51 protein-coding genes and 1 other RNA gene (2 of these 52 cut by a window edge) are annotated in these 57,671 nt (G+C 52.5%); 42 read left to right on the top strand and 10 right to left on the bottom strand.

Annotated elements, in window-relative coordinates:
- From V3O24_RS09955 to V3O24_RS09850, 22 genes are all read left to right on the top strand, one after another.
- Positions 1 to 1,224: the 3' end of a hypothetical protein gene (locus tag V3O24_RS09955; protein WP_331307128.1), read on the top strand. 2,064 nt of this gene lie to the left of the window's left edge; 1,224 of the gene's 3,288 nt are visible here — the last part of the coding sequence; its start codon lies off the left edge, out of view; the stop codon is at positions 1,222 to 1,224.
- A 234-nt stretch (positions 1,225 to 1,458) separates the two neighbouring features.
- The gene (locus V3O24_RS09950) at positions 1,459 to 2,511 is read left to right on the top strand and encodes a hypothetical protein (RefSeq protein WP_331307127.1); all 1,053 of its coding nucleotides are present in this window, start codon (positions 1,459 to 1,461) and stop codon (positions 2,509 to 2,511) included.
- 181 nt (positions 2,512 to 2,692) lie between these two features.
- On the top strand, positions 2,693 to 3,016 hold the full coding sequence (locus tag V3O24_RS09945) for a RebB family R body protein (RefSeq protein WP_104423238.1): 324 nt from the start codon (positions 2,693 to 2,695) through the stop codon (positions 3,014 to 3,016).
- 130 nt (positions 3,017 to 3,146) lie between these two features.
- Positions 3,147 to 3,473: a RebB family R body protein gene (locus V3O24_RS09940; protein ID WP_331307126.1), complete on the top strand. Its 327-nt coding sequence runs from the start codon at positions 3,147 to 3,149 to the stop codon at positions 3,471 to 3,473.
- Positions 3,474 to 3,609: 136 nt separating this feature from the next.
- Positions 3,610 to 3,933 (top strand): RebB family R body protein, encoded by a 324-nt coding sequence (locus V3O24_RS09935; protein ID WP_104423236.1) that lies wholly within the window; start codon positions 3,610 to 3,612, stop codon positions 3,931 to 3,933.
- Between the two features lie 267 nt (positions 3,934 to 4,200).
- Entirely contained in the window at positions 4,201 to 4,488 is a 288-nt protein-coding gene (locus V3O24_RS09930; protein ID WP_104423235.1) for a RebB family R body protein, read from the top strand.
- Positions 4,489 to 4,532: 44 nt separating this feature from the next.
- Positions 4,533 to 4,766 (top strand): RebB family R body protein, encoded by a 234-nt coding sequence (locus V3O24_RS09925; RefSeq protein WP_104423234.1) that lies wholly within the window; start codon positions 4,533 to 4,535, stop codon positions 4,764 to 4,766.
- Positions 4,767 to 4,864: 98 nt separating this feature from the next.
- Positions 4,865 to 5,188 (top strand): RebB family R body protein, encoded by a 324-nt coding sequence (locus V3O24_RS09920; RefSeq protein ID WP_104423233.1) that lies wholly within the window; start codon positions 4,865 to 4,867, stop codon positions 5,186 to 5,188.
- A gap of 50 nt (positions 5,189 to 5,238) precedes the next feature.
- A complete protein-coding gene (locus tag V3O24_RS09915) occupies positions 5,239 to 5,484 on the top strand; it encodes a RebB family R body protein (RefSeq protein ID WP_104423232.1) in 246 nt (81 codons plus the stop codon).
- A gap of 30 nt (positions 5,485 to 5,514) precedes the next feature.
- Positions 5,515 to 5,994 (top strand): hypothetical protein, encoded by a 480-nt coding sequence (locus V3O24_RS09910; RefSeq protein ID WP_331307125.1) that lies wholly within the window; start codon positions 5,515 to 5,517, stop codon positions 5,992 to 5,994.
- 52 nt (positions 5,995 to 6,046) lie between these two features.
- Entirely contained in the window at positions 6,047 to 6,334 is a 288-nt protein-coding gene (locus V3O24_RS09905; protein WP_104423230.1) for a hypothetical protein, read from the top strand.
- 149 nt (positions 6,335 to 6,483) lie between these two features.
- On the top strand, positions 6,484 to 6,996 hold the full coding sequence (locus V3O24_RS09900) for a hypothetical protein (RefSeq protein WP_104423229.1): 513 nt from the start codon (positions 6,484 to 6,486) through the stop codon (positions 6,994 to 6,996).
- 37 nt (positions 6,997 to 7,033) lie between these two features.
- Positions 7,034 to 9,331 carry a hypothetical protein gene (locus V3O24_RS09895; protein WP_104423228.1) on the top strand — a complete coding sequence of 766 codons (2,298 nt, stop codon included), beginning with the start codon at positions 7,034 to 7,036 and terminating at the stop codon, positions 9,329 to 9,331.
- 400 nt (positions 9,332 to 9,731) lie between these two features.
- Positions 9,732 to 10,055, top strand: coding sequence for a RebB family R body protein (locus V3O24_RS09890; RefSeq protein ID WP_104423227.1), 324 nt, complete (start codon positions 9,732 to 9,734; stop codon positions 10,053 to 10,055).
- A 126-nt stretch (positions 10,056 to 10,181) separates the two neighbouring features.
- Positions 10,182 to 10,505, top strand: coding sequence for a RebB family R body protein (locus V3O24_RS09885; RefSeq protein WP_104423226.1), 324 nt, complete (start codon positions 10,182 to 10,184; stop codon positions 10,503 to 10,505).
- A gap of 72 nt (positions 10,506 to 10,577) precedes the next feature.
- Entirely contained in the window at positions 10,578 to 10,871 is a 294-nt protein-coding gene (locus V3O24_RS09880; RefSeq protein WP_104423225.1) for a RebB family R body protein, read from the top strand.
- A 44-nt stretch (positions 10,872 to 10,915) separates the two neighbouring features.
- Positions 10,916 to 11,233 (top strand): RebB family R body protein, encoded by a 318-nt coding sequence (locus tag V3O24_RS09875; RefSeq protein WP_104423224.1) that lies wholly within the window; start codon positions 10,916 to 10,918, stop codon positions 11,231 to 11,233.
- Positions 11,234 to 11,248: 15 nt separating this feature from the next.
- The gene (locus V3O24_RS09870) at positions 11,249 to 11,491 is read left to right on the top strand and encodes a RebB family R body protein (protein ID WP_331307124.1); all 243 of its coding nucleotides are present in this window, start codon (positions 11,249 to 11,251) and stop codon (positions 11,489 to 11,491) included.
- 95 nt (positions 11,492 to 11,586) lie between these two features.
- On the top strand, positions 11,587 to 11,910 hold the full coding sequence (locus V3O24_RS09865) for a RebB family R body protein (protein ID WP_104423222.1): 324 nt from the start codon (positions 11,587 to 11,589) through the stop codon (positions 11,908 to 11,910).
- 50 nt (positions 11,911 to 11,960) lie between these two features.
- Entirely contained in the window at positions 11,961 to 12,215 is a 255-nt protein-coding gene (locus V3O24_RS09860) for a RebB family R body protein (protein WP_104423221.1), read from the top strand.
- A gap of 31 nt (positions 12,216 to 12,246) precedes the next feature.
- The gene (locus V3O24_RS09855; RefSeq protein WP_331307123.1) at positions 12,247 to 12,720 is read left to right on the top strand and encodes a hypothetical protein; all 474 of its coding nucleotides are present in this window, start codon (positions 12,247 to 12,249) and stop codon (positions 12,718 to 12,720) included.
- 258 nt (positions 12,721 to 12,978) lie between these two features.
- Positions 12,979 to 13,566, top strand: a complete 588-nt coding sequence (locus V3O24_RS09850; protein WP_331307122.1) for a hypothetical protein — start codon at positions 12,979 to 12,981, stop codon at positions 13,564 to 13,566.
- A gap of 333 nt (positions 13,567 to 13,899) precedes the next feature.
- On the opposite strand, the gene V3O24_RS09845 is transcribed toward V3O24_RS09850, so the two are convergent.
- The gene (locus V3O24_RS09845; protein WP_331307121.1) at positions 13,900 to 14,793 is read right to left on the bottom strand and encodes an RNA polymerase sigma factor; all 894 of its coding nucleotides are present in this window, start codon (positions 14,791 to 14,793) and stop codon (positions 13,900 to 13,902) included.
- Between the two features lie 807 nt (positions 14,794 to 15,600).
- Positions 15,601 to 17,925 (bottom strand): TonB-dependent receptor, encoded by a 2,325-nt coding sequence (locus V3O24_RS09840; protein ID WP_331307120.1) that lies wholly within the window; start codon positions 17,923 to 17,925, stop codon positions 15,601 to 15,603.
- Positions 17,926 to 18,143: 218 nt separating this feature from the next.
- Between V3O24_RS09840 and V3O24_RS09835 the strand changes: the two genes are divergently transcribed.
- Entirely contained in the window at positions 18,144 to 19,094 is a 951-nt protein-coding gene (locus V3O24_RS09835; protein ID WP_331307119.1) for a ZIP family metal transporter, read from the top strand.
- A 311-nt stretch (positions 19,095 to 19,405) separates the two neighbouring features.
- On the top strand, positions 19,406 to 20,110 hold the full coding sequence (locus tag V3O24_RS09830; protein WP_331307118.1) for a TMEM165/GDT1 family protein: 705 nt from the start codon (positions 19,406 to 19,408) through the stop codon (positions 20,108 to 20,110).
- 129 nt (positions 20,111 to 20,239) lie between these two features.
- Here the strand turns inward: V3O24_RS09830 and leuB are convergent, their stop codons facing one another.
- The gene (gene leuB, locus V3O24_RS09825; RefSeq protein ID WP_104423214.1) at positions 20,240 to 21,349 is read right to left on the bottom strand and encodes a 3-isopropylmalate dehydrogenase; all 1,110 of its coding nucleotides are present in this window, start codon (positions 21,347 to 21,349) and stop codon (positions 20,240 to 20,242) included.
- A gap of 333 nt (positions 21,350 to 21,682) precedes the next feature.
- Here leuB and V3O24_RS09820 point away from each other — a divergent pair, with 333 nt between their 5' ends.
- From V3O24_RS09820 to V3O24_RS09795, 6 genes are all read left to right on the top strand, one after another.
- The gene (locus tag V3O24_RS09820; RefSeq protein WP_104423213.1) at positions 21,683 to 22,285 is read left to right on the top strand and encodes a response regulator; all 603 of its coding nucleotides are present in this window, start codon (positions 21,683 to 21,685) and stop codon (positions 22,283 to 22,285) included.
- Positions 22,282 to 26,616, top strand: coding sequence for an EAL domain-containing protein (locus V3O24_RS09815; RefSeq protein ID WP_219820799.1), 4,335 nt, complete (start codon positions 22,282 to 22,284; stop codon positions 26,614 to 26,616). The genes V3O24_RS09820 and V3O24_RS09815 overlap by 4 nt, the downstream gene beginning before the upstream one ends.
- Positions 26,613 to 28,730 (top strand): ATP-binding protein, encoded by a 2,118-nt coding sequence (locus V3O24_RS09810; RefSeq protein WP_331307117.1) that lies wholly within the window; start codon positions 26,613 to 26,615, stop codon positions 28,728 to 28,730. The genes V3O24_RS09815 and V3O24_RS09810 overlap by 4 nt, the downstream gene beginning before the upstream one ends.
- Positions 28,723 to 29,655, top strand: coding sequence for a sensor domain-containing diguanylate cyclase (locus tag V3O24_RS09805; RefSeq protein WP_331307116.1), 933 nt, complete (start codon positions 28,723 to 28,725; stop codon positions 29,653 to 29,655). The genes V3O24_RS09810 and V3O24_RS09805 overlap by 8 nt, the downstream gene beginning before the upstream one ends.
- A gap of 59 nt (positions 29,656 to 29,714) precedes the next feature.
- On the top strand, positions 29,715 to 32,084 hold the full coding sequence (locus V3O24_RS09800) for a methyl-accepting chemotaxis protein (protein WP_331307115.1): 2,370 nt from the start codon (positions 29,715 to 29,717) through the stop codon (positions 32,082 to 32,084).
- Between the two features lie 313 nt (positions 32,085 to 32,397).
- Complete coding sequence (locus V3O24_RS09795) at positions 32,398 to 32,760, top strand: hypothetical protein (protein ID WP_331307114.1); 363 nt, start codon at positions 32,398 to 32,400, stop codon at positions 32,758 to 32,760.
- Positions 32,761 to 32,822: 62 nt separating this feature from the next.
- On the opposite strand, the gene V3O24_RS09790 is transcribed toward V3O24_RS09795, so the two are convergent.
- The 7 genes from V3O24_RS09790 to V3O24_RS09760 form a co-directional block, all read right to left on the bottom strand.
- Positions 32,823 to 35,921 carry an efflux RND transporter permease subunit gene (locus V3O24_RS09790; protein ID WP_331307113.1) on the bottom strand — a complete coding sequence of 1,033 codons (3,099 nt, stop codon included), beginning with the start codon at positions 35,919 to 35,921 and terminating at the stop codon, positions 32,823 to 32,825.
- A 172-nt stretch (positions 35,922 to 36,093) separates the two neighbouring features.
- The gene (locus V3O24_RS09785; RefSeq protein ID WP_331307112.1) at positions 36,094 to 38,208 is read right to left on the bottom strand and encodes a hypothetical protein; all 2,115 of its coding nucleotides are present in this window, start codon (positions 38,206 to 38,208) and stop codon (positions 36,094 to 36,096) included.
- Between the two features lie 323 nt (positions 38,209 to 38,531).
- A complete protein-coding gene (locus V3O24_RS09780; protein ID WP_331307111.1) occupies positions 38,532 to 38,786 on the bottom strand; it encodes a DUF2442 domain-containing protein in 255 nt (84 codons plus the stop codon).
- A gap of 53 nt (positions 38,787 to 38,839) precedes the next feature.
- Positions 38,840 to 39,058 carry a DUF4160 domain-containing protein gene (locus tag V3O24_RS09775; RefSeq protein WP_331307110.1) on the bottom strand — a complete coding sequence of 73 codons (219 nt, stop codon included), beginning with the start codon at positions 39,056 to 39,058 and terminating at the stop codon, positions 38,840 to 38,842.
- A gap of 58 nt (positions 39,059 to 39,116) precedes the next feature.
- Positions 39,117 to 39,422, bottom strand: coding sequence for a type II toxin-antitoxin system MqsA family antitoxin (locus V3O24_RS09770; RefSeq protein ID WP_331307109.1), 306 nt, complete (start codon positions 39,420 to 39,422; stop codon positions 39,117 to 39,119).
- A 36-nt stretch (positions 39,423 to 39,458) separates the two neighbouring features.
- The gene (locus V3O24_RS09765) at positions 39,459 to 39,866 is read right to left on the bottom strand and encodes a hypothetical protein (protein WP_331307108.1); all 408 of its coding nucleotides are present in this window, start codon (positions 39,864 to 39,866) and stop codon (positions 39,459 to 39,461) included.
- Between the two features lie 140 nt (positions 39,867 to 40,006).
- Positions 40,007 to 41,479 carry a RimK family protein gene (locus V3O24_RS09760; RefSeq protein ID WP_331307107.1) on the bottom strand — a complete coding sequence of 491 codons (1,473 nt, stop codon included), beginning with the start codon at positions 41,477 to 41,479 and terminating at the stop codon, positions 40,007 to 40,009.
- A 142-nt stretch (positions 41,480 to 41,621) separates the two neighbouring features.
- Between V3O24_RS09760 and V3O24_RS09755 the strand changes: the two genes are divergently transcribed.
- From V3O24_RS09755 to V3O24_RS09700, 12 genes are all read left to right on the top strand, one after another.
- Positions 41,622 to 42,719 (top strand): DUF2817 domain-containing protein, encoded by a 1,098-nt coding sequence (locus tag V3O24_RS09755; RefSeq protein ID WP_331307106.1) that lies wholly within the window; start codon positions 41,622 to 41,624, stop codon positions 42,717 to 42,719.
- Entirely contained in the window at positions 42,716 to 43,816 is a 1,101-nt protein-coding gene (locus V3O24_RS09750) for a GNAT family N-acetyltransferase/peptidase C39 family protein (protein WP_104423201.1), read from the top strand. Before V3O24_RS09755 ends, V3O24_RS09750 begins: the two co-directional genes overlap by 4 nt.
- A gap of 350 nt (positions 43,817 to 44,166) precedes the next feature.
- Positions 44,167 to 44,263: signal recognition particle sRNA small type (gene ffs, locus V3O24_RS09745), an RNA gene on the top strand.
- A gap of 36 nt (positions 44,264 to 44,299) precedes the next feature.
- A complete protein-coding gene (dnaX, locus tag V3O24_RS09740) occupies positions 44,300 to 45,922 on the top strand; it encodes a DNA polymerase III subunit gamma/tau (protein WP_331307105.1) in 1,623 nt (540 codons plus the stop codon).
- 34 nt (positions 45,923 to 45,956) lie between these two features.
- Positions 45,957 to 46,280: a YbaB/EbfC family nucleoid-associated protein gene (locus V3O24_RS09735; RefSeq protein ID WP_104423199.1), complete on the top strand. Its 324-nt coding sequence runs from the start codon at positions 45,957 to 45,959 to the stop codon at positions 46,278 to 46,280.
- 1 nt (position 46,281) lies between these two features.
- Entirely contained in the window at positions 46,282 to 46,878 is a 597-nt protein-coding gene (gene recR, locus V3O24_RS09730) for a recombination mediator RecR (protein WP_331307104.1), read from the top strand.
- 715 nt (positions 46,879 to 47,593) lie between these two features.
- Positions 47,594 to 48,136: a winged helix-turn-helix domain-containing protein gene (locus V3O24_RS09725; protein ID WP_331307103.1), complete on the top strand. Its 543-nt coding sequence runs from the start codon at positions 47,594 to 47,596 to the stop codon at positions 48,134 to 48,136.
- Positions 48,137 to 48,346: 210 nt separating this feature from the next.
- Positions 48,347 to 49,684, top strand: coding sequence for a thaumatin family protein (locus V3O24_RS09720; RefSeq protein WP_331307102.1), 1,338 nt, complete (start codon positions 48,347 to 48,349; stop codon positions 49,682 to 49,684).
- 430 nt (positions 49,685 to 50,114) lie between these two features.
- Positions 50,115 to 50,651 carry a hypothetical protein gene (locus tag V3O24_RS09715; RefSeq protein ID WP_104423195.1) on the top strand — a complete coding sequence of 179 codons (537 nt, stop codon included), beginning with the start codon at positions 50,115 to 50,117 and terminating at the stop codon, positions 50,649 to 50,651.
- Positions 50,644 to 51,798, top strand: a complete 1,155-nt coding sequence (locus V3O24_RS09710; RefSeq protein WP_104423194.1) for a Hint domain-containing protein — start codon at positions 50,644 to 50,646, stop codon at positions 51,796 to 51,798. Before V3O24_RS09715 ends, V3O24_RS09710 begins: the two co-directional genes overlap by 8 nt.
- Before the next feature lie 72 nt (positions 51,799 to 51,870).
- Positions 51,871 to 54,627: a hypothetical protein gene (locus tag V3O24_RS09705; RefSeq protein ID WP_331307101.1), complete on the top strand. Its 2,757-nt coding sequence runs from the start codon at positions 51,871 to 51,873 to the stop codon at positions 54,625 to 54,627.
- Positions 54,628 to 54,629: 2 nt separating this feature from the next.
- Positions 54,630 to 57,671, top strand: partial view of a hypothetical protein gene (locus tag V3O24_RS09700; protein ID WP_146083322.1) — the 5' portion only. 972 nt of this gene lie beyond the right edge of the window; only the first 3,042 of its 4,014 coding nucleotides appear in the window; it begins with the start codon at positions 54,630 to 54,632; its stop codon lies off the right edge, out of view.

Here is a 57,671-nt window from a genome sequence, read left to right as displayed (position 1 = left end):
ACTGTGCAGGAATACCCGCAACCGGTCTTATATCAGCCGCCCCAAACCTATACCCGGAATACGCCTATCGGCATAGCCGCAAAAATCAACGTCACCCGGCGGCCGAAGATCGATGCGGACAATACGCCGATCCGGGCCAGCGCTTATTTTCGCCGGTCCGGCGGCCGGGCAAGCCGGCTCGGCTGGCGGCAAGAGGTGAACATTCCGGCTGTCGGCAGCGCTACAGTCATTTTCCCGGACACCAACAGCGCCAATTTGCCCGATGTCATTTTGCACGAAGACCCGCTGTTGATTTTTTGGGAACTCAATACCGGCGGTCAAAACTGGACATTGTTCGACGTGACCGAACACGGCATTTATGTGACGCTGGAAGATCCGATAACGACAGCGCAGAACGCGCTTAACGATCCCGATGCCGCCAAAACGGCTTATACGCTATGGACGGTGCTCGATATTTCCTGTGCCGCCGGTAAAGAAACGGCCGATGCTGTCGGAGCGGCGTTCGGGATTTACTCGGCCTTTCATCCCGAAAACCCCAACATCAAGCTCAAACGCAAGCACGACGGCGTCCTGCTCGCATATTGGCATCCGCGCCTGGGCGCGGCGCAGCATTTGACCGTTACCGCTGTCGGCGCCGTAGCCCCGCAGCTGCTTATCGCCGACGGCGGCGGTTCCAGCCTGTCCTTTGCACAGATGCTGATGTCGATGTTCGGCATCCACGGTATTGACGGAGCGGGGCTGATCCAAGTTAAACCCAATCCCGGCTTATCGGCGGAAGCGGTTCGGTTCCTGATGCGCAACTGGACGTTCAACGCACCGCCCTACGCGAACGGCACAGCCTATACCCATTTTATGAATAACGACGGCAAGGCGGGAGGAAGCGGCGGTTCCAATGCAGGTTGGGCGACCTGGTCCCCCGGAGCCGGACAGAACAGCCCAACGCCGCCGCCCGCGTTCCAGAATCATTTCCTTGTCCGGCTGCAACAGATTGGAATCGACATATTTTTCGATCCATCCTACGGCTCGGCGCCGTTTGCCAATTGGCTGTCCTGGGTTAGCGAGTCGATAACCGGATTGGAACGGCCCAGCATACTCAAGCCGACCGGACAGTGGTACCGCTTTCTCGAAACTTCCGCCCCTGTAAAACTGCCTAACGCCGGGTTCGTCAAGCAAAACCCGTATCAGCTCCCGGTCATCTTCGCAGAGCGGGCCGCCGGCGCTTAGAGACATGGAACTCGGCAATTGCTCCTGCATTGCGCTACCTCCTGCATAACCCACAGGGATGTGGGGAATGCAGATATTGCAGGAGCAAATATCTGTCCATGCAGTCGGCGGATGGCGCGGATCGGACGGTTTTAACGGATTTTTAAACAGTTTGTTTTGGGCTTTTTAATCCGCGTCATCCGAGTTCCATTAACCTGAACTGATCGGCACAACTTTAAATATCGTAAAAATCCCATGCTGAACGGAAAAGCCGCCATCTCTGACTTAGTGGACCTGGAAATCACCGGACTGTTGCGCCTGGTCGGCGGCGCTTCGGGCGTAGCGCTTTACATGGCGAGGACCGCCGCAGGCATATCGAAAATCAGCATAGCCAACGACATGCCTTACGAAACGACGCTGATGCCTATTCCGAACCTGGAAATAGGCGGTGTAATCCTGGATGCCTCTTCCAGTTCCCGGCCGACGATCATCGTGCCGCAATGGCTGCCCTCGGTGCCGGACTGGGCCTTGGCGAACGCCGCTGACGGCGGAACCGCCGGAGCGATACTGGCTTTCGGCGGGGCCGTCAACGCCCTGTTGGTCGGCGGCGCCAAAGAAGGCACGCTGGATATTCCGAACATCCTGGACCAAGCGGATTACAGTCATCCGCGTTTTGTACGCGGCGCGGCTCCGGCTTCCGCGATGAAAGCCTGCACGACCGCCGTTGCGGACGGCGAGACGCTGATGCTGTTCCCGCCGGCAACCGGCAACCGACCGGCTAAAGGCGTCAAGCTGGTTCCTGCCGTTTCGGGCGCAGTGTTTCAGTATGCGCCGGGCGATACCACGTTGTGGGCTGTGTATCAGGAAGGCGGCAGGCAGGCGGCAATATTGTCCTCGCATGGCGTGGCGCTCGGCTCGGTCAAGCTGGTCTCGTTCGACGAATCGCTGGAATCGGTCGGTTATATCGTGCCTATCGTAGACGAGCCGATCGTTGCGGAGTTCGATGTGGATGTCCGGGACGGCGTTTATTTTCTTCTGGCGACGACCGATGCCGCACCGCAACTGATGTTGTTCGACGACACCGGCGCAACGGAGAAGCTGGACTGGCCTGTAAACGGTCTCGGCGAAGGATGCCGGATGACCAGCCCCACTGTGCTAGCCATTCCGGCAGCGTCGACCCTCGATAATCAGGCACCAGCTCCCGCGTTTTTGTTCGCGTTTATCGAAATGGCCGATAAAGGCCCGGTGGGTCTGCGTTTGGGCACGATAACGCTTGCCCCGGCAGACGGTCACCCGCCGAAAGGCTGACAGCAAGCCAAAAACAAGGTCCGAAATATTGATATAAAAAAATAAAAAAATCATCCCAATCGATTCACAAATACCGGACAGAATCGTCTATTAATGCAAAGACCAGTGACCTACAAGCTGCCGGTCAATCCCGGTGGCTCGACACCACCTTGTTTCCATCAACTCAATAAGGAACTCGATTATGGCATTCCCTACCGCCGTCAACGATCAGATTACCGATGCCGTGACCCAATCCAACGTCAAGGTGCTGGGCGACGCCCCGGCCATGGCAATGGGAGCGATCTATCAATCCCTGGCACATTCCACCGGAATCTTGTACCAGAACGCTACCAGCGCCCAACAGCAACTGGCTATCTCCGCACAAGCGGCCACCAATCAGGGCGTTATCCAGCTGTACAGCGTTGACACCATGGCTGGAGCGGTCGCCACCAGCAAAGTCAGCCAAAGCGATGTACCTAACAACTTACTGTCCCTGCTGACTGCCCTCAAAGCAGTGCAGAGTTAATGAATTCGGTGATGCCGAAGCAACATGCCGCCGGATTCGGGAATCCGCAGCCGAATATCCGGTGTCCGGTGGTTGATTAACCCCTTGCTGCAAAACCGCAGCTTAGATATTTTATTGGAGGAGATTAACTATGGCATTTCCAACAGCCGTTAATGATCAGATTACCGATGCCGTGACCCAATCCAACGTCAAGGTGCTGGGCGACGCCCCGGCCATGGCGATGGGCGCGATATATCAATCCCTCGCCCACTCTACCGGCATCCTCTATGAGAATGCCACCAGCGCCCAGCAGCAATTGGCAATCTCCGCACAGGCCGCTACCAATCAGGGCGTGATTCAGCTGTACAGCGTCGATACCATGGCCGGCGCGGTTTCCACTGCCAAGGTCGCGCAAAGCGACGTGCCCGACACGATGCTGGCCTTGTTGACCGCCCTTAAGGCGACCAAGGGATACTAGTGCAGGACTGTATATATCGGGCATCCGGCGGATAACGCGCCAAGGCCCGGCAATTGTAATGAATTCTGCTGATCGGGATGTCCCCGGCAGCAAATGACCAATCGATTTTCGACAAACTATACTAAGGAGTATAACTATGGCAATCCCAACAGCCGTCAATGGCCAAATCACCGATGCAGTGACTCAAGCCAACGTAAAAGTATTAGGCGATGCCCCAGCTATGGCAATGGGCGCGATCTACCAATCCCTCGCTCATTCCACCGGCATCTTGTATCAAAACGCCACCAGCGCACAGCAGCAACTGGCTATTTCCGCGCAAGCGGCCACCAATCAGGGCGTGATCCAGCTGTACAGCGTCGATACCATGGCCGGTGCGGTTTCCACTGCCAAGGTAGCCCAAAGCGACGTACCCGATACGATGCTGGCCTTGTTGACCGCGCTCAAGGCGACCCAAAGCTAAGAGTTAAGTACGAAACGCTTGCCTGGGGGTGGGAGACCAGCCCCACATACGCCACCTAAGTCCTTGCCCATGAAAAATCCATGTTCCTGGGCGGCTTGGCTGCCCAGAATGCGCTTGGCTTGGTGCGTTAGGCCGTTGTTGCGTTGTCTCACAGGCCATCGTCTTTCCGGCCTAACGCGCGGCAAAGCCAGACCGGCTTATGTTACAGGATGAGTCAGGCGTCACCCTGTAACAGGGCGATTTTTTAGCTAAGATCAGGAGAAACAAATGTCAGATCCAACATCAAGCGGCGATCCGCCAAGCCAGAGCGACGAAACCGGCGGAAGTTCTTGTTGCAACCCGCAAATCACCGACGGAGTCACCCAAACCTCGGTCAATGTTTTGGGCTTGGGTCCCGCAACGGCCGCGGTCAACGCCTATATAGGCCAGTCCCAGTCGCAGACCATCCTGTTCTCCAACATGGTCAACCAGCAGGCTCAGTATGCGAATATCGCGGCAGCCTCGTTGACCCAGGAGCTGACCCAGTTACTGGCTGCCGGCAGCGGCGGGGAATGAACGGGATGACGCATCCGATGCCAACAACATAGCGAGGAACAGTCATGGCGGATCCGGATCCTCAAGTAAACCCGCAAATTACCGACGCCGTCACCCAAACTAACGTTAAAAACGTTGGTGAATCGCCGTGGGAGGCATTGGGCGTCGCCTATCAAGCCCTGGCGCACTCGACCAGTCTGTCTATGGAAAACGCCATGCAGACTCAAGGCGGGATGCAACAGGTTGGCAACAGCGCCACATCGGTGATTTGCACCATGTTGTTAAAAGTCGGGCCGTAAAAATGATGTCCAGTTATTCACAAAACCGTTCGCGGAACGTCTGTGTAAATTAGACAGCTGATGACGCCACTTTACAGACTTTTATTTGGAGAATTTCTATGGCATTCCCGACCGCCGTAAACGGACAAATCACCGACGCGGTGACGCAAGCCAACATGTCAGTCCTGGGCAATGCGCCGGCCGTAGCCATGGGTTCGCTGTATACGACCATGGCTCACTCGCTGGGCATTCTGTACCAGAACTCTACCCTGGCTCAGCAACATGCGGCGATTTCCAGCCAGGCGGCGACTAACCTGGGAGTGATTCAAATGTACAGCGTCAACACCATGGCCGCGGCGACGGCGTCCTCAAGGCTGGGTAAAAGCGACAACTCCGGTCTGCTGCTGGCGCTGCTGGTAGCATTGGCGGCAAGCAAACGCTGAATACGGGCATTAAGAGCACACGGACAAACTAATTCAAGAGGCATAACATCATGGCAGATAACACACCGGTCAATTCGCAAATCACCGATGCAGTAACACAGACCAACGTCAAAGTGCTGGGCGAGGCGCCGGCTCAGGCCATGGCGGTTCTGTATCAGACCCTTTCTCATTCCGTCAGCCTGTCGATGCAGAATTCGATGCAGGCGCAAGGCGGTCTGCAACAAATCAGCAACGCCATCACCTCGACCGCCTGCAAGCAAATTCTGGAAATTTCATCCGGCGGCATGGGTGGTTAATTTTATTGACAGACGACTACGGAGTTTCCTATGACAACGATCCATGAACCCGACGAGGATACCAATCCCGAAGAGGCTGTAGCATTATTGGATACAGACGATGCTGTTGCGATTTCTATTGAATTGGACACGGCTGAGAAAGTTGTATTTGAAGCCTCGCGGGTCGAGTTGAACGCAAAAACTGTGGAGTTGGGCGCTAACGATGTAGAAATAGAAGCGATCACCTATATGCTGGAAATGGATCAGGATTTGAAGGACGCCGAGCTATCGCCGCCAACGAATGATACCGATAGCTCGAACACAACGGCCGATGACGACGATGCTGACGACGCGCCATCCGCTAATCAAGCCGCAAAGCCGGAGGACACCCCCGATAATGCCCGCACCTGCGGGACCCCGGCCGGAAATTCAAATGACGTCACCGTAACGACGACCAGCATCAAAGAGCTGAATACTGACGACTCGCCCACGCCGCCGCGTCTCAGCAATAAAATATCAAAACCCAAATAACACTGCCGCCGGAAGAATTCACCCTCCTTCCCTTTTGCCGGAGACCACGAACATGCCTAGCGAAACGCCCTCTCAACAAGAACTGCTCGACCGGATCATGTATGGTTCGGCCGGCGTAAAAGCAACCGAGGCCGCCATACAGTCAGCACTTAAAACATTTACCGACGCCACCGCCAACCAAATGTCAATCCTGGTTCAAAACAATACACTGTACCCGGAAATGCGCGAAGAAATGCTGAAGCTTGAAAAACACGTCATGGAAATGACGCTCGAAGCCATCGACGCCATCCAGGGCAGCGTGCCGCAGCCGCCGAAACCTAACTCCAACAACAAACCTTAAAACGAGACAGGATATACATACCGCTTAGCGTTCGTCCCTGTCTCGTTACATCTCAAAAAACAACCCAAGACTGCCCGTCCGCTTTTACTAACATGCCAACAGTGGTCGACCTTGCCCACTTTTATCGCCAATAAGAGAGGTTCACAACAATGCCCAAGAGCGTATTGCTATCCAACGCGATCCAATCGGTGCTGGACAATCTGGATCCCGTCATCGCCAGTCTCCGAAAACGCCCCGACTACGATGAACCACAAATCGCTATAGTCGCAACCCTGACCGATTTTAAACAGTGTTTGCTTAACCTCCAATTATCAAATCCCCTCTCGATCGAATCGCTAAGACAATCACTTGACTTTGCCAACAAAACAGTACTGCCGTTATTTCTAGGGCTCATCACAGCCAATACGGCCTTAATGAAAATGGGGCAACTGAACCTCAAACGAACTATCCCACCAGAAATGGCCAGAACCCAAAATGATCTGGTCGAACGTTTGCAGTCTTCTGTTCAAATATATGTTGCCAGATCGTCGTCCGTCCTCGATTCCAAAGATTCTTCGGAACCGGACGACGCCCAAACCGAGACGCCTTTTGACGCGCCACGCGATGAACGGGAAATGCTTTTCAGTTGCTGGATAGACACTATCAGTAACATCACCGCTTAGCGCCCTTACCGATAAAATTCCATTACGGGAAATAGAGATGGCTGATTTTGATTACGATATTGTTTTTGTAGGACGCGGCTACAGCATAGCCACCTACCTTTACATGGCAGACCTCCAATGGGCGAAAAAAATTTGCATCATCGGCGGGGTCGATGCCTGGCAAAACGTAGTGCGAGGCGATGCGGGCATCGTTAACCACGCCGTGTACATGTACGGGCGCAGCCTTGAAGACCGGCGTTCACAGTCACCAAATCCGACCGAAAGGCAAGTACTAGTCAGTGACAACGAAAAAATAATCGCCGATTGGAAACAGCGTCTTATAAAAGCGGGCAAACAAGTCAATGATATTCCGGCGCTTGTCACCAAAATCGACACGAAAACCATTACCTTGACTGAGCCTTTGGAACGTTGTTCAGCGGACGGGACGGTCGTATTCAAGGAGGATATCGGCGCTTCGATCACCGTCAACGAATTGGAGTATGTTCAATTCAACCGTCCCATTTCGGTCGGTTACCCACCGGAAAAACTTCCCACACCGGTTACTGCGCTGAAGATCGTTTATGGCGGCGGTGCAGGCCCGCACACGGTGCCGGATTTCTTGCAGGAACTGCTTATAAAAGAAGGACTTTATTCAAAAGAGAATAACGACATATGCATAACCGTGCCTTTTTTAGATACATCCCTCGAAAGCGGGATACTCGACCTGGACAGCTTTATGCGCCTGTGCGGAAATCTTGAAAAGAATGGCGACAAAGGCAAAACAGTGGCCTTGATGGGACCCAATGCCGGTATAGACGCGGCCATCGCGGCGTTACAGTACGGATTTACGCTTAATTACTTGCTAAGAACAAACGATAAGCCTTTCTGGTTGGCGACCAAGCATTATGAAATTGATGAGAGTATAAAAGGGGATCAGGCCATCAAGGCGGTTGAAGACTGCATTATAAAGTATAAAAGTTCAGGAAGGGGTGGACTTACAATAGATCAGAATAAAGAAAGCTACACAATCACATACACTGAGCCTAACGGTAGCGGAAAAAATATAAATGTGGATTTTATCGTCTACGCCACCGGACAAGACCCGAAGGCACGGGAAATTCTTCGATATCCTATGGGAAATGAGAAGTTTGGGGAGCGAGTGACCCGCATCGGCGCGGCACGGGTACTGCTGCCAATATTAGACAAAGTGAAGCTTAAAGCGATTAATGACGTCAGCCAGCGTTTCGGTTCCCGCGAAAGCACCGCACTCGGCCTACAACTTGACGGCACAGATAAATACTTGGGATTGGAAGTTATCGGCGCTGCCGCATTCGCGCTTGCCAAGGCCAACGATGGCAATAGGCACTCGCCAACACCACTGTATGTGGAAAAGACCGATCCCCCCATCGATAAGCAGATGCTGAATTTGGTCAAGCAGCTCAACCAGGCCCCGCAGGTGACCGCCGACCAGCTTGGAGTCATCCGTAGCCAGATCGAGGGGATCACCGGCTTTGATATACGGGGAAATGCCGATGACGGGAATGGTCTGTCTCGTGACGCATTGAACTTTCTGCAAGATGCTGTTTTTTTCGAGAATCCTGATAAGGCGCCTTATAGCCCAGGAGCTCTTTTGCCTATTCTTCGGCTTTCTACAATTTTTCTAAAGATAAGCATAAGTGACTTCCAAGGGATTTATCAAAATAAAATAAAAGAGCTCGTAGGCGAAGAGGAAAGCGGGCGATTCGGCCAATGCTGCGATCAAGTTATCGAGAATATGCTGTATATCGAGACAATTACTCATAAAAACAATGAAAGTAATTTTGATATTAAGAGCTTGCGGGCGTTCCTTCCTGCCGCACGGGCCAATGTAACCGATCTGCTCGGTTTCATGGAGATCATCGTCGGTGAGAAAACGGTCGATTTCAATGGCATGGACCAGACCGGCATCGCCGTTTTGCTCGCCGGCCGCTATCCACGCCTCGACCCCGGCAATTGGCCGATGGTTGAAAGCCTGATTATCGGGGGGCGGCGTATTTCCCCCTACGGCTACGATCTCGAACATACACAAGCCCTCCAAAGATGGCTGCAAATTTTTAATGACATGCCTGTGGTCTATTTTTTAAATCAAGCGGAACGTCCATTATGCGAAATATTCGTGGCCGCCAGGTATCCAAAAATTGACCAGTCTCTAATCCTGCCGATTTCGAACAGCATTGTGGGCAATCGGGGCAGCGGCTATGATCCCAAGCAAATAAAACTTATCCAAGCCTGGCTGGGAGAAATCAACTCAATGGTTACCGGGAACGAACCGGATATAAAAGAGCAAACTTCCTTGGCGGAAAGTTTCCCGCAATAATGTAAGCCTTCTCCGATAAAACAGCCGGATTCGCCCACGATGCAGGCTGCATTTTATTGTTCCGTTCATTATCCGCCCCTCAATCTCCAGATTGGGGGTAATCCTGGAAACGCTAACTTTCTAAACTTACAGGGCCTGTTAGACCTGATTCCCCATGTTTCCACCGCCTCATTGGGAATCAAGGCTGCTCACTCCATAGATTACCCTGTCATTTGGATAAGTTATCCTGCCAACATACATATTCCGACCTCGATATTTTATTTTTTACAAAAATTTCTTCCAACGATTCACAAACGCCAAGCCGAATCGTCTATTTAAGCAGAGACGGAAACCTTCCGGTTACGGTCTTCTCCGGTGGCTCACCCCACTTTATTTTCATTACTTAAATAAGGAACTCGATATGGCATTCCCTACCGCCGTCAACGATCAAATAACCGATGCCGTGACCCAAACCAACGTCAAAGTACTGGGCGATGCGCCAGCCATGGCGATGGGCGCGATCTATCAATCCCTCGCTCATTCCACCGGAATCCTGTACCAAAACGCCACCAGCGCCCAGCAGCAGCTGGCTATCTCCGCACAGGCGGCCACCAACCAGGGCGTGATCCAGCTGTACAGCGTCGATACCATGGCCGGCGCGGTGGCTACCAGCAAAGTCAGCCAAAGCGACGTGCCCGACACCATGCTGGCCTTGTTGACCGCCCTTAAAGCGACCAGAAGTTAGCAAAACGCAATACCGGAACGATTAAACGTTTCTGAAAACAGCAACAACGCTTTAACATCGCCTATAGGCGCAGGCCTCGGCGGAAAAATCATCACTTATTCGTAAATCCAGTTAAGGAGTTTTATTATGGCAATCCCAACAGCCGTTAACGGTCAAATCACCGATGCAGTAACCCAAGCCAACGTAAAAGTATTGGGCGACGCCCCAGCCATGGCGATGGGCGCGATCTATCAATCCCTGGCCCATTCCACCGGAATCTTGTATCAAAACGCCACCAGCGCCCAACAGCAGCTGGCTATCTCCGCACAGGCGGCGACCAATCAGGGCGTGATTCAGCTGTACAGCGTCGATACCATGGCCGGCGCGGTAGCTACCAGCAAAGTCAGCCAAAGCGACGTGCCCGATACGATGTTGGCCTTGTTGAGCGCCCTCAAGGCTACCCAAAGCTAAGATTGGGGGTGGTCGCCCAGATCACCCTGTCTTTTCACGGCATATTTTCTCACCTGAAATTAAGAGAAGCTCATGGATAACATCAAAGATACCAATCAAACGGGAGACCCGGATACCCATGATCATGGGAGTAATGGAGACCCCGGTTGCAACGCGCAAATCACTGACGGAGTCACCCAAAGCTCGGTCCATGTTTTGGGGTTGGGGCCGGCAACGGCCGCGGTCAACGCCTACCTCGGCCAGGCCCAGTCGCAGACCATTCTATTCGCCAACATGGTCAACCAGCAGGCGCAATACGCGAATATCGCAGCGACCACGCTGACCCAGGAGCTCACGCAATTATTCGCCGCCGGCGATGAGGAATGAGCATGGCGGCGTATCCAGCATCAACAACATAACGAGGAACGGCCATGCCAAAATTAGTGCATTCTCAGATTACCGACGGCGTCACCCAGACCAGCAGCCATGTGCTGGGACTTGGACCGGCAACGGCGGCGATCAACGCGTATCTAGGGCAAACTCAGGCGCTGACGGTGCTGTTCGCCAACATGGTGAATCAGCAACAGCAACAGGCGACAGTTGGGCTGTCTGTCACGACCCGGAACGTCACCAAGCTTCTCGGTACTAAACCGCCCCAAAAAAGAGCCGTCAACCTGCAAACTTCGTCGTGGCAACAGACAGTAACCGAACATCGTCCTCCCGAGCCGCAAATGCCGGTAGTCACATAAGCGGGGGGTTAGGCTATGGCAAATCCAGATCCTCAGGTAAACCCGCAAATTACCGACGCCGTCACCCAGACCAATGTTAAGGTCGTCGGGGAGTCGCCGTGGGAAGCATTGGGCGTCGCCTACCAAGCGCTGGCGCACTCGACCAGTCTGTCGATGGAAAACGCCATGCAGACTCAGGGCGGGATGCAGCAGGTTGGCAACAGCGCTACATCGGTGATTTGCACCATGTTGTTGAAAGTTGAGCCGAAATCGCCATAAGGCCGACGGAGCGCTCACAAAACCGCCATTGGCACGTCTATATCAACTTAGACAGACCATGACGCACATTACAGATTTTTATTTGGAGAATTTCTATGGCATTCCCGACCGCCGTAAACGGACAAATCACCGATGCGGTGACGCAAGCCAACATTTCAGTCCTGGGCAACGCACCGGCCATCGCTATGGGTTCGCTGTACACGACCATGGCTCACTCGCTGGGCATCCTCTACCAGAACTCTACCATGGCTCAGCAGCATGCGGCGATTTCCAGCCAGGCGGCGACCAATCTGGGTGTGATTCAAATGTACAGTGTCAACACCATGGCTGCGGCGACGGCGGCCTCGAAACTCGGCAAAAGCGACAATTCCGGTGTACTGCTGGCGCTGCTGGTGGCATTGGCCGCAACCAAGCGCTGAACATCCGGGCGCCAAGCGCCCGGCCAAATTAACCCAAGAGGCATAGAACCATGGCAGACAACACACCGGTCAATTCGCAAATCACCGACGCTGTGACACAGACCAACGTCAAGGTGCTGGGCGAAGCACCAGCCCAAGCCATGGCGGTTCTGTATCAGACCCTGGCTCATTCCGTCAGCTTGGCTATGCAGAACTCGATGCAGGCGCAAGGCGGTCTGCAACAGATCAGCAACGCGATCACCTCAACCGCCTGCAAGCAAATTCTGGAAATTTCCTCGGGCGGTATGACCAAATCGGAAAAATAATGACATCGACAAATAAACGAGGACTTCAGCTATGAGTGAAGAAAATATCCAAGACCCTAATGACGAGATGAAAGATCCCGCCGAATCAGGCGCTCCAAAAGATGCCCCTGAAGACGCAAAAAAAGCCGCTGAACCGGAGACCCCAACCGCCGATAGCAATCAGGTACTGGTCAACTCGCAAATCGTCGATGCGGTCAAGCAGACGCGGGACGCCGTCCGCATAGGCAGCAGCGATACCAGTAAAGTGATAGACTCCGGCATCGCTTATCAAAAAGCCAGCCAGGCTGCGGCCTTTGCGGTACAGGATGCAACCGACTACTTGCGTAACATTATGGCTATCTCCTCCACCGCCCAAGGTATGGCGCTAAAGCTGCTTCTGGAGACGAAAGATCCTTCCTACAGCCAGATCCTGACACAAGCCCAGACGGCTGTCACGATGGCCGCAACCAACCTTGAAACAGTCGGCATGAGCGCCATCAGCGTCGCCACGGATTTCCCGCGCTGACACGCTTATCGATACCTCTATGTACAACGCCTTTTCCTCAGCCTTGGCAACCCGGATACGCCGGCGGCGGCAATGTTTCAGGCCGCATAAATCATTGCCGCCGCACCCTTTATAGGCATATAAACGCAGAAATTCGGAAGACGTTCTTTGACCGCACCACCGTCGGAATGCGCCCGGTACTGTATGTACTAAAATTGTTTATCCAATATGCGTGCGCTAAAATCTTTTTTCATAATCAATTGTTAAATCGGCACGGCCATGACTGACATCCCAAATGAGACTGACACGACGAATGAGCCTCCAGCGAAAGCCGCTGAACCGGCCAGCCCCTATCCGACGGTGCAAATTTTACAAGCGGCAATGCAGCATCGGGAATCCATCCGCCGTTCCTTCGAATCCCAGAGAGCCACCCTCGCAGAGGCTATTGCCGCGCAACGGGAGGCGGTAACTCAGGCAGTCGCCAACACCCGGCAAAGTACCGACACCCTGGACACCTTTTTGCAGACAGTGAAAGAGGCGATACCCGTAGCGGTTCCAGAACCCGGGGTCACCACAAAGCCCGCTGACCCCGTAACCCAAGCGGACGCCGCCGTTGTCGCTTCGACCCCGACCGAAAAACTTGTCGCTGCATTGAGTATGCTGACAGCATCAGGCTCTACCGCTGTTAAAACCGCTGCCGCCCAGCATGCCGTAGCAACGCAACAATTCCTTGACGCCATAAAAGACATGATTACCGAAGAAGTTTCGCGACGGCTTGATCAAAAAACCGCGGCTCCAGGTACAGGCGAAATTTCGGATACGGGCAACGCCACCTCTGCAAACGCGGACCCGGCTGAGGGACAATAAACGCTAAGGATATGGTCAGTAATAACTTCCCGATATGGATCGGATGAAACTTTTCCGTTCGCCCTGAGCCCTTCGGCTACGCTCAGGAGAGCCTTGTCGAAGCCTGTCATGAGCTTGTCGAATGAGGTGGGCGGAAAAGTTTCGACCCACCGCGTCAAGCCGATCATGCTTCGACAGGCTCAGCACGAACGGCCTGACGACCGAAAACAGTGATTTTGGGAAGTTATTTGTAACCAGATCCTAACCGGTGGTGCAAGGGACAATTCGTATACGCGGTATTGAACAAATCAACAAACGGCTTAAGTACGCCGTTGGCTAGCCGACCGTGCAAAACTAATAGTTACGGGGAGTGTTTCCTGAGTATTCGGACAAACCGTCACTCAGTTTGCTGGCGCGAAGCCGGTCGCGCGCCTGCTGGAGGCGTTTGCGGACATTGGCTTCGGTTAGATTGAGCCGCGTTGCAATCTCAGGGTAGGAAAGATGTTCTATCGTTCTCAGTAAAAGAGGTTCGCGCAAGGTCTCGGGCAACGCCAAAATCAGCTGGTACAGTTCGTCCAGCGATTCCCGGACTCTGACGATGTCTTCCGGCGATTGCGACGGCGCGCCGTAGTCGGCGGGTATATTCTCAATTTCCGACGTTTCAATGTCGGTAAAGTAATTATTCTTGCGTTTTGATTTGCGGAATCCGTCCATGCATGCATTATGGACAATAGTCGTCAACCAGGCGCGCATATTTCCGACTCCGCAGGATTGGTTGGTAAAGTTCTGGAAAGCCTGCATCATCGCCGCGCTCAAAACGTCCTCGGCCTCCTCCCTGTTGCCGCCTAACAGATAATTGCATTTCCTGCGCAGGTACTCTTCATGCTCCATCCAGCCTTGCCAAAAAGAATCGCCCAGCAATCCCGCACCGCCAAAATTCGTGGGCTGTAGCGATTGAGCGATGACTTCCGCCGGGGTCGGCGTGCGCTTTCTTACCGTAGGCATGGGACTGGACGGCCCTATGGACTGTGCAATTACTTGCGCGGGCGACAGAGCTTTTTTTCGACCGGAATTCTTAGGCTGCAAGCGTTCTTGGCCATCACCGTAAGCATCGCGCCAGGATTCCGATTCCAGATTACCCTCGAACTCAGCGCCACTCCTGAACTGGTGCGAACCATCCGCCGCCGGATTGTCGATTTCAGTTTCTTGGAAATGTTCGCTTCGAAGGGGAAATTTGATTACAACCATGGCCCTCCAACAGCATTAATAAGAAATTAAAAGGTAAAGAATTGACGTTTGAACTTCACACTTGTGAATTTATCCGGTAAAAAATTATTGCTGCCGTTGGCGCGTGGTAATAATTTATGCACGACGATGCAATCGTCCGCGTATTGCCGTTTATACTGGCTATCAACATTCTCGCCAAACACTTAAATTGGGCATGGGCCTGGAAAACTCAGGCTCACGGATACGGCCCATTTGGGACGCTTAACTGCGGTTTTTAGGGTGGATAGCTGCAATCGCAGCTTATTGACTGATGTTGCGCACAGATAGTTTTTGTCCTATTTGTCGCGCTGCATGGATGGAGCGTTCAATTCGCGGCGCAGCGCGTCACAGATGACAGCTTATTTCCAGCGGCTGGAGCCTTGCAGTGTGGCGCGGTTAGTACAAGACAAGCCTTGTACTCCATTTGAACTTTAATTTAAGGGTGGACAGCTGCGATCGCAGCTCATTGACTTGGACCGTTCCCTGAGCCCCAAGAGTAAGGAGTGGTTGCGGCCTCTATCGAAAAGGGCCTTGGCGATATGGAATATTGAAGATAGTTGTGATGAGACGCTACGGAGCGCCTGAAAAAGGCGACGCAATCGGCGGCCCATAAAGCGGTATTCGCCGCCACCGAACGCTTAGCGGTTCAAGGGGATGCGGTGGGCTGAACTTTGCGCCGCTGAAATTTACCGTGTAAACCGGCAGGGACGATATAGCCTCAAAGAACAGGCCGGAGTGGAAGATCGTGCTCGATGAATACAAAACAGACCGCCTCCACTCCGGCAAAGCTTACAGCGTCAAACGCACGCCAATCCAACCCGCTCTCGGCGCGCCGGGCGATACAAAGCGGTTATTGTCAAATTGCGGAAACACCTCATTGACTTGCCCATAAACACCGAAAGAATTGTAGTTCTTGTCGAAGATATTATCGACCTTGCCGAATACCGCAAAATTCTTGGTGACCTTGTATTCCGCCTTGGCGTTAAACAGCCAGTAGCCGGTTAACTGCGGAGTGACGTTAGCCTCGTCTCCCCTGAAATACTTGTCGCCGCTGTAGATGCCGTCAATGCCTAACGACACGCGTTGCCATAAATCGACGCTCAAGGCGGCCTTATAGATATGCTCGGGGATGCCGGGAATCCTATTGCCCTTGGTAACCGCCATCGCCTGGCTAGTATCCATCGGATTCTGAATATCGAAACTATCCAAAAACCGGGCGTTCAAATAAGTATAGTTGGTCGAGAAATGCCAGTCGTCAATACCGCTGAACAACTGCGGATAATTAACCGTAGTTCCCGCTTCTATGCCGTAGCGCCGGGTCTTGCCTACATTACTGAAATAACCTTGGCTGATCAGGCCGCTGGAAGCATCGCGGCGAAAGATAATGTCGTTGTAATTGATGGTATTGAAATAACCCAGGTTCCATTTCAAATTCCCTTCGCCTAACAGTTTATCCAAATCGCCCCTGAAACCGCCTTCCCAGGTATTGGCAACCACTTGCTCCAACGGAGGATCGGCCACAAACGAGTTCGGCAATTTGCACGGAGCCGACGGATCGGCGCAGCTCAATTCCATCGGCGTCGGCGCACGGGCCGATTCGCTGTAGCTGCCGTACACATTCAGGTTATCCCTGATTTGATAGGTCAAGCCTGCCGAAGGATTAAGCCGTTCAAAAGTATGCGATCCGTCCAGGGTTTTTGCAGGATCTTTTATATACTTGTCTTCCATATTGATATGACTGTAGTTGTAACGTCCGGCTACGGTTGCCGTCAGGTCGTCGGTAATGGAAAAACTGTCGGTCAGGAACACGCCGACCGTTGAAGTATTGCTATGCAGGCGCACCCTGGATTCATCGACAAAGATCCCGCTTTGCGTTGTTCCCCGTGTATCGGTCAACGAGCCCAGCTCGGTGTCCGAAGCAAAATGCGTCTCGGCATAATCGTAACTGGTGCCGACCGTCAGGTTGTTTTTATGCTTGAACAAATCCTGGGCGAACGCTGTCTGCAAGGTGCCGCCACGGCTGCGCATCTGGGTCTCGCTGGTGTTGTTGGTTGCGCCTTCGACCGAATCGTCCGCCAACACTTCATTGCCGTTAGTATCTTCAACTTCCTGCTCATCCGCCCCCGGATTTTCGCACAAATTCCCGGCATTGCCAGGGAGCTGACAGGCATCATAATCGCTGTTATCGCCGTTAAAAGTCCTGATCCGGTTCTGCCTGAAGTAGGCATTACCGCTCACTTCTATATCATTAGTCACGTCGTAGCTGCCCGCCAATTCGGAAAAGAACATCCGGGTGACGGTCTGGTCGGGATGGGTGAACACTGCGGCCCGATCTTGTTCCTGCAACTGGACAGGCGCAGCGCCGTTGCCCCGCATATTGTTATCGTTGCCGCCCAAGGTCAGGTCCAGGGAACCTCTATCGCCGCGCCAGCTCAAGGTGCCGAACGCCTGATCGGCCTTGGTCGGTGAATAATTCCGCCAGCCGTCTTCCTCGAAATGGCGCAGGTCTACAAAATAGCCCCAGGTACCGTTATTCCAGCCGCTGCTTAATTCCTCCGAATGCCTGTCCCAAGAACCGCCGTAAACCTCCAACTGATGCTTCGGCGCTGAAAAACCGGTCTTGGTTTTGATCGAGATGGCGCCGCCCAAACTGTTCAAACCGTAAACCGGGTTGGAGCCGGGATATAAGGCCATCGAATCGATCGCTCCCTCGGGAACCAGGTCCCAGTTGACCGTATCGCCGAACGGTTCGTTAAAGCGCACGCCGTTGACATAGGTCGATAAGCCTTGCGGCAATCCGAGCAGCGGCGAAGCGACAAAGCCGCGATAAGAAACGTCCGGCTGCAACGGGTTGTTTTGCGCTTCATTAATATGCACGCTGCCCAGATAGCGGCTGATATAATCCGCCAAGCTGATGCTCTGGGCTTTTTCCAGCTGTTCGGAAGAAACTGTCTGGATATTGGCCGGTATTTTATTGGCGGCGACATTGCTGCCTTCTATGGGCGTAACGCCGACTACGTCTATGACGCTCAAATCCCGCGGTTGATCTTTGGCCGCCACAGCGCCGGCCGCCGTCAGGCTCAGCCCGAGTAGGGTGCAGGTCAATTTTTTCATTCTTCTCTCCAGTCAAAATAATCGGGCCATGATAGCCAAACCGCTACGTCGGGACTAGCCGACAGCGGACAAAAGGAAATATTCCCGCGCCGCTGAAAAGCGAACACATGGGCGCAGGATGCGCGCCAAGGCAATCCGGCACAAACAAACCCAAGCTATACGTATTTGGTTATAATGCCCCACGCACATTCCAAAACGAGCTGATGCAGGTAAACCTTATGACTTTAACAACAAAGACCGTCACCAAAGTGCAACGCTATTTTGAAGACCGGATAGACGCCGTCAAAGCCGGCGAGAACTACCAAAAACTGCTGGCTATGCCGCCGCTAAAGCGCTGGGCGACAGTGGCCGGATTATTCCTGTTATCGCAGCTGGTTGTGTTCGGCGGTTTGTACTTAATTTTCGGCAGGGTTGTTGTTATCGGTTTTTTTGCCAGTATCCTGGCCGGACTGGCTACCGGCGTTGGCGCTTTGCCGGCCCTGTTTTTTAAAGACATTTCCAAAAACCTGTTCAACAGCCTGCTCGGCGCCGCCGCGGGCGTCATGCTGGCCGCCACCGCATTTTCGCTGCTGGTTCCGGGCATGGCTTACGGCAACCAGGTCTGGCCGGGCAAAGGCATTTATGTCGTCTCCATCGGCATGTTGATCGGTGCGCTGTTTCTGCATTACGCCGATCGCCAGCTGCCGCATGTGCATTTTGATTCGATTTCCGATACGCATCTGAGCTCCCTGAAAAAAGTCTGGCTGTTTATCATCGCCATCACCATCCATAACTTTCCTGAAGGCATGTCGGTCGGCGTCAGCTTCGGTTCGGGGGAAATGAAAAACGGCATGGTTCTGGCGATTGCGATAGCCCTGCAAAATATTCCCGAAGGCCTGGCCGTCGCCCTGCCCCTGGTCGGACTAGGCTACAACAAGTGGCGAGCGGTGGGTATCGCCACCCTAACCGGTCTGGTGGAACCGGTCGGCGGCTTGCTCGGCATCACTATGGTCACCCTTTTCGAGCCTATCCTGCCGATAGCCATGGGCTTTGCGGCCGGCGCGATGCTGTTTGTAATCAGCGAAGAAATCATCCCCGAGACCCATTCCGACGGCCGTTCGCGCTATGCCACTTTTGCACTCATGATCGGCTTCATCATTATGATGGCCTTGGACAATATGTTGGGTTAAGGATCGCACACGAAATAACTTGAGCAAGTTTTGTATTTATAAGCTTAATTTTTAAACCATGAAGGACATGAAGGACATGAAGAATTTAAGTCTTCATGGTAATTGCTTAAATTAATTTACGCATGTTCCTAAGACTCTCGTAATTACTCAGCAATTAGAAAAAATAGAACACGGATGACACAGATTTGACCGATAAGCACTGATCAAGGGTGCTTCTTCTTTTTACAAGCGTTTAAATCCGTCTAATCAGCGTCATCCGTGTTCTATCATAGGGTTAGCCGCTACCGGAAAAAGCGTTCTCAGGAAACAAAATGGATCATCTGCAAAGCTATTTACAACACTTTCTAGCATCACTGAGCGCCGCCCCTATTCTCGAAAATCTGCGGAGTTCCTTACAGCACGTTTTATCGTTGCTAAGCGCCGACAATCTAGGCGAAATATCAGCCACGGCGCTGACCAGTTTTGCGCTGATTGCAGCGGCTGAAATCGGCGATAAAAGCCAGCTGGTGTGCATGACGCTGGCCTCCCGGCATAGAGCCATGCCGGTTTTGCTGGGCGCAATCGCGGCCTTCGCCTTTTTAAACACCCTGGCCGTTGTTTTTGGCATCGCTATTTCCAGCTGGTTGCCCGGATATATCGTCGCAACCGTCGTCGCCGTGCTGTTTGCCGCGTTCGGCGTTCATTCGTTGCGCGTAGAAATGGAAGATGAAAATGAGGAAATCAAGGAAAAAAGCGGTCACGGCATTTTCTTCACCACTTTTTTATTGATTACCGTGGCCGAATTCGGCGACAAAACTCAGCTGGCTGTGGTCGGCTTAAGCAGCACCGCCGCACCTATTGCAGTATGGTTCGGTTCCACTGCCGCGCTGGCGTCGACATCGGCCCTGGGAATCCTGGCCGGACGCACTATTTTGCAGAAAGTCCCGTTAGTGTTGCTGCACAAGATCAGCGGAACCATCTTCCTGATGCTGTCGGTTTATGCGGGTTATCGGGCTTATATTGGCTACACGGCTTGAAAAGGCGGCTACGCGGGTCCCTTTTTATTCACCACGAAGACACGAAGAAAGAAAACTTCGTGGCGAAAATTCTTTAATGGAGTTCAAAGCCGGCGTTGAACTCCACAAATCCCAGGTTGCGGGGCTTGCTTACTTTACTTTCGGCATCTGCCGCAGTTTTTCAACAACCTTATCGCCAAACTCCTCGGTGCTGATCATCGTAACGCCGCTGCCCGGCTTGGACAGGTCGGCGGTCGAATAACCGTCGCCAAACACGCCCTGCATCGCCGCCCAGACGTTCTTGGCTTCTTCGGCCATGTCGAAACTGTTTTCCAACATCATCGCAACGGAACCGATCATTGAATAAGGGTTGGCGATATTCTTTCCGGCAATATCCGGGGCCGAGCCATGCGACGGCTCGTAGTAGGCTTTTTCATCGCCTATGCAGGCGGAAGGCATCAGCCCCAAGGAACCCAGGATACCGCCGCCCTGGTCGCTGAGAATGTCGCCGAACATGTTTTCCATGACCATCACGTCGAACTGGGTAGGCTTCAGGCACAGGTTAGTCGCGGCCGAATCCACCAGCTGATGGATGACCTCGACTTCGGGATAGTCCTTAGCCACTTCATCCAGTATTTCATTCCACAACACGCTGGATTTCAGCACATTGCTTTTATGAATGTTGTGCAGCACTTTCTTGCGTTTTTGTGCGAGCTTGAACGCCTGTAGCAAAATTTGCCTGATTTGGTGTTCGTCGTATTCCAGGGTTTCTTTGACGTAGCGCAAGCCCTGCTCGTTAACGCCGGTTTCCTTGGCGCCGAAATACAAGCCGCCGACCAATTCACGCACCATAATAATATCGATGCCTTCGCCGATGATTTCAGGTTTTAGCGGCGAGAAATGCGCCAGCGCTTTAGGCAGGAAAACCGGGCGAAAGTTCGCGTAGGTATTGTAACGGCGGCGCATCGGCAGCAGAGCGCCTCGTTCAGGTTGCTTATCGATGGGAATTGTTTTGGATTCCTCATGGCTCAAACCGATCGGCCCTTTAAGAATCGCATCGGCCTGGTCGCAAATATCGATGGTTCCCTGCGGAAAAGCATCGCCGAATTCAAAATAGGCGCAGGCTCCAAAAGCGGCGGGCATCAGTTCGAAAGAAACGTCGTTACGCTCTTCAATAAGCTTGAGAACCTTGACGGCTTCACGAGTAATTTCAGGGCCGATACCATCACCGGCCAGCACTGCGATTTTATAATTCTTCATTAGGTACCTTTGCTGTCTGCGTCATCTACAGAGTGAGATTTTCAAAAAACGATTATTTTACTTTATTTTTTTTAATAAAGCCGCTTGCCGGGAAAAAACGCAAAAATATCATCTTCTAATGCCGGAGTTGCCCAAAAAGTTTCAGCTTAAGCCGCAGCTATCCTGGGCATCCAGTAGAGCTGCTTTCGATTATTTGACGTAAGTATAAACTTACAGTTGCAATCAACACCGTTTGCTTTAAAATGACGAAAATGATTGAAAGGGCAAAAATGATTGTATTCGGCGCATAACCGTTCCCGCTAGACATCAACGATCCCGACAACTGGAGTGCAGATGAACAAAGTCAAGACCGGCCCGGCAAAAAAATTCCTGTCCACCCGCGAGGCCGCAGCTCGCCTGGGCGTAGCCTTATCGACGATACAAACATGGGTCGAAACGGGAGTGCTGCCCGCATGGAAAACCGCCGGAGGCCACCGGCGTATCCCCGCCGATGCAGTCGACGCCATCCGCTTGCGGAAACAGGCCGTCCTGACTGAAGCGCCCACGCCGGAAGTGTTCAAAGTATTAGTAGTGGAAGATGACGCTGTACTGCGGGAACTTTATCGCAGGCAATTCACTGAATGGAATCTTCCGATCCAGTTATTGATGGCCGAGGACGGATTCGAAGGACTGATGCTGATCGGCCGCCACAATCCTGATTTGATCATCGCCGACCTGTCTATGCCCGGTTTGGACGGCTTCAAGATGATCCGCAAAATCAAATCCCAATCGACGCCGATTCGCGGCGTCATCATCGTCGTGACGGCGCTTACCGTCACCGAGATCGCGGCCCAAGGCGGGCTCCCGGCCGATATTCCGGTCTATCCGAAGCCGGTCCCGTTTGCCGCCCTGAGACCGCTTGTTGAGCACATGGCGCGCAGATTGGTGACGTCATGACCGCAGTGCAGCTGGAACTGGCGCGGGAAATCCGCGAATTGGCGACCAAGCTGGCCGCAAACGGTTGGGCTCGCCTGCCGGGCGTGCGCCTGAAATATATTACCGGTCAAGTCATCGAAGAGTGCGAGCGCGTCAAATGGACCGAAGCCGCCGGCCGCGCCGACGCACTTTCCGATTTGCTTGGCGAGTTCATCCAGGATGCGCCTAAAGAAGCAAGACTAACGTCTTTCTTGCGCGCCGCAACCCGATTAGCCGACCTGCTGGAGGCTGGACAACTGGCCGGCAAAGTGGACTGCGACATGCTCCCCGCCCGCCCTGCTGACTGGACGTTTGTGCTGGCCGGCGACGCATCCGACGGCCTTGCAGACCTGGCCGTAAACCTAAGTTCGCTCGGGTTCGCCGTAGTGCGCGCGGCCACCGTCGATCAGACAGCCGAAGCCTTGGGGGCGGACCGCACAATCGTGCTTGCCGCTGCAAGTTGGCTGGCCGGGCATGCGGATATTATAGCCTCCCTATTACCTGCGGCGGCCGACAGCCTTCCCGCTTCGTCCCTGTTGGCAGCCTTGGATGATACCGGCGATTTCCGTACCCAGATCAAGGTGCGCCGGGCCGGTGCGCGGCTCCTGCTCGACCTGCCGCTGGATGCCGCACATCTGATCACGGAACTGGCCGGCCTGGCCTGGATGCCTAGAACGCCCTATCGCATCATGCTGATCGACGACAATGCCGCTATCCTGGATTTCCATGCCAAGCTGCTGGAAGCTATCGGATTCAATGTACTGGCCATCGACGATCCGGGCGCGGCACGGGATTTCCTGGGGAAATTCGACCCCGAAGCCTGCATCCTGAACGTCGAAACGCCGACTTGCCGGGGTACCGATCTGGCCGCACTGCTGCACCGGGATATACGCTATGCCCGGTTGCCGGTCATCTACCTCTCCGCATTCGATGACATCAAACACCAACTCGATGCCCGCCTTTCCGGCGGCGAGGATTACCTTGTCAAACCGGTCGATGCGCGCCTGCTGGTAACCGCCGTCATGACGCGGACGCGACAGTTCCGCATATACCAGATCGCGTCCCGTCAAAGCCGCCTCGCCATGCGGCAACGGGACAGCCTGAAAAACGCCCTTGATGTTCATGCCATCGTTTCCGTCGCCGCTCTGGACGGCACGATTATCGACGCCAACCCGAATTTCTGCGCAATCAGCGGTTACAGCCGAGAAGAATTGATCGGCCGCAACCACCGTATCGTCAAGTCCGGCCACCATCCGAGCGCCTTCTTCGAAGACATGTGGCGCACGATTTCCGCCGGGCGCATCTGGCAGGGCGTGGTGCAGAACCGCAAGAAGGACGGCAGTCCCTACTGGGTGCAGAGCACCATCGTTCCTATCCTGGACGAGCGCGGCCTGCCGGAGCAATACGTCTCCATCCGCACCGATGTAACCCAACAAAAACGCCTACAGACCGAACAGGAGCGTCGAGGCCGCCTGTTGGATTTGCTGCGGCAGGCGTTCGAGTATTTCATCTCCAGTCACGATATTGCGGCGACCTCCGAACTGCTGCTCGACGGCATGCTGTTGTTGACCGACAGCGCCTGGGGCTTCCTCGGCGAAGTACAGCAAAATCAGGACGGCGCACCCTGCCTGAAAATCCATGCGATCTCCGACATTTACTGGGATAAAGCCGACTGGCATCTTTATGACGAAACCCGCGCACGGGGCCTGGAGTTTCGCAATCTCGACAACCTGATCGACGCCGTTCTGCATACGGGCGAGACCGTCATTGCCAACGACCCGTTATCCGCCCCCCTCCGGGACGTTCTGTCCGAAGGGCATCCGCCGCTCAACGCTTTTCTCGGCGTCCCTATTCTCCAGGGCGAAACGCTGATCGGCATGGCGGGACTGGCCAATCGCCCCGGCGGCTATGACGAAGCCATGGCCGACTTCCTGCAAACGTTCACCGCCAGCTATGTCGGCATCCTTGAAGCCGCCCGGCTAAGGCGTCTGCAACAGCATATCATCGATGAACTGCAACGAGCCAGGGATGACGCCGACCGCGCCAATAACGCCAAATCGGAATTCCTCGCAAGTTGGGGGCACGAGCTGCGCACGCCGTTGAACGCCATTCTCTGTCATGCGCAGATTCTACAGATGAACGATGCGCTGGATACCGAAACCCGGCTACAAATCGACGAAATCGTCAAGGGCGGAGCGCAGTTCTCCCAGCTGATCGGCGACCTGCTCGACCGGGTTGACGCCGATGTCCCGGCTAGCGAGTTACCGGCATCCGTCCCCTCAATAACCGTCGAGACCGGACGCAAGAATGAGCGACGGCGCATTTTGGTTGCCGAAGACAACCCCGCCAACCAGGCCGTGCTGCGTATGCAACTCGACGCACTGGGTTACGAAGCCGACATTGCCGGCGACGGTTCTCTGGCGCTGAACAAATGGAAATCCGGCGGCCATGACCTGATGCTGGTCGATCGCAACATGCCCGGCATGAACGGCCTGGAACTGGCCCGCGCCATTCGCGCCTCCGAACAGGAAAGCGGGAGCTACGTGCCGATGATTGCGATCACCGCCGTTCATCACCCGGAAGAACTCGCAGCCTGTCGGCAAGCCGGCATGGACGACGTCCTGCCCAAGCCCATCGAGCTGGACGATCTGCGCCGCATGCTGGAATACTGGCTGCCGCACGCCTCTCCGGCCAGCCCCCGTAACGAAGTCGCCGAGACGCCGGTCAGGGAAAGCAAAATCACATTGGATACCGATTACCTGGCCCGCATCGTCGGCACTACCGACACCAAACAAACCTGCGAAATTATCGACCTGTTCACCATCACCGCGCGCGGCGACCTGCCCATCTGTCGGCTGCATCTTGCTGAATGCGATGGACGCAAGCTGGCGCTATCGATGCACAAGCTTAAATCTTCGGCTCGCATGGTGGGGGCTCTGCGTTTCGCCGACTTGGCCGAAACGCTTGAGAACGCCGCCAAGATGGGTCGACTGGAAGCGGCGGCAATCTTTTTTACAGAACTTGAATATGCGCTGAGCGACGTGGAAATTGCCGTGAGCCGTCTCTCCGTATCGCCGGTTATTACCGATAACAAAACGGCCTCGGCGGCCGGCGACAATCTGCCGCACCGAGTACTGGTGATCGATGACGATCCAATGGCGCGCCGGCAGGTCAATCTGCTGCTGTCTTCGCTGGGAATCGGCAATGTGCTGAGCGTTGACGGCGGCATAGCGGCGTTGGCGGAAATTTCCCGGCAAGACCACGGCATCGACCTGATTATCACCGACCTCAACATGCCCGTCATGGATGGCATCGAATTCCTGCGGCGGTTGGCCGAAACCGATTACCGGAATTGCCTGATTATTTACAGCGGGGTAGATGAAAAGTTGTTGCAGACCGCTGCCGATCTGGCCCGGGTCAAGGGACTGCGTCTGCGCGGCACGATAAAAAAACCGATGACCCAGGATGTTCTGGCAAACCTGCTGCTGGAGTCGTGCGAACAGTCGAAGACACCGGCGCAACCGGCGACAATAGCCGTCTCTCCCAACGACATACTGGAGGGTATGCGGCGTGACGAATTCAGTGTGCATTTCCAACCCAAGGTCGACGCCGACACCTTGCGTGTGGTGGGGGTCGAGGCATTGGCGCGCTGGCAACACGACGGCAAATCGATCAGTCCCGAGCATTTCATCGACATGGCCGAACAATACGGCTTGATTGGCACGCTCTCGGAAGTGCTGGTCACCAAAGCCATGATCGGCGGCGCCCGCCTGAGCGATGCGGGCTTCCCGCTCGCCGTCGCGGTCAACCTGTCGATGAACTGGCTGGGCGACATCAACCTGCCTGAATTCATCCAGGCCAGCATTCAGGCGACAGGCTTCAAGACGGAAAACCTGACCCTGGAAATCACCGAAACCGGCATCATGACCGATATAGCGACATCGATGGATGTCATGACCCGCTTGCGGCTCAAAGGCTTCAAATTGTCGATTGATGATTTCGGCACCGGCTATTCGTCAATGGATCAGTTGCAGCGCTTTCCTTTTTGCGAACTCAAGCTCGACCGCAGTTTCGTTCACGGCGCCGCCGAAAAACCGGACAAACGCGCGATTCTGTCCTCCAGCATCGAGATGGCCCGGAAACTGAATCTGTTCACCGTCGCTGAAGGCGTCGAAACGCAAGCGGATCTGGATTTGGTGCGCGGCCTCGGCTGCGATCAGGTGCAAGGCTGGCATATCGCCAAGGCGATGCCGGTCGAAGAGCTGATCGTCTGGTTGCGCAATCGGCGTCCTGTACAAGAATCGCAACGATGACCACGACGCCTGCCAAGGATTTTGCCGGACTGCGCAGCCGCCTGCTCGACGATACCCTGTTTTGGATAAGCATTACCGCTGTGCCGGGAGTTGGAATCTCTCTGGCGAGAGCATTATATATCGGCTGGCGTCCGGTGATGCTGCTCCACGTTGCATTGTTAGCCGCACTCTGGCTGCTGTGGCTGAATCGGCGACGCATTTCCTATCATGCACGGACATTAGGCTTGCTGGGCGTTATGTTGCTGGCGGCCTTTGGCGGACTCTCGCAACTGGGGCCGGTGGCAACCGCCGGCACTTATGTGGTTTTAAGCGCCTTTGTTGGGATCCTGTTTCTCGGTGAAAAAGTCGCATGGCGGCTGATAATCGGTAACGCCCTGTGCGTTGTGCTGATTGGCGTAGCTGCAAGCAACCATTGGCTGGAATTCGAGTTGAATTATCAACTCTATGCCTACCATCCCTTGACTTGGCTGCACATGGCCTGGAACTTGACCGCCTATGCGAGCGTTCTCGCCCTGATGGGCTGGCGGATGATGCAGTGGCTGCTCGAACACGAAACGGAATTGCGCCTCGAGCGCGACCACAAGCAGCGTTATCTCGACACCGTGCAGACAGTCATGGTATCCCTGGACTGGCGCGGCCATATCACGATGATCAACCGTAAAGGATGCGATCTGCTGGGCTACCAGGAAAACGAACTGCTGGGCTGCAACTGGTTCGAGCGCTGCCTGCCGCAGCCGCTGGGCATGGAAACGGCTTATCCGATGTTCAGGCGCATCATGTCCGGCGAGGCGGAAACAGTCGAATACTTCGAAAATCCGGTGCTGTGCCGCGACGGCAAAGAGCGCCTGGTTGCCTGGCACAACGCTTACCTTAACGGTAGAAACGGCAAGATTGCCGGTGCGCTGAGCTCAGGAGAAGACATCACGGAACGCAAACAGGCGGAAAACGATTTAGTCGCCGCCAGCGAGGCCGCGGAAGCCGCCAGCCGCGCCAAGTCGGCCTTTCTTGCAAGCATGAGCCATGAGCTGCGCACCCCGCTGAACGCCATCGTCGGCTTTGCGCAGATGCTTGAGATGGAGATACCGGGGCCGATGACGCCGCCGCAAAAGGAAGCCATAGGGCATGTCTTGAACGGAGGCCGTCATCTTCTCGAGCTGATCAACGAAATACTGGATCTGGCGCGCATCGAGTCGGGCCGGCTGGACCTGTCCATTGAAGCCGTTCCGCTCGCGCCGCTGATCGATGAAGTCGTCGCCCTGTTACACCCCGCCGCCGCAGCCCGCGGCATCGTCATCCGTCAGTCCTGTACCGATGAACTCCATACCCGGGCCGACCGCTCGCGCGTCAGGCAGATCCTGCTCAATCTGCTCACCAATGCGGTGAAATATAACTATGAGGGCGGCAATGTCATGTGCAGCTGCGTCGCGATTGAAAACACCGTTCGTATTACGGTAGTCGATACCGGACCGGGTATCGCCGAAGAGCTTCGCTCGGATCTTTTTCAGCCTTTCCAGCGGCTGGGCGCGGAAAAAACCAATATCGAAGGCACGGGCATTGGTCTTGCTATTTGTAAGAATCTTGTAGAGGCTTTGGACGGACGGATCGGTTTCGACAGTCACCTCGGCGTCGGCAGCTGTTTCTGGCTGGAACTGCCGCTGGCCCTGCCCGCACACAAGATGCCGGCGAAACTGACAGCCGGTTTTTCCACCGCCGATGCGGGAATACCCTGCAAAGGGCGCGTACTCTATGTGGAAGACAACCCGGTCAACATCAATGTGATGAAACATATCTTCCGAATGCTTCCGGGCGTGGAACTGCGCACGGCCGAAAATGCCGAAGACGGATTAATGATGCTTCATGATCTCAGGCCCAACCTTATCCTGATGGACATCAACCTGCCCGGCATGAACGGTCTCGACGCCCTCAAGGCAATCAAGGCTAATCCCCGCACCGCGGCTATTCCGGTTATCGCCGTCAGCGCCGCGGCGATGCCCGCCGACGTCAAAACCGGCCTGAATGCAGGCTTCCTGACCTATCTTACCAAGCCTTTCGACGTCCCGACGCTGCTGGGGCAAATTCGAACAATACTGACTACGGATGAAAACGATGCATAACTCTCAGGAGCAACGCAGACTACCGCATGGGCGAAATACCGGACTGCTCCATCTGGAGAACATCATGGAGTCGCTTGGCGATGGCGTCTTCAGTTGCGATAAGGAGGGGCTCTGTATTTACGTTAACCGGGCGGCTCTGGAGCTGATGGATCTTTCCATCAGTGATGTCCTTGGCAAAGATCTTCGGCCGGCTTTTCATCAGCATTATGCTGAAAATCGAATTTATCTAAGCAATAAATGTCTTATCCGCCGCACGACTGTCGATGGACAGCCTCGCAGAGGAGACCATATCTTCCGCCACAAGAATGGGCGCCTGATTCCCGTGCATCTGAATGTGCAACCGCTTGTGATCGAAGGCGAACTCGACGGAGTCGTCGTGGTCTTTCACGATATTAGCGAGCGCGTCAATCTGATCCGCCGACTGGAAGAATTGGCGCTATACGACCCTCTGACAGGCTTGCCTAACCGCCGCCAACTCGACGATCGGCTGAAAACGGAGTTTGCCCGTCTCGGGCGCTATGGCGGGGAGTTTACGCTGATCCTCCTGGATCTGGACCACTTCAAGCAGGTCAACGATTCTTTCGGCCACCCTGCCGGAGACGTCGTGCTCAAGGCCATAGCCGAGGCGCTTCAAAAAAGCCTCCGGGCAAACGATCTGCCGAGCCGTCTCGGAGGCGAGGAATTTGCCGTGTTGCTGCCCGATACCGGACTTGAAGAGGCCGGCGGACTGGCTGAACGTCTGCGCCAAACCATTGAAGCCATGCCGATAGACGTCGGCAAAGGCCAAACCATCAACGTCACCGTCAGCGCCGGGGTGGCCCGCGCTATTCCTTCACTGGACAAGGAAACCGCTATCGACGCCGCCGATCAAGCGCTTTATCGCGCCAAAGTCGCCGGGCGTAACCGGGTGGAGCTGGCGACTTGAGACTGTTTAGAAAACCGCTGAAAAAGAAAAATTATTTACTTTAAGAATGAGGAATTACCATGAAAATCAACATGCCGGTAACAGATAAAGAAGTCCTGATGAAAAAAAGCGAAATATTGGTTACCCGGACTGATTTAAAAGGCCGCATCACCTACGTCAATGACGCATTTGTTGCCATCAGCGGTTTTACACGGGAAGAATTAATCGGCTCCAGCCATAACATCGTTCGTCATCCCGATATGCCGACGGCTGCTTTTGATGATTTATGGACGACGATAAAACAGGGCAAACCTTGGTCCGCTCCGGTAAAAAACAGGACTAAATCCGGCGACTATTACTGGGTCGAAGCTAATGTGGTGCCGATCTATCAAAATGGAGTCCTCCATGAATATTTGTCCGCCCGTTACGCGCCCAACCGCGAACAAATAACCCATGCGGAAAACGTGTACAAAAAGCTGAATGCCAATATTGCAAAGCTACGGCCTACAGGAATTGCCGCCGTCGCCAAAACGGTCAGCGAAACGGCTATCTCAAAAAAAGTAGCGTTGGCATTAACGATGATATTGGCGCTGACCGGTTTTTCGATGTATCGGCTGTTTTTAGCTCAGGAATACTTGCCGTTAGCGGCAACCTTTGTGCCGACCCTAGTCGCAGCGGGAATTATTGCCAGTTTGACGCATGAAGTCATCGCTACGCTCGAAACCTGTATTTATGCGCTTTATTGCATAGCAGATGGAAAATTTAAAAACCGGTTGAACTTAAACAGAAGCGATCAACTGGGCGATTTATTGCGCGGGCTTTATGTCGTGCAAGTCATGTTGAATTCGCAATTAGCCGAATCCAGGCAGATGACGACGGACGCCTTGCGGATTAACCGGGCGCTGGATAACGTTCATTCGGGGGTAATGGTCGCCGATCCTAATTTTAATATTATCTATATGAACCAAGCTGTACAACGCCTGTTCAAAAAGGCGGAAACCGATATTCGTGAACAGTTGCCGGATTTTAACGCCGATAAATTGATGGGGGCCAATATTGATATTTTTCATAAAAACCCGGCTCATCAACGCGACATGTTGGAAAAATTAACCGACTCGCATCGTTCGGAATTAACTATCGGCGGTCACAATATGGTAGTCGTCGCCAACCCGGTTATCAGTGAAGACGGTGAACGCATTGGCGTTGTGGCCGAATGGCTGGATCGCACTGTCGAGGTTGTAGTGGAACAGGAAGTAGCCGGCATTGTACATGGCGCCGTCATGGGCGATTTTACCCGGCGTGTTGAAATCCAGGGAAAAGACGGCTTCTTTAAGCAACTGGGCGAAGGGCTTAACGAACTGATGGAAACCACCGAGAGCGGCATCAATGATGTGGTGCGCGTTTTGGGCGCATTGTCCCGCAACGACCTGACTCAAACCATCACCAATGACTATGCCGGCAGTTTCGGGCAACTCAAGGATGACGCCAACACCACGGTGGATAAACTCAAGGAAATCGTTTCTCAAATTAAAGAAGCCACCGACAACATTAACACCGGCGCTAAAGAAATCGCCTCGGGCAACAACGACTTGTCGCATCGCACCGAGGAGCAGGCCGCCAGCCTCGAAGAAACGGCGGCCAGCATGGAGGAGCTGACCTCGACCGTGCAGCATAATGCCGCAAACGCCCAACAGGCCAATCAACTGGCCGTTGACGCATCCGACATAGCCGGCAAAGGCGTCGAGGTGGTCGGCCAAGTGGTCAGCACGATGGACGATATTAACGAATCTTCGCGCAAAATAGGCGATATTATTTCGGTCATCGACGACATTGCTTTCCAGACCAACATCCTTGCGCTCAACGCCGCCGTCGAAGCGGCGCGCGCCGGCGATCAAGGCCGTGGCTTTGCAGTCGTGGCCGTCGAAGTGCGCAATCTCGCGCAACGCGCCGCTACGGCTGCCGGAGAAATCAAACACCTGATTGACGATTCGGTCGTTAAAGTCGCCGGAGGCAGTAAACTGGTAACACAAGCAGGTCACACCATGGAGGAAATCGTCGGCTCGATACGCGGCGTTACCGTGATGATGTCCGAAATCAGCGCCGCCTCAACAGAACAAACGACCGGCATCGAGCAAGTCAATATGGCCATCAGCCAAATGGACGACGTGACCCAGCAGAACGCCGCTTTGGTGGAACAAGCCGCCGCAGCTGCGGAATCGCTGGAAGAACAGGCGCAAAGCCTGGCGGTCACGGTCGCGCAATTCAAAGTGGATGCTTACTCTCGCCATGCGTTTGACGATCTATATCAAACCCAATCTTCAGCCTCTGTCCAGAAAGCTAAAAACTACATAAATGCAGCGAGTGCGGCAAGATTGCCGACGCAATCACGCTCGCCGGTTAAAGCTCAACCTGTCCCACAATTGGCCGGCGATGAATGGGAGGAATTTTAGTTAAAAACGCCAACCGGCTGCGGATACCGCCAATCCGTCCGCAGCCGTTTTGCCCAAAAAACACTCTACCTGAGCCGGGGGTGATGCTAATAGCCGGTTCAACTGATAGGCAATATCGCTTATTGATCGAAGAAGTTGAAGTCTCTACCTTACAGTCGCTTGTACAACGCCAACCGATTTTTTACCGGGAAAGTTACAAAAATACTTTCATTTTTCGGGGTGATGGGGACGCTCTTCGTAATCGTTAAATTAATGCTCTATGTTCAATTTCACTAAAAAACACAGCAACACTCCGGTTAAACAAACCATCGTGATGAGCAAAAACTATGAGGCTGCGATAAAAAAGATCGAACTGCTTGAGGATGAGCTCAACCAAAAAACGCTTGAATTAGACCAACGCTACGAAACCCAACACATCATGAGTGAACGTGTAAAAAATTGCGCTAGGTCCCTTGATGCTGCTCATAACCAACTGCAAGCCGTAGCTGTGCGTTTGGAATATTCAAACAAACAAATTTCCGAATTAATGCAGGAAAACAAGGCGCTTAAGTCATCAGGAGATGAATGGTTTAAACGCGCGATAAAACTCGAATTTGATATTTTAACGGCTAATGACGGGATTAAAAAAATCCAAAGCGAGCGCGACTCGGCAATAAAAATGTGTGAACGTCTTTAGTCCGCCACTAAAGAAAACAGTAACGGCGAGGGTTCGGACTAAGGCCGCTCGCCTCAGGATCGCTATCGGTCGCGCTTGGCTTCGCGGTTAAACTCCCCATAACGCAGCAAAATGGCGGGCAGCAATAATAAGTTCAGCAAGGTTGAAGACGCCAGCCCGCCGATGATGATCGCCGCCATCGGCCCCATGATCTCGCGCCCCGGATTATCGCTGTTGAACGCAATCGGGAACATCGCCAGCGCGGTGACCAACGCGGTCATCAGGATCGACGGCAAGCGTTCCTGAGCGCCCAGTACGGCGGTGTCCAGATTCCAGCTCCTGCCCTCGACTTCAACCAGATAGCGGTAATGCGACAGCAGCATGATGCTGTTGCGCACGGTGATGCCGAACAGCGTCACAAAACCCACGACCGAACCGACCGACAGGGTGGCGCCGGTCAGCACCACGGCGACAACTCCGCCGATCAAAGCGAAAGGCAGGTTGGCGAGGGTCAGCAACACATGGCGTATGCTGCCGATAGCGATATAAACAAAAATCAGCACCCCGGCTCCGGCCAGCAATGAATGCAGGATCAATTCCTTGCGCGCCTGCGCCTGTTCCACCGCCGCGCCGGTAAACTCGGGATAAATATCCGCAGAGAACGGAATCTCTTTTAATACCCGCATTTTAAGCTCCGCCATAAAATCATCCAGATCCCGGTCGAGCACATTGCCGGTCACGGTTTGCCGCCGCTGCGAGCCTTGATGCAGGATGTTATAGCGGCTGGCCGAATGCCTGATTTCCGCAACCTGATCCAGCGTAATCATCGTGCCGTCCTGGGTCCTGATCGGCAGCTTGGCTATCGATTCGGGCTGCTGTCTCAGCTCCGGCGTCAAGGTCACCGCGACGTTGTAGATTTTATTGCCCTGAATGTTTTTGCCGACCACGCGGGTTTCGTAAGCGGCCTGCAAGGTATCGACAATCTGGGCGGGCAACACGCCCCAGAAACTGAGCCGGTCGAGATCTACGTTGATTTGCAGCAACGGCGTGCCGGGCGGCGAGCGCAACTGCACATCCGCCGCGCCGTCTATATCGCGCATGATTTCAGCGACCGCCTGCGCTTTGGCATCCAGCTTATTCAGGTCGTTGCCGTAGATATTCACCACCACCGGCGAGGTGTAGCCGGAAATGGTCTCATCGACCCGCTCGGTCAAAAAGGTGTTGGCCTCAAACAAAATGCCGGGGAATCCGACCAGAATGGCCCGGAGCCTGTCCTTAATCTGCTGCTGCTCCGCGCCCGACATCGGCTCAAGCCGGACTTCATACTCACTGTAATGGCTGCCGTAAGTATCGGCGCCCCGTTCCGCTCGCCCCGCCCATTGCGACACCGATTGTACGCCCGGAATCGCCATAAACTGTTCGGTCAGCTTGCTGCCGATTCTTATCGACTCCTTCAACGAGGTGCCGGGAATGCTGGTGGTATGGACGATATAATGGCCTTCGCGCAGTTCGGGCAGGAATTTGCTGTCCAGGCTGAAAAGGGCCAGCAGACCCAACACGCAAACAATAACGCTGCCGATAACCACCGGCTTGAAATGACTGGAAACCCTGCTTAATAAATCCTTGTACAGCGGCTTGATGCGCTTGATCAGCGGCGGATCGTCATTGACGAGATCGGCGTTGCCCAGCAGCGCATAGCACAACGCCGGTGTTAAAGTCAGCGCCACCAGCAGCGACGTTAAAATCGCCAAAATGTAGGAATACCCGAGCGGCGCAAACAAGCGTCCGGCAACGCCGTTCAAAGTCAACAACGGCACAAACACCAGCGCAACGATAAAGCTGGCGTAAACCACGGAGCTGCGAACTTCCAGCGATGCGCTGTAAACCACACTGGCAACCGGCAGCGGCCGGGCCGACAACCGGTTCTCGCGCAAGCGCCGGAAAATGTTTTCGGTATCGATAATCGCATCGTCAACCACCTCGCCCAACGCGATAGCCAGCCCGCCCAGCACCATGATATTGAGGTTAACCCCGTTTTCCAGCAGCACAATAACCGCGCCGATCAACGACACCGGAATCGCCAGCGCGGAAATAAACGCGGTGCGGAAATTAAACAAAAACAGGTACAAGATGACCAGCACGAACAAGCCGCCGATCAGCAAATGCCCGGACAAATTGCTCAGCGAGCGCTCGATATAGTCGGCAGGACGGAACAAGTGCGAGTAAAAGTTAATCGCCTGCTTATTAAAAATAGGCTCGAACCCTTGCAGCGTTTGCTCTACCTGCCTGGACACCGACAAGGTGTTGGCGCCGTATTGGCCGATCACCATCATCACGATGCCGGGCTTCCCCATGATTTGCGCCGCACCGATCGGCGGCTCCGGCGCGTATTCAATCGTGGCGGCTTCGCCCAAGGTCACATTGCGTCCCTGATCCCGCTTGACGATAATTTTGCCGAATTGTTCCGGCGTGGCGGGCTGCCCGGTTACCTGCAAGGTGAAACGCTGGTTATTGTTTTCGATGAAACCGCCGCCCTGGATATTTCCGGCCTTAGCCGCAGCCTGGATAATATCCTCCAGCGTCAGGTTAAAGCGATGCAGTTGCAGCGGATCGGCCTGAATCTGCAATTGCCGAATGTCCCCGCCGAACACATTGACATCGGCAACCCCCGGAACAGCCCGCAAGCGCGGCACTATCGTCCAGTCGACCAAACTGCGCAAAGCCATCAAATCGGTCTGATCGTCCTTGCTTAAGCCGATGGTTAACACGGTCGCGGAGGACGAGGACAGCGGTATCGCCACCGGCGTAACGCCCAGCGGCAATATCCCCGCCAGAGTGGTCAAGCGCTCGCTGATCAACTGGCGATTGCGGTACACATCGCTGTCTTCGACAAAGGTCGCAATAACAATCGACAGGCCCTGGATCGATTCGGAGCGCACCGACTTCATGCCGATCAAGCCGCTGACAGCCGTTTCGATCTGCTGGGTCACCAGCACTTCAACCTGTTCGGAAGAAAGGCCGGGCGATTCGGTTTGGATAATCACCTGCTTGGGAGAGAATTCAGGAAAAATATCCAGACCGGCGGTGGCGAAGCGGTAACTGCCGTAGAGCAGGATTAATATCGCAAGCGCGATGGCGATGCCGTAAAAACGGATGGAGAAGCGGACTAGGGTGGGGAGCATGGGTTAGTGGGTTTTGGTTACGAACGCTCTGCCAATAGCTAATTAAATCAATGTATTAATTAACACTGCATAGCTACGACAACTAGCAGTCCAAAGCAGACAGTCAAAAATTAATTGAATATTTCAAAGGTTATCGGACGGAGCATACAGTATTTAGGTTCTCGCACAGTTTTTAGTTCTTATCATTGAAATATATTTCTTTCGCACGAGCAGTGATTTTATTCAGAGTAATATTATTCCTTGACTCTTTTTTTACTAAGTCATTTTCACTTAGTTTTGCAGTTCTCCAACCTACGAGTTGATGTGAAGTATCTATTAGGGCTGAAACTTCTCCTGCACGCATCTCTCTGTCTTCTGAGTACAGAACCTCCAAAATATCCAGCTCAACCTCTTCTAGCTTTAAATCTTCATTTAATTCTTTCAATTCCTTTATGTAATCATCTGATAAAGAAATCTCTCGACATTTTCCGCTTTTACATTCTTTGCATAACCAGTCGAAGTATTCAATTTTTTCTTTTTCTTCTACAGGGAACGTAGTTCCGCAGTAATCACACTTTATTGTCACCGTAGCCGCTAAAAATTGATGTATAACGCTGTTATATGAAAAACAACGTTGTACAAAATAACTTCTATCATCGCGTCTACCTTTGGGATAACCCCAAGTTAAACGCTCATCTTCACATAAGCCATAATTTAAACAATAAACAGAAACATCATTACCTGATTTATCTCTCATCTCGTGATATTTAGTAACAAGAAAATTCAACTCAAGTGAGGACAACATTCCTTCTAATGTTGGATATATTGTGAAATGGCTAACAGGTGGGTTCGTCAGTCCATCAAAATATGCCCCACCAACAATACCAGTTGTAATTTTGGTTTTTAGGCTTTTTGCTTCATGTATGATTTTTTGGAGTAATAGCTGTTGATTATGTCTATCCAGCTTCCTCGAAAAAGGTTCTGTAGCAAAACGATTCTTTCGATCAAAATAAGTCCGCAAAACAGTTTCATAATATTTTCTAGCAGCCAATTTTATGCTCTGTAAGGTAATTTCCTCACCTCGTGCAATTTGATCAAGGTAGCAAATGTGGAGTATATAACCGATTAAGCGAGGAACGTTAAATGAGACTTGGAAGAGTAACGTGTAATAATCTTCAAGTTCAGAAACCTTAGAAAAATAATCCTTAGATTCAATACCAAAAGCCCTAAACCTATTCTCAATAAGCCTTTTAGTATAGTCGGTAGCTTTCGATTCCATTGTTTGAACATCGCTACTCTTGTAGAGGTGATAAAAATCCAAATTTAAAATATCAATCTTACCTGGATCTATATTCCCATAGTATACCCTGCCTGGATATGCCGCTATTTTCAGCTTTATTTTTTCGTTGCTAGTATTGTTCAATGGTGCAAGGATGACATCTACAAACAACCTCTGGTCAATCCAATTCAACTCTGAAAAGTCATCAAAAAACAATACCAAACATCCAAATGACAATTCTTCAAGAAGAATTGATAATTTTTTAATAAACTCCTGATATGGAAATGTTCTTAAAACTGCTGATGAGTATCTTTCATAAATTTCACTATCATCAAGAACCTCCTCAAGATCTTCAGCTTTTATTTCAGATTTTAATGAGGCATCATCAATACTAATATTACAACTTACAGAAGCTGAGCTCTCCTCCTTAGTTGTTGTCCTCACTCTTTTTTTAGCTTCTCTCTCTATCAGTTGTAGTATAGGAAGTTCGGCGTCATTCATGATACCGTTTCGGACTTGTACCTTAAGTTGGTTTAGTTCACCTTTAAGGTCTTCATATTTTTTGTTTTTCCCAAGAAATCTATCAATAATTCCTGTTTTCCCACAAATACTGTCTAACTCGTCAATAAGTCGAGAAAAGATTTCAATAAGAAATGCCTTCCTCAATAGATGGGGCTGGACAACCTCATTTGTTAAATCAAAATCTACATGTTGTTTTGAAATAATATCTGAAGTTTGAGAACTTTCATTTATGGACTTAACATCTATATAGACAGATAGAATTTCCTTTTTCTCACGAATTTCAGATTGTGCGCGCGCAATTATTGTACTCTTCCCAGTTCCCTTACGACCAAATAGAAAAGTGGTATTTCCAGATAACACAGTGTTGAGTACTGCGTTATTAGGAAGAGGGTCAACGTAAACCGCATCAACTGGTTTATCTCCAAGTTCCTTTTCAAATTCTTTCAGCTCAGCCCTTTGGAATTTTCGAAGTGATTCAGCAACCCTTGAGAATTTAGCAATATCCATTTTTACCTTATAAATTAATCTACATAATTTCGCTAGTTCCCAAGCTCAAGCTTGGGAATTCGGTTACGGAAGCTCTAGCTTCCCGTTTCACGAAGCTGGAGCTTCGTCTCCTGGGTTCCCAATCTGGAGCTTGGGAACCAGCTCGCTGTGCTAAATGCAGTGAAACGCACATTCCTCGGCGCATCCTCCTACCGCCAATCACCCAGCAGCTGAACGCATCCAACCGTTTCAGCTTTGCGGTAGCCTCGTAGGGTACGCTGTGCGTACCTTTCGGCATTCAACGGTACGCACAGAGCGTACCCTACAATACTGCACTTCCGGCCCTAATGAGACACGATTGATTCCATCGGCACCATTTCAGCAAGTAGCGTTTCAGGCGCAATGTCCTGTTCGTTGGGCCAAGTTACCGCCCCAAACAGAATGCCGACCTGATTGAAATAATGCACGTTCCGAAGCTCACGAAAAACGCCGTGATCGAGGTAAGGCTTCAAGTCAAATACTCCCTTGCGGCCATCTTCAATCTCGACATAGATGCAAAAGTCCGGCAACGGCTTTACAGTTTTTACATCCCAATACATGGCGGCCTCACAGCGGAGCGATTTTATACGGATTCTCGCCACTGACAGCCAGCTCAATCGGCCATCAGTTCGTCGAGGTGCAACTCTATCCAAGCCTGCACCAGGCGCAATTGCTTGCGCGGCAATTCACCTGAAAGAATCTCACCGTCAATGATGTCGATGGATGCCTCGAACTCTGCATATTTGGCATGAACATGCGGCAGGCTATGCTGTTTGTTATCCACCAAGTACAAGCGAATTATGATGCCATAAAACATAGAGATAATCGGCATGATGTTTTCCCCTTCCATTAATTGATCTTCACGAATATTTTTCAGCTCACGCCATCATTCAAGCAGCCGGCTCATCCTTTAATTCAGGATGGTCATGCATCAGTTTTAACAAACATATCACGCCGCCCGGCGGATTAAACCGGCCCTGTTCCCAGTCCCGTAATGTCGCCACCGGGGTTTTAATCAGATCAGCAAAGGCTTGTTGCGATAAGCCCGTTTTCTGCCGAACCGAACGCAATAAAATTTGTTCAGGGCTATGCACCTGCCCGATACCGTCTTGCATTTCGGCTAAGCCTTGCCGTAAATCGGTCAACGCCATCCCCGCATCAGCTTCAATGGCTTCCGCTATTTTTTCAATGTACACCTTACACCGCCTTTTCCGCCAGTATAGAAATTCAGCTCACGGTTTTCCCCCAAACGCCTGATTTTTCTCTACTGCATTCGAGACGTTTTTGATCATGGTTCGTATCTCCGGTGATAATGAATTCAGGAAGCCTTCTGGATCGGTTTGAGCTTTCAGCATGAGAGCTTGCATTTTTGCGGGGTCTCCGCCCGCTTGTTGTTCCAAAATAGGCATGATATCGGCAGAGATGTTATATAACTCTTGCATGTCTCGGGCGTTTCCCCCGACTGCCTCCAAAGCTTTCTGATTAGCCGCTATTCCTGCCTCGGTCCTCGCGGCATCGCAATTCTGATTTCTAAGGCAATCTTGCGTTTTCTGCAATGCAGAACTCATATCATCCGCATAAACGATTTGAACAGACATTCCTACTGCAAGTAAGAATATCAATAAATTGACCTTGAACATTGCCGCCCCTCATTAAAGTTTTAGAAAGAAAATAGCCGCGTAGGATGGGCAAAGCGTGCGTACCCATCAAATCAATTCGCGACAACCCTGATGGGCACACTAACGTTTTGCCCATCCTACAATTCTGACACCGAAAACAATCAAACCCCTTTACTGCGATTTTCCATGCGCCGCAGCAGTTCGCCCATAATCAATCGATATAATTCGTCGCCCAGATATTTGTCTTCGACGCCGCTGTCGATGTTGGGGTTGTCATTGACTTCGATGACATAGCCTTTGCCGTCTTTTTCCTTGACGTCCACGCCGTATAAACCGTTGCCTATCGGCTGAGTCGCTTTTAATGCAGCGTCGAGCACGGCTTTGGGGACTTCAAAGGTCGGCAGGGTCGCAAAACTGCCGCTATCGATCCGGCTGCCGCCGTGGCGGTAGATCTGCCAGTGGTTTTTAACCATGTAATAGCGGCACGCATATAAGGCTTTGTTGTTGAAAATGCCGATGCGCCAGTCGAAATCGGTATAGAGAAATTCCTGCGCCAGCAGCAGCGCGGATTTCTGGAACAGCTCTTCCACTTTGAGTTCCAGCTCTTTCCGGTCGTTCACTTTAACGATGCCGCGGGAAAAGGAACCGTCCGGGATTTTTATCACTACCGGAAAACCGGCTTCCGCCTCCACCCTGTCCAGGTGGGCGGCATTGCCTTTGTGCAGCAGCCAGGTCTTGGGCGTAGGCACGCGGTGGGTGCGGAACAGGTCGGCAAGATAGACTTTATTGGTGCAACGCAGCATCGAAGTCGGGTCGTCGATAACCACCAAGCCCTCGGCCTCGGCCTTTTTGGCGAAACGGTAGGTGTGGTGGTCTATGTTGGTGGTTTCGCGTATGAACAGGCCGTCGAACTCGGGCAGTCGCACATAATGCTGCTGCGTTATCAGTTCTATTTCAATGCCCAGTTCCCGGCCGATTTTGATGAATTTTTTCAGTGCGCCACGGTTGCTTGGCGGCAATTGTTCTTCGGGGTTGATCAGTATCGCCAGATCGAATCGCGCGGCTTTTCTGGCGCGTCCCTTGCGCCAGACCTTTTTGCTGAATTGATCCAGCGCGTCGGCAAAAACGGTTTGCTTCGCATCATCCAGAAGCCGGTGCGATACGGCCTTTAAACCGATAATTTCCCAATGCTGCCTGCAACGTAGCGTTACTTCCAGAATAGGACAGGAAAAGCGTTCAAACAGCAGTCTGGCGAGTTCCTGAAAAGCCGGGTCGGGCGTAGTGCCGAAATAACTCATCAAGGTTATTTCGCTGTCCTTGTCGGCGGTTTTAACTGCGCGTTCCAGCGTCTCAGACAAGTCATCAAGCTGTAACCGGTACAGCGCTTTTTTGCCCAGATCGTTCAGCACCCTGACCGAAGGAATAACGTGATGCCCCCTGGCCTCGGCCAGCAACGAGCAGTAATAGCCGTCGGAAAGATAGCGGTAGCTGCTGCAAAGGTTGATGATGCGGACGCGCTGCTGCGGCTCGCCCTGCTGGGTCGCAAGGTAGTTTTCAAAAGTGATGACCTGCTCGCTGGGATAATAGGGATTCCAGTCGGAAAGATCATCAACAACCAGGAGGGTACGCGCCATAACAAAAAAATCCTGTGTCTAAAGTGAGGCGTAATTCTGGAACCTGTCCCTTGTTTGCACAAGGTGTTTTTATGGGGCTTGAAAAATATTTCATGATTGACTTAACTGGGGCTATGCTAAAGAAAAATTCCAGGTAACCCTTATGTCATATTGTCTTCCCCTTGCCGCTATCGATACCGCCGTTTTTCCGGGCAGCTATGCCGCCGGTCGGCAACGCTGGCTGGCGCAGTTAAATAAACTATCCTGTCATACGCAATACCTGCCTTATCCCTGCGACGGAATCGGGCCTGAAAGCGAGGAGCTGGTGACCGACACGGTCTGGATAGGCCCGGAAGACGCATCAAAAGTGCTGGTTTTGCTCGGCGGAACGCACGGCATTGAAGGCTTTGCCGGCAGCGCTATACAAACCGACCAGCTGGGTTTGATTGGCGCCGGCCTGTCCGTTATTCCTGCCGACACGGCAGTGCTGATGGTTCACGCCCTGACGCCGTGGGGTTATGCCTGGCAACGGCGTTGCGATGCGGACGGCGTTGACCTTAACCGCAATGCCGTCGATTTTTCCGGGACGTTGCCTGAGAATAAAGACTACGACTTGCTCAAAGACGCGCTGTACTTGCCGGATGTCGCACAAAGAGAAATCGCCCTGGCCGAGTTCGAGCACCGGCATGGCCGCGTGGCGCTGGAAAAAGCGGTCAGTGCCGGACAGTACAGCGATCCGTCCGGGCCGTTTTACGGCGGCAAAGCGCCCGCGCACGGCAGACTGGTCTGCGAAGACCTGATACGCAAATATGCGCTGCAACAGCGGGATTTGGCCGTCATCGACCTGCACACCGGCCTGGGTTCTTACGGCTATGGCGAAATCATTTGCGACCATCAGCCTGACAGCGCCGGAACGCGTATAGCCCGCAGCTTATACGGCGAGTCGGTTGCATTGCCGTTGCTGGGCTCCTCCAGCTCGGTGCCTAAAATAGGACTGCTGGATTATGCCTGGCACGCGATCATGAATGAACGCAGTTGTTACATCACGCTGGAATTCGGCACGTTCAGCACCGACCAGCTGTTTGAAACCTTGCTGCGCGACCATCAACTGTGGGCGCAACCCGGTAACGAACCGGCCCGTCTGGAACACAGTAAAGTCATGCGCCGTCATTTTTGCCCCGACGATAGGGGATGGCGGGAAATGGTGTTGTTCCGAGCCAGACAGGTGATTGCACAAGCCTTGCACGGGGTGGCGTCTTGAGCATTTTAATCCGCCCCGCCCTGCTGACCGATCTTGACCAACTGGTTCTGCTTGAAAAAACCTGTTTCGACTCCGACCAGTTAAGCCGGCGCAGTTTCAAGCATTGGATAAGCACGGAACATCGCGCACTGCTGGTTGCGGAGCAGGAAAAAGTAATCACCGGCTATGTGCTGATTATTTATCACCCCGGCACCCGGCTGGCCAGAGTCTATTCGCTGGCCGTCGCCCCATCGCAAAGAGGCGCCGGTATCGCCAAACAGCTGATGGCGGCAGGCGAACAGGCCGCCAACGAGGCAGGCAGGCTGTACCTGCGCCTTGAAGTCAGTGTCGATAACACGGCGGCGATCAAACTTTACCAATCGCTGGGCTACCAGAAATTCGGCATCTACCGCGATTACTATCAAGATCATAAAGATGCATTGCGTTACCAGAAACGTATCCGCCGTTATCGCGATACCCTGCAACACCGGTCGGTGCACTGGCTAAGACAAACCACGCCGTTCACCTGCGGCCCCGCATCGCTGATGATGGCTATGCACGGCTTAAACAGGGCTTACCAACCGTCCAAGGAAGAAGAGATCAACCTGTGGCGCGAGGCCACAACCATCTTCATGACCTCGGGACATGGCGGTTGCCACCCGATAGGCCTCGCGCTGGCGGCAAAGCGGCGGCAATTTGCGGTCGAGGTCTGGGTCAACCAGACCGGAACGCTGTTTATCGACGGCGTGCGCAATGAGGAAAAAAAGCAGGTCGTGGAACTGGTCGATAACTGCTTCAAGCGCGAGGCAGAGGAGCAAGGCATCAAGATACATTACGCCAATATCAGCCAGAATGACCTGATCGGCGCGTTCAAGTCCGGGGCGATACCGTTGATCCTGATCAGCACTTTTCGGATGGACCGGAAAAAAGCCCCGCACTGGGTGGTTATGAGCGGCTTCGACGATGACTGCCTGTACATGCACGACCCGGACCCCGAAGAAGGACGGCAAAGCGAACTCGACTGCCAGTTTATTCCTATCGCCTGCGAGGATTTCGAGAAAATGTCCAGTTTCGGCAAAAATAGGCTCAGGACAGCGGTGATTCTTTGGCCTGGGTAAGCAGCAACTAGAGGCTTCCATATACGAACTTAAAGAGATGACACCATGAAGCACATGAAGGACACGAAGTTTTTTTCTTCATGAACTTCATGTGCTTCATGGTTTTACGCCTAGCTTGATGCGTATGGATATGCACCCCGCCCTTAACATTAGTAAGCCGTATCGGACAGACTGATTAACCACCACGAAGGCACGAAGTTCACGAAGAAAATGACCAAGTAAAACTTCGTGTCCTTCGTGCCTTCGTGGTGAATTTTCAAAATATATGCCATTTCCGGCTTGTGTTATGAAAGCGATTCAACGATAATAGCCGTCCTTTAGCCAGTACGGCTAATGTTTTATGGTGATCGTGTCGGTCCTCCCGCAACGATACGCTGTGAACCCCGCCAGGCCCGGAAGGGAGCAACGGTAACAGCAGATTCGTGTGCCGGGATGTGGCTGGCATGATCGCCACCCAACTCATACTTACCTTTTGAGCCTGCCATGAGTTATCAGGTTCTCGCCAGAAAATGGCGTCCCCATAATTTCACAGAAGTCGTCGGACAAGAACATGTCGTCAAGTCGTTAACCAACGCTTTGCAGCATGACCGGCTTCATCACGCCTATTTATTCACCGGAACGCGCGGCGTAGGCAAAACCACCATTGCCCGGATTTTAGCCAAAGCCATCAATTGCGAGAATCTCCAGGATTTCAATCCTTGCGGCGTGTGCAGCGTATGCCGCGATCTGGACGAAGGCCGGTTTATGGACTTGATCGAGGTCGATGCGGCGTCCCGCACCAAAGTCGAAGACACCCGCGACTTGCTGGACAACGCGCAATACGCGCCCAATCAGGGCCGCTATAAAGTCTACCTGATCGACGAAGTACATATGCTGTCCGGGCACAGTTTCAACGCCTTGCTGAAAACACTGGAAGAGCCGCCGCCGCATGTCAAATTCCTGCTGGCTACGACCGATCCCCATAAAATCCCCGTCACCGTGTTGTCCCGCTGTTTGCAGTTTAATCTGAAACGCTTGCTGCCCGGCCAGATTTTTACCCAGATGGAATTCATCCTTCAGCAGGAACACATCGAAGCCGAACCGGCTGCGTTAAAATTGCTGTCCCGCGCCGCCGACGGCAGTATGCGCGACGGCTTAAGCCTGCTCGACCAAGCCATTGTTTACGGCAACGGCAAGGTCGGCACCGAAGAAGTTTACGCGATGCTGGGCACCGTGGCGCAGCAACCGGTTGAAGACATATTAACGGCTCTGGCCGACGGCGATGCAGCGGCGCTACTCGACAAGATAAACGAATTAGCCAATTTAACGCCGGACTTTAGCGATGTGCTGCAACAGATTTTGCAAGTCCTGCATCGTATCGCCTTGCTGCAACAAATACCGACCGCAATCGACCACGATTTTGATGTGGACATGGTGGCGGCATTGGCGTCCAAGCTGACGCCGGAAGATGTACAGCTTTATTACCAGATTGGCCTGGTAGGGCAGCGGGACCTGGATTTGGCGCCCGACCCTCGCAGCGGTTTTGAAATGGTCATGTTGCGGATGCTGACGTTCAGGCCGGTCGGCGCTACGGCAGCGCCGGTTAAACCGGCACAGGCCCGCGAGCCTATTAATAAACCGCAGGCGCAGCCCGCTTCTAATCAGCCGCAGCCTGTTTACAATACAGAGGTAACGACGCAACCCGCTATTGTCGCCGAAAAAAATCCTCCTGAAGCTGTTGTTCAACAACACGATTCCACCTGGATAGAAATGGTTGCCGCAATGAAGATCAGCGGCTTGACCAGGGAGTTGGCCCACAATTGCGTGCTGGAAAATATTGACGATACCGTCTGCACCTTGATATTGGACCCGGGACATAAACAACTGCGCAGCAGCCGCACCGAAGAAAACCTGCAAAAAGCATTGCAGGCTTATCGCAAAGCACCTTTAAAATTGGTGATCACTAGCGAAAAAACATCAATTGCCACGCCCGCCGTGCAATTGACCAAAGCGCGCGAAGACAGGCAACAGGCGGCGGTTGACGCGATCAATTCAGACGAAAATGTTCTGGCTTTAAAAGAACACTTGGGCGCCAGGGTCATGCCCGGTACCATAGAGCCCACCTAACAAGCCCCCGTAAAACGAGAATAGAGAGAAGCTAATGAAAAACGCACTCGGCAACATCATGCAGCAAGCCCAAAAAATGCAGGAAGACTTCAAGAAAGCCCAGGAAGAGCTCAACTCCATGCAGGTCATGGGCGAGTCCGGCGGCGGCCTGGTCACCATCCTGATGACCGGCAAACGCGAAGCCAGAAAAGTAACCATCGATCCATCCCTGCTGGGCGATGACAAGGACATGCTGGAAGACCTGGTCGCGGCCGCCATCAATGACGCGGTCAACAAAGTCGCAAAAATGAAAAAAGAAAAAATGGCGGATGTCACATCAGGCCTGCCCTTGCCTCCCGGATTCCAACTGCCGTTCTGACATGCACAGAAAAGGCCTGTTGGGGCAGTTGATCCAAAACTTATGCTGCCTGCCCGGCGTCGGGCCGAAGACCGCCCAGCGCATGGCGTTTCACCTGCTCCAGCGCGACCGCAACGGCGCAAAAATGCTGGCGCAAACGCTGCTGCGGGCAATTGAGGAAATGGGCCATTGCAGGCAATGCCGCACCTTGACCGAAGGCGAACTGTGCGACATCTGCGCCGATAATTCCAGGGACGATTCCATCATCTGCATCGTGGAAAGCCCCGCCGATGTCTGGATTGTCGATCAGGCAACCGTATTCAAGGGCCGCTATTTTGTTCTGCACGGCCGGTTGTCGCCGCTGGACGGCATAGGCCCCGACGAACTCGGACTGGACCAGCTTGAACAACAACTGGCGACAGGCTCTATCAAGGAGCTGATCCTGGCGACCAACTCCACGGTTGAAGGCGAGGCCACCGCCTATTTCATCAGCGAACTGGCCAGAAAGCATCAGGTACCGGCCAGCCGGATTGCCCACGGCGTACCGATGGGCGGGGAACTGGAGTTTACCGACAGCGGCACCTTGTCGCACGCCTTTAACGGACGCGTAGAAATGTAAAGACCGCCCCTGCAAATTCAAATAACTTGCCCTTATTGTCGTTAACTATAGAAACGACTGATAGCTGGAGTGCAGGCAAAGCTTGCACTCCCAATGACATCGCCTTAAAAATCCCCCCCCGCCGCCAGCCAAAATCAAAAGCCGATACTTGAAACCGGCCTGTTCAATAAGCTACAACGCATAAGCCGGCCCATCGCGACAGACAAAACACATACCAAATATAAATCAATAGCATATAAAAAAAACTTCATAACAAATATAATTTATCTTCAGAACCCCCTAAAGTTTTTAGCTTTTCTGCCGATTGCCATCATTGGTTAGCGGCAAACAATAATTTCATTACCCATAAAGTAAGATTGCCCACCAAACTAACTTGCAAAGTCGCAGTACAGACTCGCGGCTTAACCCGGAGACTGGTGCAAGTAGCTGACAGGTTCGATACAACGGCATTCGTTGTATCGAAAGTGTTCTCACCCCAATGGGCGCGACACTCCGAACTACGGGCAAAAATAACCAGAACCTGTGCAGCAAGTGGGCAACGGAACTATTCCGTCCCATTAAATTAATGGCTTCCCGCACCTGCGCAATGGCTGAGCCTTTTGTCAGACGGGAATTATCGACAGCATCAAACGGGTTCCAATAGAGGGGGAGTCACCATGCTTTGCTTTATTCTGCGCGCCGATCAGGCAATCAACACAATTGGGAGCACCTCGCCATGATCCGCATCGCCATACTTGATCAAAATTCCTATCTACTCGACAAGCTCGATTTCAACCTGCAACAGCAGGGCTTTGCCGCTACGACGGCGCTCGACGGCGAAAACCTGAGCGTATGGCTGGCAAAGCACGGAATCGACATGCTGGTACTGCACCTGCCGAACGAAGAGGAGCAGCCGACCACCACCTCCATCAGCAAGACTAAACCCGAACTGCTTAACGGCAATGAGCCTGCGTGCTGGCATCTCAATCCGTCGCGACTGGAATTGATTACCCCCGCCGGCAGACCAATCCCGCTATCGCACAACGAATGCTGCTTACTAGGAGCCGCCGCCAACGCAAACGGAAATCTGGTCAGCCGCAAAATGCTCATCGAAGCCTTGGGCCAGGATTTCTGGCACTACGACGAACGCCGGCTCGAATCGCTGATCAGCCGCCTTCGCCGCAAACTGGCTTCTTATGCGCCTGAGGATTTTTCAATTCGGGGGGTAAAGGGGCAGGGGTATTTGTTTGGGGTTGCGTTGCAGGTCGTGGAAATTTAAAACGGCCAGAGATGGTCAGCATTTGTCAGCAATAAGTCACATAAATCGGATAGCCTATCATCGCGGTCAATTTGAGAAAAAGGCGAGCTAAGTGATTATCCGGTCTTACATTAGCATTTCGGTGTGACTTTGCTAGACCTGAACCCGCCTTTTCTACTCGCTCCCAATTAATCTTGGGTTGATACTTATCACTACTTAATAGGTGTTTCGATGAAAACATATTTCAAAAACGTGTTATCCGTATTTTGCTTGCTTGTTTCAACCAGTCTGCTCATTGCAAGCCCAAGTTTTGCCGGCACACCGGAAAATTACTTAATGTGGCAAATGCCCGCTTCGGGCGTATCGTTCCCTATCTATGTTTATAACAACGGGTCACAGGTTGGATATTTGTACGGCACAACTCAACAAGCTTTTGCTGGTGCGTATGATCCGCAGAGCACAACGGCGTCCTATCAGCTTTATTATCAAAATGGCGGCGTTTGGTACAGTTGCTCTATCGCTTTAGCAAATGGCAGCCTCAATGGCAGCGCGACGACATGCCCCGGTGCCGTGATCAATGCCCCCGTAACTACCTCCAATGTGTACACGATTGCGCTTGGAACCACTGCTTGGCCGTCTGCCTCAACCTCGCCGGTTAACCCCGTCAACACCGACTACGGCAAGCGTCGGATTACTTTTATTAACGACACAAAATATTCGATGATCCAAATTGGCGAGCATTGCACGGTAAGCGTGAATCCTAATAATCCAAACTGCGTCAATAAAGAAAACCTGTTTCAGATTCAAAAAGGAAAATCAAAAATACTTACCATTGATAACGCTAAGAAAGAAGGTGCGAACTTCCCGGCCGGACTCAATTCGGCGGCATTCACTGTTACGGCATACAAGAATAAAGCAGGGAAGATCGTTAAAACCGGTGGATATGGCGCCGGCGAAAACCCTTATGCAACAAAAATTGAATCGACAAGCTTGCCCGTCAATACCAGCAACGGCATACAAACTCCCACAGGGGCGACCAATTTCGATGTATCCGCAGCCGATGGCTACAATTTTAATGTAATTGCCTATCCGGAATCCCCTACCTACTGCACCTATACCGTACCGCCTGAAAATTCAAACGTACTGGGCGCGGGCCTTTACAGCAAAGATAAGCCGCTAGCACAGTTGACGGGATTATTGGCATCATTGTGCAAAAACAGCTCTCAATTGCCGACTACCACTGGCGCTGACGCGTGGAACCTAACAATATCTAAAGGGGGTGAGTTTCAAGGCTGCATGAGTCCTTGTACTTATGCGACAAAGAATTCCGGTGTCGGCAGCCCAACCGCCAACCAATTCTGCTGCGCCGGATCTTTTGGCGGCTCCCCCCAGGCTTGCGATCAGCCAGTCGGTACATTAGGCGCGAATAATTCGACCTATGTAACCAATTTACAACCTCCTGTTTCAACGCATGTCTATCGATTCGCGTATGACGACGCCATCGGCGATTTCGCCTGCCCTGCGGAAACCAATTTTGTCATCAAATTTGTGTCGGTTGAAGCTTTGTAGAGCCAACCAGAGGCTTTGGCTACGGTAAACGTAGTCAAAGTCTTTACTCAATCGATAGAGCCAGTTTCGATTGTTTGATCAGTCAAGAAAAAATCAACAACGTGCCCGATTGTGAGAAGGCTCCCAATTGGGGAGTAAAGGGACAGAGTTATTTGTTTGGAGCTGAATTACTGATCTCAGAATCTTAATGATCGTCAGGAATAGTCAGCATTTGTCAGCAATGCGCTGCATAAATCGAATACTCTATCGTTAAGCCGATTAAGAGGGGAGAGGCGGCTTAAGTGATTATCAGATATTGCATTAGCATTTTAGTGTGATTTTACAAAATCCGGCTTTATGACTTTTTGACCTATAACCTTTTCTTCTCGAATAAACGGGGGCGAATTTCGAAAAACCCTACGAGCAGGAATTAACAATTCAGGAGTTAAAAATGACAACGTTACCCGAACTTACCGAGAATGAGTTAAACACTCTTTCCGAGGCTCACAAACAGATGTTAAGCGAAAAACCGGAAGGGCAGGCCGTTGCCCTTGACCCTTCGAACAAACTGCACAAGGAAATCATTCTCACCGCGCTGAAGGCTGCGGGGCAAACTCCGGAGAAGTACCCACACCTCTACAGCGAAATCGAAAAAGGCGGTACATCAAGCGAGGGCGAACCTGACAAGATGATCATCGTGGATGCGGGTGCCGATAGTAACGGTAAGGCGACCGCCACCACCTGGTTGGCGAACAACAAGGGTACGCTTTATTCCGGTGCCAGCCTGATGGTGCTGGATGGGGATACGGACGAACTGCTCGCTTATGGTAGCAGCACCGATGTGCATAGCGGATTTATGCGGAATCACACCAACACCCAGACCGCCAAAGCAGCCGACAAGTTGGTAAGGGTGCTGGGCGTTAACCATATGGTTGGACACGATGGAGCAGTGCGGTTTACGGCTGTGGCAGGTGATCGTCATGTCTGATCTATACACAGGCATCCCCAAGTCAAGTCATGCATATGGCTACATCAAGATTGCCGTAGGTCGGGTGGCAGGTACTATAAATAATGCTGATGCCGACTATTTCTATACTGAAACAACTAACCAACAAGATCCCTATCTCATTGTGCCATTTGCCGGCTCCTTAACCTTGCCTGACACAGTTGCAATTATCCCCGGCACAACATCTGCCAATATCCGCACAACTGCTCTGCTCTCTGTTGATTATGGGGATACAGGGGCTGAAATTGACATGTTGTCGACTTACACATCGCAAACTGCCATACAGAATGGCATAACAGTTATTCCGTCTACTAATACCATAAGCTGGAATTTTCCTTATGATAGCAAGACCGCCTCAACTACGGGGTCATTGGTGTTTAACCCGGGTCCTGCAAACGATAAGTTATCTTATTTCTTCTTCCAATTTTCGGTTCCAGTCACGGGAACCTTTACTGGAACGTATGTGTTTAGCATCTACAGCAGCTATAGCGCCCCCTCCCCAGCCAACCCACCCTTTAGTGTTTCAGGGCCAAGTCAGACAATTCTCCCTATCCAGTTTTGGTGGCACTGCCTCGCGGCAGGGACTCAGGTGGCGATGGCCGATGGTAGCCAGCAAAATATCGAAGACTTGAACAACAGCCATCGGGTCATATCCGGAAGCCACGGAGGGACTTTGGGCGTGGAAGCCACCGCATTGGGGCATCATAAGGCAAGCGCAGACCGAGTTGGCTTGCAGGGTATTTACCAGTTGCGCACACAAGACGGCAAGGAGCTTATAGCCACCGGCGCTCATCCCATCATGACACCCACAGGCGCGCTGATGGTTTGTCATCTGGACGTGGGCGATGCAGTATTGGTTACGGGCGGCGTAAGTTCTGTAGCAAGTTGCGAGCCGATAGATTACTCCGGCATGTTTTACGATCTCAAGCTCGGTAATGCCGAGGATCGCGCCAAAATGGGCCAACACCCGGTCTGCACATACCACGCCAATGGCATTTTGGTGGGGGATCATATTGCGATGAGCGAGCAAGCCGACCGGCAGCGCTACGATCTGGATTTTATCCTTCCCAGAATCAGTGCTGATTTTCGCACTGATTATGCCAATGCGGTGCGAGACCGAAACCAATAATCCCGAACTGGGTTCCTGAGAGAAGATGTCTTCTCTCGGGAACCGGGACAACTTACCAAAAGAGGTATCGCAATGGCTAATAACAATCCTACGATTAGTGGTGTTTCTTACCAAAACCCTTGGAGTCCTGGACTCAGCGACCAGACCCCCTCTGGTGTCACTATTTCCTGCGATTTCTCCGACTGTCCTGTAACTTCCAATTATGTGCTGGTTGCACGACTAATGCAGGGTGAAAAAGTACTTGTAATGCCGGAGTGCAGTGTGCTGAATCCAGGGCAATTAACTTTGATGCTGCCCTATCCGTTGGCAGATGGCTTTTCTAGTTACGTTCAATGCCAATTTGTTCAGCTGTCCGGCAGCTACAATCCATCAACCATTATCGCCAGTGTCAGTTGGACAGATGCAAGCATAATCAATATCCCCGTCCTTGCCTCAATACTTGAGTTGAGTGAGGGAGTGATCGAAATCAGCGGCACGACCCTTAACGCAACATTTAGCTGGGCCAACCAGTTCCCCCTCACAGCCTATGTACAAATATATGCCCCGGGATTGCAGAGTGCAACTTTTGTATCTTGTTTTAATCATTCCACAACCCTGAGCTATAACTATTCGACTCCAACATCCCCCCCACCCCCTTGGACGGTAGTTTTGAGGCCTTTAATTCCATTAAATCCCCCCCCACCGACACCTTGGCCGCCCAATGCAATATTGAGTCCGTCAACGCCATCTATCCTGGGTTCCGGAATCACCTACACCTTGCCCGACCAAAGCCCGAGTATCACGTCCGTCAACTATGACGGCTCGATGGTATCTGCGGCCTGGACACCACCGGCTGTGCCTGATGGTGCGGAGCCGGTTTCCTACGAACTGCTGCTCACCTGCACCAGCAACGGAGTGACCACCTCGACATACCCCGCCACATCTTCCGGCGGAACGGCACCGTTACCCATGCCCGGTAGCCTGGCGGAGACATACACGGTAAGCGCCCGCGTGAATTATGGCGTCATCAAAGGGCCGTCATCTTCCGCAGTTCCGGTCATCACCGGAAGCGTGGACAATATCGTTCAAAGCACTGATACCTCGACCGGCATCGCCACCTTGACATGGAATGACATAAGCGGCTTCAACACGAGCAACGCTAACTACAGTGGCTATACAGAAACGTTTAATCTGACATTCGGCAGCGGCACCCCCATCACCGGTAATAGCGGGACAAGTTATTCTTTAACCACACAACTTACGGCGAATGCCGTCAATACCGTGTCTGTATCCGTAACGGCAACATCCGGCACCGTTACAACAACCGGCCCCTGTTCGCCTTGGCGCAGATTGGGGACATCCCAGCCGATTCTGCTCAGCGCAGAATATGACGGCACCAATATCTCGCTTTCCTGGCAAGCGATGGAGGGCAGTGTTTGTGGGTATACGGCCACTCTTTTTGTCAATGGCACCGCCAGTACGTCCGCTTTTTCTGCCCCGGCAGGATCGACGAGCCTGAATTTTTCACCTGCAACAACTATTTCCTCATCCGACACCTTGACGGTGACATTGCAGGCAACTATGAAAGGTGATGCGGGCCCCGGATTACCGACCAACCCTATGCCCGTCAGCTTTACGCCTGCCTTTTTTCTAGCCGCCACAGGACAGACAACAACTGCTCCCCTCATCTATACGGCGCCAACACTTGCAGCCCTAAACCAAACGCAACCCGCATCTATCACCCTTTTTCTGCCGAGCGGCAACTATGTGGCAGCCGGAAAAACACTCAGCCAGCCAGTTTTATCCCCTACGACTTCCGCGATTTTCACCCTGGCAGCAAATCCGGCTACGAATAGCAATAGCACCCTGTACCCGTACACGCTAGCGATCAACTCAACCGCCTGGAATACGAACACCATTCGAGCATCCGTGCAAACCGCTTATACAGACTTTCTTACAGCAGCGGAAACCGCAGGCGTCACGCCTTGGGGCATTTCAGTTATTCAGGAAGCCATTGCCCGCCACATGCCGCAAACCTTCGCGGAGACCCTCTATTACAACTATGGCCTGAATTTAGCCCAGGGTTATGCCGATCTGCGGCCCGGCATGGTTCTGCGCGTCATGCCCAGCAATTACATGGTTGTTCCAGGGTACGATAACAACCCTTCTGAGAAGGCTGTATCCAATACAGACGGTTATACGAATAGTGCGCCGATAGATTACGACATCGGCAGCTACACCGACAGCTCAGGTTGGATGGTGGGCTTCGATGCCTTTCTCTCCCGACTGATGGGGGGGGCGATAACCGTCGCACCTCCCGCCGCAATGGCGGGGGATGCACAAGGTGTTGCCGAAGCGGCCGACCTGTATTACCCCGCCTTTCAGCAACCGTTCTATCGCGTATTTTTCCCAACTACGCTGTCAGCAACAAGCACTGTCTCAACCCTTCCTGCATCGCAAATAAATCTTGCCGCTGCAGCAAATTACACTGCACTTCAAAATACAAGCATCAGCGCGGCTACAAATACTTATTTCTGTGGGCGAGCAATCATAAAACTTTGTATCCGGGTGATTATCAACGGGAATGAAGCTGTAGTTCCGATTGGCACTACTGTGACCAATATCCTTGAGCGGGCAGGGCGGGTTCCGCCGAAGAGCGGTGTCACGCTAACAGGTTTAAAACTGGAGCGGGCGATAGGCCAAACCGACAGCTTCGGCAATGCCTCGTGCCAAGCTGGCCGCGCATATAAGGTACATTTTGACTATCAGCCATTACCGGTTTATGGAACCGGGCAAAGCGCGCTGGATCTGCCTTTGCTGCATGGTGACATACTGACTTTTGCAGCGTAATCATGCTAACGCCACGCTATATACAGATCGTCGAACGAGGGATTGGTCTGCCGCTCTATAGCCTCGTTTCCAATCATGCCACGACAGACTATTGGGCTGGCTATCTGCCCAGCGTAGCGGCAGGCTTTGGCAGCGACATCGACCCTTCTATAACTTGGCAAGACAAGGGAGGGGTTTACCTGTTCGCAAAAGAATGTCCCGACGACTTTTCCACTTTCCTTGATGAACTCAATCTCTTGCTACCGAAGCTTTCTCCAGCGGGTGATGTAAGGATATTGTGGGTTTACAACCCGAATCAAGCAAGCGCATGCTGGCAATGGAATATTTTGAAAGCCAGCGCGGTATCGGGTGCGCGAGGGCTAAACTGGGTAGTGATGCGGCAGGCCTTATTCAGTATCGGAAGTTATACACTTGCCATTGACGCCCAGGCCACGATGGATCTAGATGAAACCGATAATTGCAGCATCACATTTTCAGTTGATCAGGTAAAATTCTTTGGTCCAAATGGCCGCTATCCGGCACAACACCTGCCGGTTTCCATTCCGCTTTGGGGCGCTCAACAAGGTGCTTTCAACGCCTACCTTACATTGGCAGAAGGCGATCTGTCCAAGCTGGCAGTCAAATTGCAATATGCAACGACCACTGCAACATCAAACTTCAATGTCTTTGATGAGGTGGAGACTCTGGACATGCCCATCCTGAGTCTGCCGACGGGTTCGACGATGCAGATGAAGCTCTCATTCGATCCGCTCAACCCATTGGATCCAGAACGCAGCCATCTGAGTTTTTTTCCGTATGACAACACGACGCCTTCAGCGCTGGACAGCACATTCATCACCCCACTGGGCATGGGCACAACCCTGACTCCGGCATATTTGGCATCGCCGCTGTGGCCTGCTCGGTTGGTATTCAATCGCACTCCAACCACCTATGCGTCAGGGGGAGAAGCGAGCAATTTCGCTTATCACCTGACCCCGGACGGCGCCTTTAGCCTGAACGTTGTGAACCCGCCCACCGGGCAATCCATCAACCTGCTCTGCGGGCTGTCGGGTGTTGAATCCATCCAGTTTGCGCAAGACGACATCATGATGTTTTATTCGGGCCAGCCCGCAGGCGTCGATGTCACGATGATACCGGGTTCCGAAGAAATCACCTTGAAGCTATCCCCAACCTCGCCATTCACCACATCCTGGGCAATGATCCTGCCAGGTAACGCCGCTGCCCCATCCGTTCGCACGTATTATTCGGAGCCGGATCGCTCGTCATTCTATGCCAATACCGATAGTACATATCCGTCACAACTCGCTTATTACCCGACGAGCCGGATAACCCTGCCCGATACGCCTAACCCAAGCAGCGCGACCTGCTGCTTCCCCATAGCGTCCTATCAGGGGATGGTTCAAGCCGCCTTGGGTTTCGGCAGCAAGCCAAAAAATGTCGAAGCTTTCGAGTTTCAGCTTCTCAACCCGGAGCGGCAAAAACTAATCGAACAGATGGCGCAGCCGTCGACTCCGGCTACGGGCAGCACCACTGTTTATGCGCTCACGCCCCAAGGGTATCAGGCAACTTTTGTTAACGGCGTATGGACCGGAATAAGCATAGCGAAAGCCACGGTGACTGGGGAGGTAGGTGGTAGTCCGGTAACGGTCAGTAATGTTGATATTGAATTTTCAAGCGCTAATGAAACCACGCCGCTGCCCGATGCTTTGCAAAAGGCTTTTCTTACCAATCAACAGTTCCTTGTTATTACGGCGGATATAACAGGCAACGATGGCAGCAACCTTGCAACCTTTGCGCCACAAGTCATGATGAGTGATTGGTCTTTTATCCTGAATATGCCCAAGACGACCACGCCCGGCAATTATACGAATGTGCTTATATTCAAGTCGGGCAACACCAGCATAAACCAGATGGCCAGAAATCCCCATTTGTGGACACAGTATGCGGATTTTAACGATACAAGCAGCGACGCTGAAGGTAACTTTCTTTCAAACTGGCTGGTCGAATATCTTGAAAATGCCGAGGCGCTTTATGACAACGGCAACGGTGTTGCCAGCCTTGAGAATTTCTGCACCTTGATCAACGACGAGAACTGGAACGGGTTCCTGGCCTTGAAAGTAAAGGTTGGTGACATAGCCACTTTGCCTGTCGATGTGCAGGCGCTGGTGGCTGATATTAGCGGCAACTTATACGCCCATCATTTGGGTAACGAGATAAACCACGTTGGGCCAAGTAAGTTTGCCAGTATCAAAAAAGGTGATTTTGTTAAAGCTGTGGTTTCTGCTTTTCCCGACAATACCCAAGTTGCAGCTAAGACAGATACCGCGATTACGCTTTCCAGTGCGTCTACCAGCGAAATTCCTGAAGGTACTTACATGGAATTTGTAGAGCTGAAGCAAGAAATTAGTTTGAAGCTTAGTGCAACGCTGCCCACTTCAACAAATATCCTTCAGAAAAGTGATTTTTCACCAGTTGAGCCGGGGGCGTTTAACAGTATCAAAAAAGGTTATTTTGTTAAGGCTATGCTTTCCGGTGGTGATAATGCTTTTCCCGACAAAACCCAAGTTACAGCTAAGACAGATACCACGATTACGCTTTCCAGTGCGTCTACCAGCGAAATTCCTGAAGGTACTTACATGGAATTGGTAGAGCTGAAGCAAGAAATTAGTTTGAAGCTTAGTGCAACGCTGCCCACTTCAACAAAAACCCTTCAGAAAAGTGATTTTTCACCGGGAGCGGATTCTTATGACCTGAACAGCCCCTTCTTCGGTTTGATCCATTACGTGAATCCGCAGTTTGCCGGTGAAGCCAAAAATCCGCCCGCCTATGTACAGATTGCAAGCGATTATGACTTCACGGTACTGACACTGGAAGTGGTCTTTGAAAAGGCCCTGGAGACCCGGTTTTCCAACAAGTCCATGCTCATGATGAACACGTTCTTCGGCGACAAAGTGGTGCAGACCGGCCCGAATGGAGAGCAAGGAGCCAATAATCTGATACTCATCGGAACGTACCACGATGTGGACAACGTACCTTCTTACAGT

This window comes from Methylobacter sp. Wu8 (genome assembly GCF_036440755.1).
GTDB classification, from domain to species: Bacteria; Pseudomonadota; Gammaproteobacteria; order Methylococcales; family Methylomonadaceae; genus Methylobacter_A; species Methylobacter_A tundripaludum_A.
The sequence above is the reverse complement of the archived record's forward strand: the minus strand, read 5'-3'. Positions and strand labels throughout refer to the sequence as shown.

What these genes read in the sequence shown, in the direction of transcription:
- V3O24_RS09950 (WP_331307127.1), top strand. Translation starts at nt 1,459, where the DNA reads ATGCTGAACGGAAAAGCCGCCATCTCTGACTTAGTGGACCTGGAAATC.
- V3O24_RS09945 (WP_104423238.1), top strand. Translation starts at nt 2,693, where the DNA reads ATGGCATTCCCTACCGCCGTCAACGATCAGATTACCGATGCCGTGACC.
- V3O24_RS09940 (WP_331307126.1), top strand. Translation starts at nt 3,147, where the DNA reads ATGGCATTTCCAACAGCCGTTAATGATCAGATTACCGATGCCGTGACC.
- V3O24_RS09935 (WP_104423236.1), top strand. Translation starts at nt 3,610, where the DNA reads ATGGCAATCCCAACAGCCGTCAATGGCCAAATCACCGATGCAGTGACT.
- V3O24_RS09930 (WP_104423235.1), top strand. Translation starts at nt 4,201, where the DNA reads ATGTCAGATCCAACATCAAGCGGCGATCCGCCAAGCCAGAGCGACGAA.
- V3O24_RS09925 (WP_104423234.1), top strand. Translation starts at nt 4,533, where the DNA reads ATGGCGGATCCGGATCCTCAAGTAAACCCGCAAATTACCGACGCCGTC.
- V3O24_RS09920 (WP_104423233.1), top strand. Translation starts at nt 4,865, where the DNA reads ATGGCATTCCCGACCGCCGTAAACGGACAAATCACCGACGCGGTGACG.
- V3O24_RS09915 (WP_104423232.1), top strand. Translation starts at nt 5,239, where the DNA reads ATGGCAGATAACACACCGGTCAATTCGCAAATCACCGATGCAGTAACA.
- V3O24_RS09910 (WP_331307125.1), top strand. Translation starts at nt 5,515, where the DNA reads ATGACAACGATCCATGAACCCGACGAGGATACCAATCCCGAAGAGGCT.
- V3O24_RS09905 (WP_104423230.1), top strand. Translation starts at nt 6,047, where the DNA reads ATGCCTAGCGAAACGCCCTCTCAACAAGAACTGCTCGACCGGATCATG.
- V3O24_RS09900 (WP_104423229.1), top strand. Translation starts at nt 6,484, where the DNA reads ATGCCCAAGAGCGTATTGCTATCCAACGCGATCCAATCGGTGCTGGAC.
- V3O24_RS09895 (WP_104423228.1), top strand. Translation starts at nt 7,034, where the DNA reads ATGGCTGATTTTGATTACGATATTGTTTTTGTAGGACGCGGCTACAGC.
- V3O24_RS09890 (WP_104423227.1), top strand. Translation starts at nt 9,732, where the DNA reads ATGGCATTCCCTACCGCCGTCAACGATCAAATAACCGATGCCGTGACC.
- V3O24_RS09885 (WP_104423226.1), top strand. Translation starts at nt 10,182, where the DNA reads ATGGCAATCCCAACAGCCGTTAACGGTCAAATCACCGATGCAGTAACC.
- V3O24_RS09880 (WP_104423225.1), top strand. Translation starts at nt 10,578, where the DNA reads ATGGATAACATCAAAGATACCAATCAAACGGGAGACCCGGATACCCAT.
- V3O24_RS09875 (WP_104423224.1), top strand. Translation starts at nt 10,916, where the DNA reads ATGCCAAAATTAGTGCATTCTCAGATTACCGACGGCGTCACCCAGACC.
- V3O24_RS09870 (WP_331307124.1), top strand. Translation starts at nt 11,249, where the DNA reads ATGGCAAATCCAGATCCTCAGGTAAACCCGCAAATTACCGACGCCGTC.
- V3O24_RS09865 (WP_104423222.1), top strand. Translation starts at nt 11,587, where the DNA reads ATGGCATTCCCGACCGCCGTAAACGGACAAATCACCGATGCGGTGACG.
- V3O24_RS09860 (WP_104423221.1), top strand. Translation starts at nt 11,961, where the DNA reads ATGGCAGACAACACACCGGTCAATTCGCAAATCACCGACGCTGTGACA.
- V3O24_RS09855 (WP_331307123.1), top strand. Translation starts at nt 12,247, where the DNA reads ATGAGTGAAGAAAATATCCAAGACCCTAATGACGAGATGAAAGATCCC.
- V3O24_RS09850 (WP_331307122.1), top strand. Translation starts at nt 12,979, where the DNA reads ATGACTGACATCCCAAATGAGACTGACACGACGAATGAGCCTCCAGCG.
- V3O24_RS09845 (WP_331307121.1), bottom strand. Translation starts at nt 14,793, where the DNA reads ATGGTTGTAATCAAATTTCCCCTTCGAAGCGAACATTTCCAAGAAACT.
- V3O24_RS09840 (WP_331307120.1), bottom strand. Translation starts at nt 17,925, where the DNA reads ATGAAAAAATTGACCTGCACCCTACTCGGGCTGAGCCTGACGGCGGCC.
- V3O24_RS09835 (WP_331307119.1), top strand. Translation starts at nt 18,144, where the DNA reads ATGACTTTAACAACAAAGACCGTCACCAAAGTGCAACGCTATTTTGAA.
- V3O24_RS09830 (WP_331307118.1), top strand. Translation starts at nt 19,406, where the DNA reads ATGGATCATCTGCAAAGCTATTTACAACACTTTCTAGCATCACTGAGC.
- leuB (WP_104423214.1), bottom strand. Translation starts at nt 21,349, where the DNA reads ATGAAGAATTATAAAATCGCAGTGCTGGCCGGTGATGGTATCGGCCCT.
- V3O24_RS09820 (WP_104423213.1), top strand. Translation starts at nt 21,683, where the DNA reads ATGAACAAAGTCAAGACCGGCCCGGCAAAAAAATTCCTGTCCACCCGC.
- V3O24_RS09815 (WP_219820799.1), top strand. Translation starts at nt 22,282, where the DNA reads ATGACCGCAGTGCAGCTGGAACTGGCGCGGGAAATCCGCGAATTGGCG.
- V3O24_RS09810 (WP_331307117.1), top strand. Translation starts at nt 26,613, where the DNA reads ATGACCACGACGCCTGCCAAGGATTTTGCCGGACTGCGCAGCCGCCTG.
- V3O24_RS09805 (WP_331307116.1), top strand. Translation starts at nt 28,723, where the DNA reads ATGCATAACTCTCAGGAGCAACGCAGACTACCGCATGGGCGAAATACC.
- V3O24_RS09800 (WP_331307115.1), top strand. Translation starts at nt 29,715, where the DNA reads ATGAAAATCAACATGCCGGTAACAGATAAAGAAGTCCTGATGAAAAAA.
- V3O24_RS09795 (WP_331307114.1), top strand. Translation starts at nt 32,398, where the DNA reads ATGAGCAAAAACTATGAGGCTGCGATAAAAAAGATCGAACTGCTTGAG.
- V3O24_RS09790 (WP_331307113.1), bottom strand. Translation starts at nt 35,921, where the DNA reads ATGCTCCCCACCCTAGTCCGCTTCTCCATCCGTTTTTACGGCATCGCC.
- V3O24_RS09785 (WP_331307112.1), bottom strand. Translation starts at nt 38,208, where the DNA reads ATGGATATTGCTAAATTCTCAAGGGTTGCTGAATCACTTCGAAAATTC.
- V3O24_RS09780 (WP_331307111.1), bottom strand. Translation starts at nt 38,786, where the DNA reads ATGTATTGGGATGTAAAAACTGTAAAGCCGTTGCCGGACTTTTGCATC.
- V3O24_RS09775 (WP_331307110.1), bottom strand. Translation starts at nt 39,058, where the DNA reads ATGCCGATTATCTCTATGTTTTATGGCATCATAATTCGCTTGTACTTG.
- V3O24_RS09765 (WP_331307108.1), bottom strand. Translation starts at nt 39,866, where the DNA reads ATGTTCAAGGTCAATTTATTGATATTCTTACTTGCAGTAGGAATGTCT.
- V3O24_RS09760 (WP_331307107.1), bottom strand. Translation starts at nt 41,479, where the DNA reads ATGGCGCGTACCCTCCTGGTTGTTGATGATCTTTCCGACTGGAATCCC.
- V3O24_RS09755 (WP_331307106.1), top strand. Translation starts at nt 41,622, where the DNA reads ATGTCATATTGTCTTCCCCTTGCCGCTATCGATACCGCCGTTTTTCCG.
- dnaX (WP_331307105.1), top strand. Translation starts at nt 44,300, where the DNA reads ATGAGTTATCAGGTTCTCGCCAGAAAATGGCGTCCCCATAATTTCACA.
- V3O24_RS09735 (WP_104423199.1), top strand. Translation starts at nt 45,957, where the DNA reads ATGAAAAACGCACTCGGCAACATCATGCAGCAAGCCCAAAAAATGCAG.
- recR (WP_331307104.1), top strand. Translation starts at nt 46,282, where the DNA reads ATGCACAGAAAAGGCCTGTTGGGGCAGTTGATCCAAAACTTATGCTGC.
- V3O24_RS09725 (WP_331307103.1), top strand. Translation starts at nt 47,594, where the DNA reads ATGATCCGCATCGCCATACTTGATCAAAATTCCTATCTACTCGACAAG.
- V3O24_RS09720 (WP_331307102.1), top strand. Translation starts at nt 48,347, where the DNA reads ATGAAAACATATTTCAAAAACGTGTTATCCGTATTTTGCTTGCTTGTT.
- V3O24_RS09715 (WP_104423195.1), top strand. Translation starts at nt 50,115, where the DNA reads ATGACAACGTTACCCGAACTTACCGAGAATGAGTTAAACACTCTTTCC.
- V3O24_RS09710 (WP_104423194.1), top strand. Translation starts at nt 50,644, where the DNA reads ATGTCTGATCTATACACAGGCATCCCCAAGTCAAGTCATGCATATGGC.
- V3O24_RS09705 (WP_331307101.1), top strand. Translation starts at nt 51,871, where the DNA reads ATGGCTAATAACAATCCTACGATTAGTGGTGTTTCTTACCAAAACCCT.